Here is a 57671-nt window from a genome sequence, read left to right as displayed (position 1 = left end):
CGCTTCATTAAACAATCCTTTTGCAATCATTTTGTCGATGCGAGTGTTAATTCGATCATATAAAACTTCTCTATCCATCGTCAAACCGATAAAGACCGCGTCATAAATTGACTTTTCTCGTTTCGTCTGAAAGTTCGAGAACGGTTTTCCCGTTCGTTTAATTACTTCTAACGCTCGAATAACTCTTCTTCGATTGTTCGGATGAATCGATTTATAGCTTTTTAGATCAATGTACTGAAGTTTTTTATGTAAGGCATCATTTCCGTACTGTTCAGCAAAAATTTCCATTTCTTCTCGAAACGCTTCGTCCGATTCAATATTCGTAAATTGATAATCATGTGTAATCGCGTGTACGTATAGCCCTGTGCCGCCAACGAGAATCGGCAGCTTACCTCTTTCATTAATCTCTGTAATGATCGTTCGCGCCTCTCGTTGATACTGTGTAACTGAAAAACTTTCAAGCGGATCTATAATATCAATCATATGATGTGGAATATTTTCCATCTCATCAGCAGTTATTTTTGCTGTTCCAATATTTAACCCTCGATAAATTTGCATCGAATCTCCACTGACAACTTCACCGTTAAACCGTTTTGCTAATTGAATGCTCATCTCTGTTTTTCCAACTGCAGTTGGTCCAACGATGACGAGTAGTCGCTCCTTCATGATATCACATCACTCTCTTAAACATTTTTTCCAACTCATAAGTTGAGAAATGTATGATCACAGGGCGACCATGAGGACAAGTGTAAGGTTCTCGACATCGTCTTAATGACTGAAGAAGCGATACCATCTCGTCTTGTCGTAAATAGTGATTCGCCTTAATTGATTTTTTGCATGCCATCATAATCGCAGTATCTTCACGTATTTTCTTCATATCAAACGTTTTCTCTTCCAACAAAAGTTCAACAATACTTCGAATTGTTTCTTCTTCCTTTCCGTTTGGAAACCATGATGGGTGGGAGCGTACGATATACGTTTTATCCCCAAATTGCTCAAAATAAATACCAAACTTTTGAAAAAAAGAAAGATTTTCTTCCACGACTTGTGCTTCCTTAATACTAAATTCGAACGAAAGTGGAACGAGAAGATCCTGTAAATCACGTGGGGTTTCACCCATTTTTTCAAAGAAATATTCATATTTTATGCGTTCTTGTGCTGCATGCTGATCGATTAAGTAAAGTCCGTCTTCATTTTGAGCAATGATGTATGTACCATGAACTTGTCCTACTGGATATAAAGGTGGAATACCAACTCCTTCCGTTTGTTCTAAATCTGTTCGTTGCTCATCGACTAATGGTTCTTTAATGAACTGTTGTTTATTTTCAGTCTCTATAGACGTTTTATTTTCATCATTTCTCTGGAACAACTCATCTTGAAGCAAATTTTGAATTTCGGCTTTTTCATGCTTTTTCATTTGAAATTGAAAAGGAAGCGATACTTGTTCGGTACGAGCTTTTTCATTGTTTCGCAATTTCACTTCTGGAATTAAATTTGTTTTTTGTAACGCTGCTCGAATCGTACTTGTCATAAGTTCAACAAGTTCTCGTTCTTTACTTAATCTCGCTTCTAACTTTGCTGGATGAACGTTAATATCAACTAACGTCGGATCCATTTGTACATGTATAACGGATATTGGGAAGCGACCGAGCGGTAAAAATGTATGGTACCCTTCGACGATCGCATTCGCTAATGTATAATTTCGAATGAACCGTCCATTGATAAACAAAGACATATATTTTCTAGACGCTCGTGTTTCTTCTGGTTTTGTCGTAAAGCCTGAAATCGAAAAGTCTAGCGATTGATTTTGTATCTCAACCATGTTTTTGGCAACAGAAACTCCGTAAATCGATGCAATCACTTGCAACAAATTATTTTTACCGTCTGTATGCAAAATCTGTTTTCCGTTATGAATAAGCTGAAAAGAAATATTAGGGTGTGCCATTGCTAAACGATTAACGACATCGGTAATATTTCCCAACTCAGTATGGACCGTTTTTAAATATTTTAATCGTGCGGGGGTATTAAAAAATAAACGACTCACACTGATTTCTGTTCCTTTCCGACTTGATGTTAAGGAACGATGTTTTAGCTCCCCCGCTTCCATAATGATATGTGTCCCTGGTCCTTCACCTGTACACGTTTTTACTTCTGTTCTTGACACAGAGGCGATACTTGGCAGAGCCTCACCGCGGAAACCTAAAGAACGAATTGAAAATAAGTCCCGTTCATGTTTAATTTTACTCGTTGCGTGCCGTTCAAATGCAAGTTCACAGTCCTCTTCGGAAATTCCGTCTCCGTTGTCAGTCACTTGAATGGATTGAAGTCCACCATCCTCAACTACGATTTTTACCATCGTGCTGTTTGCATCAATTGCATTTTCAACTAATTCTTTCACAATCGATGCGGGACGCTCAACGACTTCACCAGCTGCTATTTGGTTCGCTAACTGCTCATCTAAAATGATGATGTTCGGCATAAGCTCACCTCTTATCCCCATCCCTCGTTACTTTTTCGTGCAATTTATATAAAACATTGATCGCTTCTAACGGTGTCATATTCACTAGATTAAGCGAAGCGATTTCACGAACAATGGTTTTCTCAATCGTTCGTGACTTTTTTTCTTCTTCTTGTTCGTCTTTGAAAAAAGATAACTGCTCATTCACAACGAAATTGGATTTATCGATCGTATTTTCTTCTTCAAGTTGTTGTAAAATTGATTTTGCTCTTGAAATGAGCTTTTCCGGAAGATTCGCTAATTGTGCAACATGAATTCCATAGCTTTCATCAGCAGCTCCTTCATGAACTTTATGCAGAAACACGACTTGCCCATTTTCCTCCACAGCTTTTACATGAACGTTATGCAAACGAGGAAGCTGTTCTTCTAAAACTGTTAACTCATGGTAATGGGTAGAAAATAATGTTTTTGCACCAATTTCATCATGAATATATTCAATAATCGCATGTGCTAACGCCATTCCGTCATACGTTGATGTCCCTCTTCCAATTTCATCAAGTAAAATGAGACTATCTTTCGTTGCGTTCGTCACTGCATACTGAGTTTCGAGCATTTCTACCATAAATGTACTCTGTCCGCTCACTAAATCATCCGCTGCACCTATTCTCGTAAACACTTGATCAAAGATCGGCAAACTTGCTTCCGATGCTGGAACAAAACATCCAATTTGAGACATGATTGCAATTAAAGCAAGCTGTCTCATATACGTACTTTTCCCTGACATATTCGGACCCGTTATCAGTAACATTTGCTTCTCATCATTTAAAACAATATCATTTTCAACAAACTGCGTATCAGTTAACACTTGTTCCACAACTGGATGTCTTCCATTTCTAATTGAAATGTCACCAACTTCGTTAAACATCGGTTTTACATAGTGATGTTCTACACTTACTGTTGCAAAACTTTGCAATACATCAATTTCACTTAATAACTTTGCAATCGTCTGCAAATGCGGAATATGTTCTTGCACCTCTTCCCTTAATTGCAAAAAAAGTTCGTACTCTAAGTCAGCAAGCAGATCTTCAGCGTGTAAAATTTTCATTTCCATTTCTTTTAATTCTGGAGTAATAAATCGTTCTGCATTTGCAAGCGTTTGCTTTCGCTCATATCGCTCAGCCTCCAGCAAATGTAAGTTTGCTTTTGTCACTTCAATATAATAGCCAAACACACGATTAAATCCGATTTTCAAAGATTTGATGCCTGTTTTTTCCTTCTCTCTCTGTTCCAAATTTTTTATCCATTCGCGCCCATTTACGCTAATTTCACGATATTCATCCAATTGGGCGTTATACCCATCACGAATGATTCCACCTTCCGTTATTGAAGTTGCTGGATCATCAAGAAGTGCTCTACTTAATTTATCCAATAATTGAGAAGTCGTCGGCATTCGCTCTGCAAATTGTGAAAACGAAGGATGTTGAAATTCATAACATAATTGAACAAAGTCTGGTAAGATTTCAAGAGTTTTTTTCAGTTGTACAAGATCCTTTGCATTTACATTTCCGTAAGAAATTTTACCAGCTAATCTTTCAATATCATAAACACCTTTTAATAGTCCCTTCAATTGTTCACGCAGCATAAATTGTTCCGTTAAACATTGAACCATCTCGTGGCGCTTCTCTATCTGCACACGATCGATTAAAGGTCTTTCAATCCATTTAGTTAAAAGACGTCCACCCATCGCTGTTACTGTTTTATCTAACAGCCACACTAATGACCCTTTTCTTCCTTGCTTTCGAATCGTATCAACTAGTTCAAGGTTCCTCTTAGAATAAAGGTCAATTTTCATATAGTCAGTCTGTTTTAAAATTTCAACAGGCTGCAAATGTGCGAGCGTACGTTTCTGTGTTCGCAACAAATAGTTAAGTAGTCTTCCAAATGTTATTAACTCATGTTCAGTATGTAATTTTTGTGTAATGTTTTGAAACTCTTCACGGATCGACGTATGTTCTTCATATGAAATAGCTACGTGAAAGATTTTTTTTAACTCTTGTTGAGCATTATTAGAAAAATTAGGAGCAACGATAACTTCTTTCACATTCATGCCTGAAAGTGTATGAATTAACTCTTCAAACCCATCATTGACGAGCGTAATATAATTTTCCCCTGTTGATAGGTCACTAATTGCAATCCCATACTTTGTTTTTCCAAATGAGGTTATCGCGGCGATGAAGTTATTCTGTTTTTCGTCCATCATCGTTTGACTCATTACCGTACCCGGTGTAATCACTTGTACAACTTCGCGTTTCACGACACCTTTTGCTTGTTGTGGATTTTCCATTTGTTCACAAATTGCAACTTTGTATCCTTTTTCGATTAACTGTGAAATATACACTTCAGCAGAATGATGCGGAACACCGCACATTGGGATCGGTTCATCTGCACCACCTTCACGCTTCGTTAACGTGATCTCTAATTCTTTCGCTGCTTTTATTGCATCTTCAAAAAAGAGTTCATAAAAATCACCTAAACGAAAAAATAAAAAGGCATCTTCGTATTGTGCCTTAATTCGCAAATATTGTTGAATCATCGGGGTGTATTGCTGCATTGTATTTCTCCCCACCTTGTTTCTTTATCGTTCGTCATCATTGTTGAATTATGACTCTATTATAGCATACTAAACTGAATTTCTTGCAAACAATAGGTTCAGATGGATTATTCATCCAATCTGAACCTGCATTTTACTCATCAAGTTCCCCGAGTAAGAAGTCCGCATCTAAATCTTCAAATTCCTCATCTAAATCATAATCAGAGCTTTCTTCCAACTCATCGACACAGCCATCTGGATCAACACGCACACAAAGCTTCGTTTCTCCAATCACCTCACCGATAAACTCCCGTTCAACTTCTACGAGTATTTTTTGACCATTTGGAGAAATCGTTGCTTCTAAGCAGTTTGGTTGTTGCATCGTTCTCACGACAACGTCATATTCATCGGTTAAATTTTCATCATCTCTCATCTTCAGCGGAATGACATCACTGTACTTCACTGTATCGGTTACGACTTCCGTTTTCGTGTTTTTATTGTAGGAATACCATAAGTTAATATCGTAACTACCTTCTACTTCGACAGCGTCACCATCTTTTCTTGCTTTGTAATCATGATTTATAATCCAGCAGCCTAGTATGCTTGAAGGTCTGTGCAACGGATTGACAGTGTGGGTTGCCTTTGAATATTTGCTTCCTTTTCCGCAAACTGCTTTTGCTACTATTTCTCTATACTTTGAATCGTCAGCAAAAGACATTGATTATACCTCCTCATCATTTCTTCACTGACATCCTATGCAAGGCATATGACCTGTGTTCCGCATTGGAACAAGCCTTTTAAATAAAAAAAGAATGTATTATCTAAGGAGATGAGGGTCATCAAATAAGGCAACAATGTATTTGTGGATAAAACAAAGACACCGTTTAAGGTGTCTCATCCGTACTCGTTATGTTGTTCGTCACTGTATCCGAAATTGTTTTCGCAATTAATTGCAGTAAGTCATTCACTTCAGTTTGCGACTGTTTAAACTCTTGCACTAATGGAATTTCATCAACTTGTTCCATAAGTTTATCAATTTTTGTTTCTACTTTTTTTAACGCTTCATGTTTGCGGTAATGTTGAAGATTAACAGCCTCTTTTTGATGTTTTTTAATTTCAGCGATTAACTGCTGGACCTTTTCATGCTCATTTATTTTTGCTTCAGCTTTTTTAAAAAAATCAACTTCTTCAGTGTTAGCAACCATCTGTGCTAGTTCAACTGCTTTTTCAATAATTTGCTCTCTTGTATAGGTCACGAACTTTTCACCTCTAACATTTCTTCCAATTCACCGTCAAGTGTCCATGTTTTTGCCTTCTTAATCCGAACATCCACAAGCGTTCCGATGAGTGATTCCGGTCCGTGAAAATGAACGACTTTGTTCCCTCTCGTATAGCCAGTTAAAACGTCGGAGTTTTTTTTGCTTTCCCCTTGAACGAGAACTTCAACAACTTCATTTTCATATCGTTTATTTTTATCGAGTGCAATCTCATTAACAAGTGCGTTCAGACGCTGAAGCCGTTCTTTTTTCACAGCCATCGGTACATCATCTTTCATTTTTGCTGCTGGCGTACCTTCTCTAGGTGAGTAGATAAATGTATATGCACTGTCATATCCGACTTCGCGATAAAGTGATAACGTATCTTCAAATTGTTCTTCCGTTTCATTTGGGAAGCCGACAATAATGTCTGTTGTCAAGACGACATTTGGAATGGCAGCTTTAATTTTACGTACGAGTTCTAAATATTCATCTCGCGTGTAAACACGACCCATTAATTTTAAAATTTCCGAGTTACCATGTTGAACAGGTAAGTGAATATGTTCGACTAAATTACCACCTTTTGCAAGTACTTCAATTAAATGATCGTCAAAATCACGCGGGTGGCTCGTCGTAAATCGAATGCGCGGAATATCAATTTTACGAATTTCATCCATTAAATGACCTAAACCGTATTCGAAGTCGAAATCTTTCCCATACGCATTCACGTTTTGACCTAAAAGGGTCACTTCTTGATACCCTTCCCGTGCGAGCTGGCGCACTTCCTCGATGATATCTTTTGGCATGCGACTCCGTTCTTTCCCTCTTGTATAAGGTACGATACAGTACGTACAAAACTTGTCACATCCATACATAATGTTAACCCAGCCCGAAATCTTTCCTTTGCGTACACGTGGCAAGTTCTCAATAATGTCGCCTTCTTTAGATAAGACCTCAACAACCATTTCTTTACTGTAATACGCTTCTCTTAACAAAATCGGTAACCGATGAATGTTGTGAGTTCCGAAAATTAAATCAACTTGAGGGTGCTTTTGCAAAATTCGATTAACGACAGATTCCTGCTGAGACATACAGCCGCAAACACCGAGAATAAGTTCTGGTTTTTCTCTTTTTAACGCTTTTAAATGTCCAATTTCACCAAACACTTTATTCTCAGCGTTTTCACGAATCGCACACGTATTTAATAAAATAACGTCAGCATCTTTCTCTTCTACTGTCGGTTCATACCCTAAATCCGTTAAAATACCCGCCATGACTTCAGTGTCATGTTCATTCATTTGACATCCGTACGTTCGAATATAAAATTTAAGGCCAACTCCGATATTTTTCACGTCATCCGGTATTTCATATTTGTAATGGATTTTTACTTCTTCTTTTCCACGCCTTCTCGCATCACGTAGTGAAGGGGGCTGGTAAATCGTTTCAAAATATTTAGCGTAATCCTTTTCGGATTTTAAGTCCGGAGAATTACGTTTCTTTCCTTTTGCCATTCAAATCTCCTCCTTGCATCGTAATATACCAGACCGAATGCAACTCATTCATTATAACAAATCTTGCGGAAAAAGAAAAAAGCTCACATTTTCATTAAGAAAAGGAGCTCATCGCTTTACATGAATTCTGAAATTAATTGTTTAAACTTTTCTTCGTCTAAGTGAATATTTTCATGAGCGAGTGGGGTTTTGCTATATCCAGATACTAAATCTTGATACGATTTTTTTTCTTTATCTTCATATATAAGCCCTGTCACTAGGCCTTTGTTTTCCATTAACATTTTCATCGCCATAATCCGATTACTAGAATCATAGTTTTCAAAATCATCGAGACGAATTAAATTTTCTTTAAACCAATCATACGTATTCATTTTGTTATATGTGACACACGGACTAAATACATTAATAAAAGAGAAACCTTTATGTTGAATCCCTTGTTCAATTAAAGACGTTAATTCTTTTAAATCGCTTGAAAAGCTTTGAGCTACAAAGGTTGCTCCAGCAGTGAGCACCATTTCCATAATCGATAATGTCGATTCAACAGAACCTTCTGGTGTGCTTTTCGTTTTAAAACCAACATCACTTCGCGGAGATGTTTGTCCTTTCGTTAACCCGTACACTTGGTTATCCATTACGATATACGTAATATCAATATTGCGGCGGATCGCATGAATCGTATGACCCATTCCGATCGCAAAACCATCTCCATCGCCACCAGCTGCTATGACTGTTAAATCACGGTTCCCCATTTTCACTCCTTGAGCAATCGGTAGAACTCTACCATGAATACCGTGAAATCCATACGAATGAATATAACCAGAGATTCGACCTGAACAACCAATACCAGAAATCACTGCTAAATCCTCTGGCTCTAACCCAAGGTTAGCAGACGCCCGCTGGATCGCTGCTTGGACTGAAAAGTCTCCACATCCAGGACACCAATTTGGCTTTACAGTGTTGCGAAAATCTTTAAACGTTGCCAATTGGAATCAACTCCTTCGTTTTTGAATACACTTCTTTCGGTAAAAATGGAGTACCATCATATTTTAGTACACTTTGGATTTTTTCGGCATACCCGATATTTAATTTAATTAAATTTGCTAATTGGCCTGTATAGTTATTTTCTACAACGACGACCCGGTTTGCATTTGAGACGTATGGTGTAAGAATGTCTGTTGGGAATGGATGGAGGAGGCGAATGTGCGCATGTGTTACGTTTACACCTTCATCACGAAGCTGTTCCATTGCCTCTTCAATCGTACCTCTCGTTGAGTTGAATCCAATAAGTAAAATATCGGAAGCTTCCTCTCCATTCACATGGACTGGCGTATCGAAATGTGAAATGACGGTTTGCATTTTTCGCATTCGTTTTTCCATTTGTAGCTTTCGATTTTCGGCAGTTTCTGATGGCTTACCTGTTTCATCATGTTCAACTCCAGTTACATGATGAATGCCGTTTTTTGTGCCAGGCAATACTCGTGGTGAAACACCATCTGTTGTCAACTCATATCGTTTAAAATAATTTTTGTTTTCAAGTTCTGGTAATGGTTCATCTTTAATTAGTTTTCCACGACTAATCTTTACTTTTTCATAGTTTAACGGATCAACAGTCTGTTTTCCTAAAGATAACTGCAAATCTGATAAAATAATAACTGGGCATTGATATATTTCCGCTAAATTAAATGCTTGCACTGTATCATGAAATGCTTCTTCAGCCGTGCTAGGTGCTAACACAAGTTTTGGGATTTCTCCATGTGTTCCATAGATCATTTGCATTAAGTCTGATTGCTCTTGCTTTGTTGGCAAGCCTGTGCTCGGTCCGCCTCGTTGTGTATCGACGATGACAAGCGGAGTTTCGGTCATTCCAGAAAGTCCGATCGCTTCCATCATTAATGATAAGCCTGGCCCAGCTGATGCCGTAAAAGCACGCACTCCTGAATAATTTGCTCCAATAGCCATCGTGACAGCAGCCATTTCATCTTCCGTTTGAATGACAGTCCCGCCAATTTCAGGCAGTTTTTGAATTAAATATTCCATAATTTCTGATGCTGGTGTAATCGGATAAGCTGCCATAAAACGAACTCCTGCTGCGAGAGCACCGAGTGAAATGGCATCGTTGCCGATCATGAACATCCGTGCTTTGCCATCTGCTTCAGCAAGTTGAAAAGTTTTTAGCTCTTTACCGAATGTTTCAACTAAATAACGAGCGCCTGCACGAATCGCTTCTAGGTTATTTTCAACAATTTGTTTTCCTTTATTTGAAAATATTTCCTCTACTACTTGCTTAAAGTCTTCTGCCCTTAATCCTAGAAGTGCACTTGAGGCTCCAATTGCCACCATGTTTTTCATTAATGAGTTTCCGAGCTCTTTTGCAATCTCTGTAAATGGCACGGAATATAGCACCGCATTACAACTTTCTGGTTTTGATGGCTTAAATTTTGAATCTCCGATAATGATTCCGTTATCGTTTAACTCATGAGCATTTAAATCAATCGTTTCTTGGTCAAAAGCTACGAGTATATCGAGGTCATCTGAGATCGAACGAATGCTTTGCGTGCTTACTCGTATTTTATTGTTCGTGTGCCCACCTTTAATTCTAGACGAAAAATGGCGGTAACTATATAAATGATAACCTTTGCGATTTAACGTTGTTGCAAATATTTCTCCAGTACTGTCAATTCCTTCTCCTTGTTGCCCTCCAACTTTCCAAGAAAGTTGATGTACCATGATTGTCACTCCTCATAAGCTTATCATTTCTAATTAGTCTATAGAATTACTAGGAATGTCGTTATAAAAATGATTGTATTCTAATCGAATACAATCATACGCTTAGAATGTTATTCATGCAACCCCTACAAATATAGCAAAATTAGTAATTTTAAAAGAACATTTTTTCTAAAAAATTATGAGATAAAAATCCTTTTACTATTCGTTCTGGATATTTTTTCAACAATTCGTTAATAAGGATACTATAATACGAATAATTCCATAGTTGATACGGTGTCTGCTCGATCCCATCGAAGTCCGAACCTAGTCCAATATTGTTTTCTCCTCCTAATGAACAGATGTATTCAATGTGACGAAGAACGTCATATACTGTAGCGTTGCCTTTTTTCTCCAAAAACTCTGGTACGAACGTTACACCAATCATTCCGTTCCTTTGAATTAATGCTAAAATTTGGTTATCTGTTAAATTTCGAACATGAGGAGTAACCGTTTTTGCATTGGAATGGGAAGCAATTGGGTATTGCGCCAATTCGATAACATCCCAGAAACCTTGTTCAGATAAATGTGATACGTCAGTCCACAATTTTTTTTCATTATTAAACGTAACGACACGCTCTCCAAACGACGTTAATCCAGCACCTCGTCGTTCCAATATTCCATCAGCCACCGCATTAGCATAATTCCACGTTAGCCCGATTGAACGAACACCTAAGCGATATAACGTTTTTAACCTAATTAGATCATTGCCGATCGCATCACAACCTTCTAAGGTTAATATCGCACCAATTTCATTTGCTTGCAAACGTAACGCATCAGATTTTGATGAAATAAATTTCATTCCGCGACATGTCATAATTTTTTCGTAAAAAATATTAATCATTTCAAGAGCAACTTGGAAGCGTTCCTGTTCATGAACATGTGAAGGGACGTAAATCGCGAAGCATTGTATATTGCTAGAACCCGTTTGCTTTAAGTTAGCGTAATTTGTATGGAGCCTTAAGTCATTGTAAAAAGAAACCTTTGGATTCATCCACATTTTGTATAATACGTCACAATGAGCATCAAAAATTTTCATCCTAGTTTCGTTCCTTTTCCACTTTTGTTTTAAAAAGGCTATTCTAAACAAATTGTTTGAAGGTAGTACCTTTCGAGCTACACTTTATTTTAGTCTTACAATTCCTTTACTCATTCAAGTTTTCTGTTGTAAACCGAGAATCCTAAGTCTCAAAATAGGATTAGATGTTTCGAACGAGTCAGTTTATAAGAGTAGACGAAAATCACTTTTCATCGCGTAGACTCTAGTGGGAACAGCAATGACAGGACGTAGACTAAGAAAGTCATCGTTCTGTTCATCGAAAGCTCTGCAGCGAAGGTATGAACGAGGCAAGTTAAACACACGACGCACTATCGCAACTCCTGAAACTGCAATACCTCGTCCCACTGTTAAGACTAGTAAGTGTACATTGCTATACGTCGCAGTTCCAAAATAATATCAAACCAAAGGTCCATTAGTAAAAAAGAAAACTTACCCATTCAAATTGAATAGGTAAGTCGGAATTATCTCGGTTCAATAATAAGCTTAATCGCCGTTCTTTCTTCACCATCGATTAAAATATCGGTGAAAGCGGGAATACAAATGAGGTCAACTCCACTTGGTGCTACAAACCCTCTCGCAATCGCGATTGCTTTAATTGCTTGATTAATGGCACCTGCGCCAATTGCTTGAATTTCAGCACTTCCTCTTTCCCTCAATACATTGGCTAGTGCACCGGCTACAGAGTTAGGAATCGATTTCGCTGAAACTTTTAATACTTCCATCACTAGTACCTCCCTTAAATATTACTCCCTTTTAAATAGTATTCATGATTATAACTTGTATTCCTTCCTTTTTAAGTCTTTAATCAAAAAAGGGATGATCTTCATTGATTAGAATTCGTTCCGTCCCTAGTGCACATCCATTATTTTCATCAATCGTCACACAAATTCCGCTCAATTGCTTACGACCTGACATTACTTCAAATCGAACTGGCAAACTTGTTAAAAACCTTTTAATGACAGTTTCACGCTGCATTCCTAAAATGCCATCGTACGGTCCTGTCATTCCAACATCAGTCAGATAGGCTGTTCCTTTAGGTAAAATACGGTTGTCGGCTGTTTGGACATGTGTATGTGTACCGATAACTGCCGTCGTTTTTCCATCCAAATACCAACCCATCGCTTGTTTTTCACTCGTTGCTTCCGCATGAAAATCGACGAATATGTACGGTGTATGCTTTCGGTATTTTTCCACAAGTTCATTAGCTTTTCTGAACGGACAATCTAAAGCGGGTAAAAAGGTACGACCTTGAAGGTTAATGACAGCAATCTTTATATTATTCACTTGTATTAATGTCGAACCTTGACCAGGTGTTCCTTCAGGAAAGTTGGCTGGTCTTACTAATTGTTTGGCGTCATCAATAAAATCAAATATTTCTTTATGATCCCACGTATGATTTCCTAATGTGATGACGTCTGCACCAGCATGAAGAAGCTCTTTATATATTTTTTCTGTTATTCCTCTTCCACCTGCTGCATTCTCTCCATTCACAATTGTAACTACCGGATTATACTTTTGTTTCAAACGAGGTAAATATTGTTTTAATGCGGTTCTGCCTGGAGAACCAACGACATCACCGATAAATAAAAGCTTCATTAAACCGAAGTCTCCAATCTATATTTTATGATAGTAGTAAAATAAAGTGGTCATTGACCACTTTATTTTGCATACTCTATAGCCCTCGTTTCCCTAATTACCGTTACTTTAATATGACCAGGATAATCGAGTTCATGTTCAATTTTCTTTGTGATTTCTCTCGCCAAACGATATGAAGATACATCATCGATAACATCGGGCTTGACGATAATTCGAATTTCCCGCCCTGCTTGAATCGCATAGGACTTTTCAACGCCCTCAAAGGATTCAGAAATTTCTTCAAGCTTTTCAAGGCGACGTATATATGTTTCAAGTGTTTCACGACGCGCCCCTGGCCGTGCAGCCGAAAGCGCATCAGCAGCGGCAACTAAAATTGATATAATCGAGTTCGGTTCAGTATCTCCATGGTGTGAAGCAATGCTGTTGATGACAATAGGGTGCTCTTTATACTTCGTAGCTAATTCTACGCCAATTTCAACGTGGCTACCTTCTACTTCATGGTCAATCGCTTTTCCGATATCATGGAGTAGCCCTGCTCGACGAGCGAGGTTCACATCTTCACCGAGCTCAGCTGCCATGAGACCTGCTAAATAGGCTACCTCCATTGAATGTTTTAACACATTCTGTCCATAGCTCGTTCGATATTTTAGCCTTCCAAGTATTTTAATTAAATCTGGATGCAGTCCATGAACACCAACTTCAAACGTTGCCTGTTCACCGTACTCTCTAATATTCTCATCAACTTCTCTCCGTGACTTGTCAACCATTTCTTCAATTCGAGCTGGGTGAATTCTTCCATCCTGTACAAGATTATCGAGAGCGATTCGTGCAATCTCACGTCGAATCGGGTCAAATCCAGAGAGAATGACAGCTTCAGGTGTATCATCTATGATAAGGTCAATACCTGTTAACGTCTCCAACGTCCTGATATTTCTTCCTTCCCGACCGATAATACGACCTTTCATTTCATCATTTGGGAGATTCACAACAGAAACAGTTGTTTCTGCAACATGGTCAGCCGCACATCGTTGAATGGCTAGTGAGAGAACTTCTTTTGCTTTCTTTTCAGCTTCCTCTTTCGCTCGACTCTCCATCTCTTTGATCATTAACGTCGTTTCGTGTGTAATTTCTTTTTCGGTTTCGCTAATAATCAATTGTCTAGCATCTTCACGGCTTAAACCAGAGATTCGTTCAAGTTCAGCTTTTTGTTGTTGCAGCAATCCCTCCACTGTGCTTTCAATCTCTTCAATTTGTCGTTGTTTTTTGGTGAGAGATTCTTCACGTTTTTCCAATGTTTCTTCTTTTTTGTCTAATGTTTCACTTCTCCTATCAAGAATCTCTTCTTTCTGTACCAAACGGTTTTCTTGTTTTTGAAGTTCACTTCTGCGTTCGCGAATTTCACGTTCAGCTTCAACGCGAAGTTTATGACTTTCATCCTTCGCCTCAAGCAAAGCTTCCTTTTTTGAAGCTTCCGCTTCACGCTTTCCATCTTCGACAATTTGCTTTGCTGCATGTTCTGCACTGGAAATTTTCGCTTCTGCAATCGATTTACGTCCAAGATATCCAACAACTGCTCCGACAGCTGCAGAGATAAGCATAGTGGAGATGAAACCGAGTAGGTCCATTCCGTTCACCTCCCTTGCTATCTACTTGTTGGTTAAACTTTTTGTTCAGATTTCTTTTGTAACATCATTTAACACAATTACGTTGTATACGTTTGAATTCAAAAGAATCAAGCAAACATACATAGTATTATTTTATAGATGTAAAAATAGCTTGTCAAGACAAAGGATAAATGGAGAATGGCATTACGTGCGTTACGCCACTTGCACATATAATCCTTTAACAATAAAAAAGACAGCAGTCGCTAAAATGCGGGTGCTGTCTACTCTGCATCAGTTACTCCGTTAACAACGTTTCTTGAATCTGTTTTTCATCATCTTCTTGCTCTAAATGAGGCTCACCTAAATCATAGTGTTGTCGAACACGGGAGTCAATTTCATGTTTAATTTCAGGGTTTTCTTTCAGAAAAAGCTTTGCATTTTCTCTCCCTTGACCAAGTCTTTCACCTTCAAATGAATACCATGCTCCACTTTTTTGAACGATGTCTAACTCGGAAGCGATATCAATGATTTCGCCTTCTTTCGAAATTCCTTCTCCATACATAATATCGACATCCGCTTGTTTAAAAGGAGGTGCTACTTTATTTTTCACAATTTTTATTCGCGTTCTATTTCCAACCATCTCGTTCCCCTGTTTTAACGTTTCTGCTCTGCGAACTTCAAGACGTACAGATGAATAGAATTTTAACGCTCTTCCACCAGGTGTTGTTTCAGGGTTTCCAAACATGACTCCAACTTTTTCGCGAATTTGGTTGATAAACACAGCGATCGTCTTTGATTTACTAATTGCACCAGATAATTTGCGGAGGGCTTGAGACATGAGCCTCGCTTGCAAACCGACATGAGAGTCGCCCATCTCTCCTTCGATCTCAGCCTTAGGGACAAGTGCTGCAACCGAGTCGACAACGATGATATCAATGGCACCACTGCGGACAAGTGCTTCTGCAATTTCCAATGCTTGTTCACCTGTATCAGGTTGGGAAAGAAGTAGTTCATCAATATTAACGCCAAGATTCTTCGCATACTCCGGATCGAGAGCATGTTCTGCATCGATAAAAGCAGCCTGTCCACCATTATTTTGTACTTCTGCAATTGCATGAAGAGCGACAGTTGTCTTTCCTGAAGACTCAGGTCCGTACACTTCAATAATTCTTCCTCGAGGATATCCACCAACACCTAATGCAATATCTAATGAAAGCGAACCACTAGAGATCGTAGATACCCTTTGTTCCGCTTGTTCTCCAAGTTTCATAATCGAGCCTTTTCCAAATTGTTTCTCAATTTGTCTAAGTGCCATATCTAAAGCAGCTTTCCGTTCACTCACTATAATCAACTCCTCTATGACGACACGAACATACGAACTTGTCATCAATTTTATCCTTATTATAAACCTTTTATTTCAACTTGCCAATCTTTATCACGAACATTTATTCGTTTTTTAGTGTGCCGTCTGAAAGGAGCGTTGCGGTGGTTTCGCTGGTTCTAAATAAATACGCGAACCGTTTAAACCTTCTTGCTTTAAACTCTCATATACGAATGGAGCAACACGCTTAGGGACTTCGAAAAATGAAAAACGTTCAAAAATGTCGATTTTGCCAATCTCTTTTTTCGATATACTCGCTGTATTTGAAATTTCATCCACTAATATTTTTGGGTGTAAATCAATGTTTCTCCCAACATTTAAGAAAAAACGTACCATTCCTTTTTCTCCACCCGTTTCACCAAATTGATATTCTTCGGGTGTGTGAAGAGTATTAACTGACAACAACATGGCGAGGAGTGATGAGACCACCTTTTCTTGCGGTTGCTTTTGCAACAACTCATTAGCAAAAGAGTCATATAGTTCCTCATGAGGCTTTTGATATTCTGGCATTTCCTCTAGCAGCCTTTTAAACTTACGAGTTAATAATTCTTGTCCATCCGGTAACTTTCCTTCAGGGATTTTCGAATTAATTTTCTCTTCAATCGCGTGTAAAAACTTACCATCTTGTGGGGTGACGAACGTAATTGCTATCCCACTTTTACCTGCCCGTCCTGTTCTCCCGATCCGATGTACGTATTGCTCCGGATCTTCAGGGATATCATAGTTTATGACGTGTGTTACATGAGCTACATCAATTCCTCTAGCGGCAATATCCGTTGCAATTAATAGATTAATTCGTTTCTTCCGAAAAGCATCCATGACGTTCATCCGTTGGGGCTGAGTTAAGTCACCGTGAAGTCCTTCCGCACGATATCCTTTAGAGGTTAACGCTTCAGCTAATGTAGCCACTCCTTTTTTCGTTCGACAAAAAATGATGGCAACTTCAATCTTTTCCGTATCAATAATTCTCGTAAGCGCATCAAGTTTATGTTGTTCAAACGTTCGGTAAAAGAGTTGATTAATCGTATCGGCGGTTTCATTGCCTCGCGTGACTGAAACGCGAACGGGATCGTTCATATACCTCCTTGATAATTTTTTAATATCGTGTGGCAACGTTGCAGAAAATAACATGGTTTGCCTCTCTTTTGGTAAAGTCTTTAAGATGGCTTCAATGTCTTGAATAAACCCCATATCAAGCATTTCATCTGCTTCATCTAAGATGACTGTTTGCACTCGATCGGTAAGCAATGTCTTCCGCTTTAAATGGTCAAGAATTCTCCCTGGCGTTCCTACAACGACTTGAGCGCCTTTTTTTAAATCTTTAATTTGCGGATAAATGGGTTGACCGCCATAAATCGCAACGACGTTAAAATGTTTATATTTCATTATTTTCCTTAATTCTTCGGCAACTTGAATAGCAAGTTCTCTCGTCGGTGCCAAAATTAACGTTTGGACATGTTTTGTTTCTTTCATATTTTCAGCAACGGGAATACCAAAAGCAGCTGTTTTTCCCGTTCCTGTCTGCGCTTGACCAATGACGTCCTTTCCTTCTTTCAAAAGTGGAATCGCTTTTTGCTGGATTGGTGTGGGCTCAGTAAAGCCAATTTCATCTAATGCCGATTGAACTTCTTTCGATAGTTGTAATTCTTGAAATGTCTTCAATCTTATTCACCTTTCTTTAAGTGCTTCAGTAAATAGTAAAATCCATAATTAGCACTACTTTTACGAATCGTATCACGACTTCCAACGAGGTTTAGTGGATACACGACAGTTGGCTCTTTTTTAAATGCAAGCCCAATAAAAACGGTTCCTATTTCTTTATTTTCACTTTTGGAAGGACCTGCGACACCAGTAAAGCTAATACCAATATCAGCTTGTAAGAGATCGCGAACGTTTTCAGCCATTTTCAACGCACAATTTGAACTTACTGCACCGTCACGCTGAAGAATGTCACGCGGAACTTGCAATATATTTTCTTTCACTTCATCCGTATAGCTAACAATACCACCATTAAATATCGATCCTGCTCCCGATACTTTCGTTAGCAGTTGAGAAAATAATCCTCCTGTTAAACTTTCCGCAGAAGCAATTCGTAAATTTTTCTGTTCAAGCAATTTCGATACTTCCAATGGTAACGATGTTGAATCATAGCCGTAAAAGTATCTACCCGTTCGCTCTAATACTTTCTTTTCCTCTTTATCTAGTAATTCATTCACTTCTTTTTCGGTTTTTCCTCTTGCGGTTAGACGTATCGTTACTTCGCCTCTCGTCGCTAACGGAGCAATCGTTGGATTAGTCTGATTTTCAATTAAATCTTCTAACTCACTTTCAAGTTGAGACTCTCCAATCCCATAAAAACGGAGAACTCTCGAAATAATGAAATGTGAGAGATAGCCTTGCTTATGTAAAAAAGGTTTCACTTCGTTTAGAAACATGGGCTGTAATTCATGAGGTGGACCGGGAAGAAGAATATAAATAATCTCATTATGTACATAGACCATCCCAGGGGCCATACCAGTTTTATTCTCTAAAACATGTGCACCTTTAATGACGAGCGCTTGTTTACGATTATTTTCGGTCATCGTACGATTCGCTTTTTTAAAATAGTTCATAATCTTCGTTAGTGCGTCTTTATCGTAAACAAGCTCAGCTTGCAATAGCTTTGCCAATGTTTGTTTCGTCACATCATCTTTAGTCGGTCCAAGACCACCAGTTAAAATAATAAAATTTGCTCGTTCTTGAGCATTTTGAATGACATTTTTCATTCTGTAAGCATTATCACCGACCGCAGTATGATGATAAACATTGATTCCTAATAATGCGAGTTCTTTTGAAAGAAATTGTGCATTTGTATTTAAAATTTGTCCTAACAACAATTCTGATCCAACTGAAATGATTTCAGCATTAAAGTCCAAACTGTTAAACCTCCTCCGTCATTTCGAGCTTAACAATAGTTGACGGTTTTTCCAAAAATAATCGAACCCAGACAAGATTGTCAACAATAGTGCGATCCATAGCATCACATCACCAAAAGGAAATGAAATTAATGTAAATGGGATATTATATAAAAGCAATGCTGCAATCGCAATAATTTGGAACGTAGTTTTCCATTTCGCCAACTGACTAGCTGCAATAACATCACCTTCACCTGCTGCAATTAAACGGATTCCAGTAACAGCAAATTCTCGACTTAAAATGATAATAACGATCCAAGCAGGAGCAAGTTGAAGTTGCACTAATGAAATAAGGGCAGCAGTAACTAAAATTTTATCTGCTAACGGATCAAGAAATTTCCCTAAGTTTGTTATCAAATTATATTTTCGTGCAACGTACCCATCTAGCCAATCTGTCGCAGAAGCGATAATGAAAATGAGCGCACCGATTAAATGATGAACTGGAATCACTTGATTAAACAGTGTCACGTCCCCTATTGAAAAGTCGCTTAGCATAAAAATCATAAAAATAGGGATGAGTAGGATGCGTACTAATGTTATTTTATTTGCTAAATTCAAAACGATTCCTCCGTCTCACATTGTTCTCCTTAATCGGTCGCAAGTTCAATTTTCACCGTTTGTGCAATCGGCTGTTTCTCTAAATCAACTTCTATGTCATTCACCGTCATCTTGACATGAGGAGTGCTTCCGATTCGAATTCTAACGCCTGATTCGTCACTAAAATCGAAAGTGGCATCTTGTTTTTCTGAATACCCCTCATTCACATATACCTTTCCGCTGTTCCCTTGAATTTTTAACCATGATTCTCCGGAAAATGTAAATTTTACATGAAACTCATCGGTTTCAGATAAAACGTAATTTGTCGTATCACCACTTACACTTATTTTTTCCAATTGTCCGCTTTGTTGAACCGTATTATCGTCCCCTTCATCAACTGTATCATTCGACTCAGCATCCTTGATCGGTTCTACTTTGTTATCTTTATTCGAAATCGCATTTTTATTTTGCTCAACTTCGACATTTTGACTATTCTGATCCACTTCTTCCTTTAATGCTGAGTCATCATTTGAATTAATATTTAACATCCAAATGATCGCTAAAATTCCAATCACGATCAGAAAAACAAATAAACCCGGTAACGCAGCAGAGAGTTTACTACGGGTCGGTGAGGGTATAGAAGTACGTGTTCTTCGAGGTGGCAATGATTCAACCGATTGAGGTGATTCAGGCAGTTCATGCCCATACTGTTTCATTAATGAATCATAATCTAAACTAACTGCTTCAGCGTAACTTTTAATAAACGCTTTCGTATAAAAAGAACCTGGCAATTTATCAAAGTCGCCATTTTCAATTGCTTCTAAATAACGTTTTTGAATTTTAGTTCTAGTTTGTACTTCATCAAGTGAAATGTTTTTATCCAATCGTGCATGCTTTAGCTGCTCTCCTAGTTCAGACATTGCTAACACCTGCCACTCTTTTTAAAATCAAATTACATAATTTATAATAATCATAAATGATTTTAGTAGGGATGAAAAGGTATATTCCATAATATATGAAAGCTCGGCAAGTGCCGAGCCTTAATACCATGCACCGTTTATTGAAATAATTTCACCATTAATATACGTAGAACGGTCCGAAATGAGGAAATCAACGAGGTCAGCAACTTCAGAGGGCTTCCCCAACCTTCCCATCGGGATGTCTTGTTTAAGTGCTTGAAGTTCATCTTTACTCAAGTGACTGTTCATTTTTGTTTCAATCGCTCCGGGAGCAATTCCATTCACTCTCACACCACTTGGAGCCACTTCTTTCGCAAGAGCTTTGACAAAGGTGTTCAATCCGCCTTTAACCATTGAATATAAAACTTCACAAGAGGCACCTGTAAATCCCCATATCGATGAAATAACAATTACGTTTCCTTGACGTTTTTTTATCATGTTCGGCATTAAATATTTTGTAAGTAAAAATGGGGATGTCACTTGTAACTGAATCATATCGAACACTTCTTCATCACGCATATCGGTAATTAACCCGAAATAAGAGGTCGCACTGTTATGAATGATTGTATCAATATCATGATGAATACTAGAAAGCATAGCAGTAACAGCATTTTTATTTGTTAAATCTGCGCGAACAGTGTAAACAGGAACATGATGAATTTGTTGAACTAACGAGCTTATTTCACGCTCATTTTGATTGAAATGCAAATATAATCCGTAGCCTGCTTTAGCTAGTTTAAGCGCTATTTCCCTTCCGATTCCTCCGCTCGCTCCTGTAACTAACGCATATTTCACTGGCTCTCCCCCACTTATCTTTATACCCTTTATACTGAATGAGGTACGACTTGACAGACTGTAAACGACGGTTCTACAAAATGCGTATGAAGAACATTTTCAATGTAATCGCTCTGCAAGTCTTCAATTACTTTCGTAACGTTAAATAAGTTTATTCCGTTAAACTGATAACGAGTATATTCATTCGCGATGAATTCAAGAGAATTCATTGAGCGTAAAACAGAGCCGATATGTTTTCTTTTCATTCGCATAAACTCATCTTCGTTTATTTTTTTCTTTCGATAATCGTTCACCATCGTTAAAAGTGTACTAGCTAGTTTTTCTGGATCCTTTGTATTGCTTCCAATAACTGAAAAACCAAAACTTTGTTCTTCAGTATAATCATAAAAAAAGCTAGAATCAACTAGACCTTTGTCATATAGAACCTCAAAATTCGTTGAACTTTGTCCGAACATTAAATCAAGCAAAATGTTAACAGCAACTTCATGCTTAATTAATTCTTCTCCCTGACGATTCAGTTTATTTTCTTTAAACCCAACGATACATTTCGGTGTATGAACAGCCATCGGGATGATTTGTTTTTGTTGAACGACGCCTTCCCGTTCTGAATCAAAAAAACGTGTTAATTGTTGTTCAGGCTTAAAAATTTTTTTCGCTTGATTTTCTTCAATTAAATGCAGAATCTCATTTTCATCTACTGGACCAATGACGAATAACAACATATTACTCGGATGATAAAACGTCTCATAGCATTCATAAAGAAGATCTTTTGTAATACTCGCTATTGATTCTTCTGTCCCTGCAATATCAATTTTTACAGGGTGAGTTTCGTACATGTTCTCAATCACCCCATAAAATGCTCGCCAATCAGGATTGTCATCATACATGCGAATTTCTTGGCCGATAATCCCTTTTTCTTTCTCGACGGTTTCATCAGTAAAGTATGGTCGTTGAACGAAATCTAGCAATGTAATGAGGTTTTGCTTCACGTCTTGTGTCGTTGAAAATAAGTACGCGGTTCTCGTAAACGAAGTAAATGCGTTCGCAGAAGCTCCTTGCTTACTGAAATCTTGAAATACATCTCCATCTTCTTTTTCAAACAATTTATGTTCTAGAAAATGAGCGATGCCGTCAGGTACACGTATTTTTTCCTGTTTCCCAATCGGAATAAATTGATTATCAATTGAACCATAATTGGTCGTAAATGTAGCAAACGTTTTATTAAAATCCGGCTTAGGCAAAATGACGACGCGTAAGCCATTCGAAAGCTTTTTTTCAAATACCGTTTCACCGATATGTTCAAATGTTACTTTCTTCATTGTTTGTTCTCCTCCTTTCCTTTCAAAAAATAGATTGTATCCAATTCAATTTTGTTCGCAACATCAACAATTTCTTCACGTGTTACACTTTCAATTTTTTGAATAATATCATCGATTGAAAACGTGACGTTTGCAATCATGTTATTGTATAACAGGTTAACAATGCCACGCGGATCATCTAATACTTCTAAAATTTGATTTTTAAGCATTATTTTCGTTTGAACAAACTCATCATCAGTAAAGGCGCCTTGCTTCATTTTTTCCATTTGTTCGTTAATAATTTCAACTGTTCGTTTATAATTGGCAGAATCGATCCCAGACATGACAATTAATAGTCCTTTGTGGCTTTCGAGGCGTGAGGACGCGTAATATGCTAAACTTTCTTTTTCTCTCACATGTATGAATAGCTTTGAATGTGAAAAGCCACCAAATATCCCGTTAAATACTTGCAATGCGGGATAGTCTATATCTTGATATGTCGTGTTTGTTCTAAATCCAATATTCAATTTCCCTTGATGAATGTCTTGTTGTTCTATTTTTTCTTTTACGCTAAATATTTCTTTTTTTTGTCTACATGGCACTTCGGATTTTTCTTGACGTTCAGACGGAAAGACGAAGTGGCGTTCAATAAGTGATTGAACTTCATCGGGGTTCACATCACCTACGACATAAATATCAAGCATATCGCGAAGAATTACATTTTCGTAATACGAAAACAAATTACGCTCATCAATGTTGTCGATTTCTTCCATTTTACCGTAAACGATTTGACTAAATGGTTCGTTTTCAAACATTTCTTGAATGAGCTGCATATTCGCATAACGCATTTTATCGTCATAAATCGCTTCGATTTTTTGTTTTAAACTTCTCTTTTCTTTGCGTACAATATCTTTATCAAAAGACTTCTCGTTAAATCCTTTCGGACGGAGAATAACGTCAGCTAACAATTCGAATCCTTTTTCAACAAGATTTTCATTACGGAACAAAAAATCTTCATGACCGAGATCGACTCTAAACGTAATAATATGGTTATCACCTTTTTTTGCTACATCGACTGCTAATGTCATGTCATACAATTGTTCAAGATATTGACGAATCTCTTTCACTGACGGCAGTCTTTCAGTTGCGCTCTGCAGCACATAGGGCAGTAATGCACGCTTCGTTATATGTTCGCTTGCTAACGATTGTTTCAGATGAATAATGATGGAGATCGTTTTAAACTTTTTAGTGTTTACGACATGCACGCGATAGTTCGATCCGTGCTTCGTACGTTGTTCAAGAAGGGACATCAGCATGCTCCTTTCATAATCAATTTTTGTATTCATTTTAGTCTAACCATTCTGAGTTGTGTCTATGAACTAGACGCTTCTTCGTGATTAGAAACAAGCACTTTCCGTGGTCTGCTACCTTCATACGGACCAACGATATTTCGTTCTTCCATTTCATCAATTAGCCTAGCCGCACGTGTATAACCAATACGAAATCTTCGTTGCAGCATAGACACCGATGCCGTTTGCCGTTCGATAACAAATTGAACCGCTTCATCATAAAGTTCATCATCGACATCAGCATGCTCTGTCGCTTTTTCCTCGGGAAGCATTTCTTCGTCATATACGGCTTTTTGCTGTGAAACTGAAAAATCAACAAGTCGCTCGACTTCTGCATCAGATAAGAAAGCACCTTGAATACGGGTCGGTTTCGAATCTCCAGCAGGTAAAAAGAGCATATCACCCATTCCGAGCAATTTTTCCGCCCCCGCCATATCTAAAATCGTTCTCGAATCGACTTGTGATGACACACTAAAAGCGATTCTAGACGGAATATTCGCTTTGATCACACCAGTTATGACATCGACGGAAGGACGTTGTGTTGCAATAATTAAATGGATCCCTGCTGCACGAGCCATTTGGGCTAACCTCGTTATCGCTTCTTCAACATCTCTCGGAGCAACCATCATTAAATCAGCTAATTCATCTACGATAACGACAATATATGGAAGCGGCTGAACTTCCTCCCGTTTCTTTTTAGACTTTCGACGAATGATATCGTTATAACCTTCAATATTTCGCGTTCCTGTGCTGGAGAACAACTCGTACCGTCTTTCCATTTCATCGACGACTTTTTTCAATGCTTGTGATGCTTTTTTCGGATCGGTAACGACTGGAATTAATAGATGTGGAATACCATTATACACATTGAGTTCAACCATTTTCGGATCGATCATCATTAATTTTACTTCATGCGGCTTTGCTTTCATTAATAGACTAGTAATAATTCCATTAATGCAAACACTTTTCCCACTTCCTGTCGCTCCAGCTACGAGTAAATGGGGCATACGTGAAAGATCGGCAATGATTGGTTCTCCCGAAATATCTCGTCCAAGTCCGATCGCTAGCTTCGATTTCGCTTGCTTATATTTCTGTGATTCAAGCACTTCTCGAAGTGAGACTAACGAAACTTCTTGATTTGGCACTTCGATCCCGATAGCGGATTTGCCTGGGATCGGTGCTTCTATTCGTATGTCTTTTGCAGCTAAGGCTAAGGCTAGATCGTCGCTTAAATTCACAATTCGACTCACTTTTACACCGATGGCAGGATGAACTTCATATTTTGTTACAGCAGGACCGACATGTACTTTTAAAACTTTTGCATTGACACCAAAACTTTCAAACGTTTGTTCAAGCTTTCTTACGTTATGATTAATATGACTACGATCTTTATTTTGATTAGACTTCAAAGGTCGATTTAACAAATCAAGCGATGGAAGCTCATACATCTCCTCATTCATTGCGTTCTTCGACAATGATTCAATGATTTGCAATTCATCTTCTTCAGGCTGTTCTTGTGAAATTTCATTAGCAATGCTTTCACTAAAGTCTTCAATAATTGGTTCCGTTGTAATCTCTTGCTCTACTTCTTTCAAAGTTTGCTTTATGTCTTCTCGTGATAACTCTTCTTTTTGTTGTTTTTTTAGCGCCCTTTTCTCAAACAGTGATTCTTTCCAGTTTTGCATATGTAAGCGAATGTCTTTTACTGCTTTGATAAGCAGTTCATAGAGATTAGTTAGAGAGTCGATAGCGAACCGAATCGGTGATCTTCCTGTAATGAGTAGAATTGAGATTAAAATGAAGACGAAAGAGATAAACATCGTACCTTCTTCATCAAAAAGTTGATAGAAAAACGAAAAACTGACAGCTCCAACGAGTCCACCACCAACATCTGCTGTTGGATTAGCATTTAACACTTTCTGTAACGTAAATTTTATGATTGAGCCATCATCTTCAACGGTTGATTGTACTTTATAAAATTTGATATGGTTTAACGTTAATATGAAGAGATAAGCAATGTAAACACCAATGAGGCGTTGCGTCCATAATTGAGGAATTTGACGTTTCCAAATGAGATAAAAAGCAAAAATAATGAGACCAACAAGGAAGATGGCATACCATTCCCCTACAATAAAACGAGAGGTGAATGTAATCCACCTTCCGACACGGCCAAGATCAGCTAATCCGATGACAGCAACTGTTAGTAGAAGAAGACCGATGATTTCGTATGTAAACTGTTGATGCCATGTTTGTTTCTTTCTTCTTTTTTTCTTAGCCATTCGCTCATCTCCCACGTGTTAAAAGAGATAAGCAGCCTGGAAATGGCTGCTTATCATGACGATTTTACTTGTTATATTATAACATAACTGGCAATATACAACTACTGTAAGTACGGCTTAAAAGAAAGAAGTTGACCTGGTTGATAATGCTCATTTAAATAGTCATTTGGGTCTGAACTGATTAAACGGATAATCTCCCACTTATCTTCTTTCTGTTGAACGACAAGCTGTACGTTATTTATTGCGACAGTCATTTCTTTATTCTGTTCTTGAAGCTGACCTGTAGAAAAAATATCCTCTTGTGGAACAACGGTATATAGAATCATTGCAATAGGTCCTCACTTTTTTGTTTGTCAATTAATGATTTTAATTTTTTCATTGCTGATCCAACCCCGCCAACTTCATCGATTAAACCCGTTTCCACTGCATCGATGCCAACGACATTTGTCCCGATATCTCTCGTTAAATTACCTTGAGAAAACATTAATTCTTTAAATTTCTTAGCCTCTATATTAGAATGTGCCGTAACAAATTTGATTACTCGTTCTTGCATTTTATCTAAATACTCAAATGTTTGCGGTACTCCTATAACAAGTCCATTTAAGCGAATCGGATGAATTGTCATTGTTGCAGTTTCAGCAATAAAGGAGTGATCAGCAGCAACCGCAATAGGGACCCCAATCGAATGCCCTCCTCCTAATACGAGTGAGACCGTTGGTTTCGAAAGCGATGCTACCATTTCTGCGATCGCTAGACCAGCCTCTACATCTCCACCAACAGTGTTTAAAATAAGCAACAAACCTTCAATTTTAGGATTTTGTTCAATTGCGACGATTTGCGGAATAAGATGTTCATATTTTGTCGTTTTATTTTGAGGTGGCAATTGTATATGGCCTTCAATTTGCCCAACGACAGTTAAGCAATGAATATTTGATTGCTCCAATTGAGGGACATTTGTTTGACCGAGCTGCTCTATATTTTGAACAACAGAGTTGTTTTTATTTTCGTTCGTTTTATCATTTTTGTTTGTGTCAAATGGTTCATTTTGATTAAGCATGTGTACACCTCTTTTTATGGAAGTTATTAAATAACACTGATAATAATTCCTATAATTGCTGCAATAATTGCTAACCAAAAGATGATGGAAAGTGCAAGCGCTGTCCAGTGCCTTTCCTTATCAGTATTAGGCATGTTCGATCTCCTTTCTATGTCTTTTAAACTTATCGTCCCCTAAAAAAATAAAAACTTGCCTTGATTGGCAAGTTTTCATTTAGCTTTTATATTTCCATAATAATCGGCATAATCATCGGTCGACGTTTCGTTTTCTCAAAAAGCAAACTGCTAAGCGAATCGCGAATAACAGTTTTCAACGAATTCCACTCATTCACTTTTTGGTCAAGCAAGTTTATTAATACTTCAGTAACGGTTTGATTCGCTTCTTGCAAAAGCTGTTCGGATTCACGGACATAAACAAATCCACGTGATATAATTTCAGGACCGGAAACAATTTTATAATTTCTTCTATCCAATGTCACAACGACAATAAGAATCCCGTCTTGTGATAACAGTTTTCGATCCCGTAAGACGATGTTTCCAACATCACCAATTCCTAATCCATCAACCAATACCTGTCCTGCAGGTATTTTTTCACTCTTTTTTGCTATACCATTACTAAATTCAATTACGTCTCCTTTTTCAATCATGAAAATATTTTCTTTTTTTACTCCACATTCTTCAGCAAGATCTCCATGGGCTTTTTGCATACGGAATTCCCCATGAACTGGGATAAAATAAGTTGGCTTTAACAAATTAATCATAAGCTTTAATTCTTCTTGACTAGCATGTCCATTTACGTGAACACCACTTTTTTCGGAAACGACATGTGCACCAGCGCGATATAAAACATCGATCGTTCTTGACAATGCTTTTTCATTTCCGTACGTCGCAGATGTTGCAATAATGACAGTGTCTCCCTCTTCAATACGTACGTGCTTATGCGTATGGGTTGCCATTTTATATAAGGCCGCTAACGGTTCACCATAATCTCCTGTCGTTAATATGACAATTTCATTATCTGGGTATTTCTTAATTTCATAAATAGGAATAATATTTGCTTTTGAAATACGTAGGTGTCCTAATTTACTTGCGATCTCTATATTTTTTAATAGAGGATTACCAGAAATTGCAACTTTTCGGTTTAGCGTTTCGGCTGCTTCTATCACTTGTTGCACACGGTGAATGTTCATCGCAAACGTCGCTGTAATTATTCTTCCTTTCGCATTCGAAATCACTTCAAATATTTGGTGACCAACTGTCGATTCTGACGGCGTAGTTCCTGGGCTTTCTGCATTCATACTGTCAGAAAGCAAACAAATCACACCTTGTTTCCGTAACTTAACAATTTTTCCGATTTCAGTGTGTTCATTATTGATTGGCGTCTGATCAAATTTAAAGTCACCAGTATACACGATAACCCCTTGTGACGTATGAATGGCTATACCGATGGCATCGGGTATGCTATGGTTCACTTTAAAAAAAGTAAACGTCGTTTTACCAATCGTTACAGTTGAATTTGAATTGATTGTTTTAAAATGATACTTTACCGACGTATGTGCTCCTTTTAATAATTCTTCTGCTAATCCTAATGTTAGTTTTGTACCATAAACCGGCACGTTTATTTTTTTTAACACATAAGCAAGTGCGCCTATATGATCAACATGTCCATGTGACAAAAAGATCCCTTTTACCCGCTCACGATTTTCAATTAAATACGTGATGTCAGGAATGACTGCATCGACACCGAACATTTCATCTTCTGGGAGCATCAAACCCGTATCTAAAATAAAAATATTGTCCTGATCTTCAATGATATACATGTTTTTGCCTACTTCATCGACTCCGCCCAAGGCAAAAACTTTTACTTTTTCAGTCTCTTTATACAATGTGTAGTCCTCCTATATTCACTTATCAAGTTGCATTTATTTCTAACGACCGTACCGAAGAGTTACTGTTATTATAGCTTATTGGGTTTTTATAAAGCAAGACTTCATTAGTGGGGTTTAGGCCCTTAGAAGGTGGGTCATGCAGACGTTGCTATCCGAAGTGGCACCCTCCGTTATAAAGTGGGGCTTACAGACGATTGCCACGTGATAGAACAACTACAAACATAAAAAAAGCTGACTTTCGTTTGAAAGTCAGCGAATCGATGCCATACTTTGTTTAAACTTTTCAATTGTTTTTTCTATTTCACGTGTATGTTCTTCATCAACGGGAACAAGTGGGAGACGTAATGTTCCTGTATCTAACCCTTGCAACGCGAGCACCGCTTTTAACGGTGTCGGGCTTGGTTGACTAAAGAGCGCTTTTACGACTGGCAACATTTTGCGATGGATCGACGCAGCCTTTGTATAATCTCCTTGTTTAAAAGTATTAATCATTTGTTGCATTTCATTTCCGATAACATGACTCGCTACCGATACGACACCGCTTCCGCCAATAGCTAAAACAGGCAGTGTCATACTGTCGTCCCCGCTATATAATTGGAAGTCCTCTCGTGTGTTTTCAATAATTTTACTCATTTGATCTAAATCGCCACTCGCTTCTTTAACAGAAACGATATTATCAATTTGTGATAACTTGACGATCGTTTCAACTTCAATATTCACCGAAGAACGACTCGGGATATTATACACCATTACAGGTAATGCTGTCGACTCGGCAATCGCTTTAAAATGCTCATATAAACCGTCTTGATTTGGGCGATTATAGTATGGAGCAACGAGCATGATGCCATCAACACCGAGACGCTCTGCTTCCTTCGTAAGCTCAATAGATGCTTTCGTATTATTGTTTCCAGTACCAGCGATCACACCTCCGCGCCCTTTTGCTGCTTTGACAACATGTTCGAATAACGCTAACTTTTCATCCGTTGATAATGTAGCCGATTCTCCAGTTGTACCAGAAACGACGATGCTGTCTGTGCCATTATCAGTAAGGAAATGAACAAGGCGTGTCGTCTTTTCAAAATCAATCTCTTCATTGTGATTAAATGGGGTAACCATTGCTGTTAATAGTTGGCCAAAATCCATTGACTCCATCTCCTTATCTGGACTAATTACTTATTCTATTTAATTGAAATGTTTCATGTAAAGCATTGACCGCTTTATTTAAATCTTGTTGCTTCACTAAAACCCAAATCGTTGTGTGTGAATCGGCTGATTGCATGATTTGAATCCCTTCGTTTGTCAGTGCGGAAACAATTTTAGCGGTAACGCCTGGAACACCAGTCATTCCAGCACCGACAGCAGATACTTTCGCGCATTCTGCTTCAACTACTGGTTCATAACCTAACTGTTTAATAGCTGTGATTGCTTTTTCTGTTACAGATTCTGAAACGGTATACGATACTCCATTCGGGCTAATATTAATGAAATCTACACTAATCTCTTGCTCTGCCATTGCTTTAAACACTTCCGATTGTAACCGATGTGAGTTTTTTTTCTCACTAATTTTGATTTGAGAAATGTTTCCGACATACGTAATCCCTGTTACAATACGATCTGTTATATTTCTCTTATCCCTTTCTTCTATCTTGTCTGTCACAATTGTCCCATTTGACGGGGAAAATGTCGAACGAATTCGAATAGGTACTCTCGCTGGCATCGCAATTTCAACTGCTCGTGGATGAATCACTTTCGCCCCTTGATAAGCAAGATTACAAACCTCTGTATACGTAATCGTTTTTAATGGACGTGCGTTATTAACGATTGCAGGATCTGCTGTCATAACCCCTTCTACATCAGTAAAAATATCGATAAATTGTGCATCGAGTGCCACTCCAAGAGCTGCGGCACTCGTGTCACTCCCGCCTCTTCCGAGCGTTGTCGTTTCATGATTGCTCGTTACACCTTGAAAGCCTGGAATGATAACGACATCGTTATCATTCAAAGCGGAAACAATTCGCTCCGTTTTTATTTCACTAATTCTTGCATTTCCAAAATCATTATTCGTTAAAATTCCAGCATGTACTCCTGTTAATACTGTCGTGCTAAGGCCATGCTCTTTCACAAGAGAAGACATTACAACGGCAGAAATCACTTCCCCACAAGCCATCAATAAATCGATTTCTCTCTTTGGTAACGCTATGCTTCGGGAGGAGATCAGACTAAGCAGCGAATCGGTTGCATATGGATCCCCTTTTCTTCCCATCGCCGACACAACGACAACGACTTTATATTCTTCAGAAACTGCATTTGCTATATGTTTGGTCGCCTGTTTTCTACCGACATCATCCTTTAGAGAAGTACCTCCAAACTTTTGGATGATGACTTTCATCGGACCACCCTCTTTAGATCATTTTACAATAACTCTTGTTTTACTAAGCTTTCAGCAATTTGGACAGAGTTTAGGGCCGCTCCTTTAAGCAAATTATCTGAAACGATCCACATGTGAATTCCATTTTCGCGGTCAAGATCTTTACGGATTCTCCCAACGAATACATCATTTTTTCCGACTGCATTAACAGGCAACGGATAAAGCTGCGCTTTCGGATTATCTTGGACTACGATACCGTCTGCTTTTTCGAGTAACTGTTGAATCTCATTTACCGTTGGAGAACCTTCTTTAATTTCAACATAAACAGATTCAGAATGTCCTGTTTCTACTGGCAAGCGCACACATGTCGCAGCCACTTCAAGTTCAGGCAAACTAAGAATTTTTTTCGTTTCGTTAATCATTTTCATTTCTTCAAATGTGTACCCATTATCTTCAAACTTATCAATTTGCGGAATCGCATTAAACGCAATTTGATAATGTTTCTCATCACTTGATACTGGTAAAATCTTCGGATGAATCGCTTCACCTTGAAGAATTGCTTTCGATTCTTCATACATTTCATCAATCGCTTCTACTCCAGCTCCAGACACGGCTTGGTAAGTAGAGACAATCACTTTAGATAATCCGTACTGTTTACGGAGTGGTTCTAAAGCAACAACCATTTGAATGGTTGAACAGTTCGGGTTAGCAATAATCCCGTTATGATTTTTCAGTGCTTGTTCGTTTACTTCTGGCACAACAAGGGGGATGTCTGGGTCCATACGAAATGCACTTGTATTGTCGATTACGACAGCACCATGTTTTACAGCTTCATGGGCTAATGCTTTTGATACGCTTCCCCCTGCACTAAAAAAAGCTACATCAATTTGTTTAAAAGATTCCGGTTTCGCTTCTTGAACTGTATATTCTTTATCCTTAAAGGTAATTTTTTTTCCTGCGCTACGTTTTGAAGAAAGCAATGTTAGTTCATTAATTGGAAAATTTCTATTTGCTAACATGTTAAGCAGTTGTTCGCCAACAGCTCCTGTAGCACCAACGATTGCTACATTATACGTCCGATTTTGACTCATTAAAAAATGCCTCCCATAATATACTAACTTTCTCACTATAAAACGAAGTGATTGATTATATTGTAAAGTGAAATCGGTTGACTGTAAACCTCTTTACATGGATTCTCCATATTCATCTGTTTGTAATGAACTATGTTTATGGAAGACATTTTAACTTTTCATTATTTAGCAATTAAAACGGGCTGTCGTTGTTTTCCTTCTAAAGCAGATTCGATCGTTTCAACTAAAAGGTCCATATCTGCAACTAATGAGTTAGGTTTTTCGTGCGGGTTATCTTGACCATACGGAATAAAATAAATATTTTTTGTTGCCATTAGCTTCATAATGTTCACGCCATTAAGACCGAGACCATCGTTCGTTGAAATTCCTAAAACTACAGGGTTTTGATTCCGCAATGTTGATTTAGCACCCATAAGTACAGGTGAATCGGTAAGTGCATTTGCGAACTTACTAAGCGAATTTCCTGTCAACGGCGCGATCACCATGCAATCAAGCGGAGTAACCGGGCCGAATGGCTCCGCTTTTACGATGGAATCAACGGCTTCATTTCCAGTAATTTCTTCTACTTTTTTAACCCAATCTCTCCCATCACCAAATTTCGTTACCGTATTTTTCACTGTATACGTAACAAAAGGTGTGACTGTTGCACCTTCATCAATTAGCCTTTGAAACTGAGGAACAACTTCATCATACGTACAATGAGAACCTGTTAAACCAAATCCAATATGTTTCCCTTTTAACCTCACAGATGACTCTCCTTTCAAACGCTTTTTAAGTCATATAACTGTTGGATAAGGACATTCGCAATGATTTTTCCAGCCGTTTTCGGTGCAACAATACCAGGCAGGCCCGGTGCTAGCAACGCGTTAATCCCTCTTTTTTTAGCAAAACGAAAATCAGTACCGCCTGGCTTCGAAGCGATATCGATAATAAATGTGTTAAGAGGCATTTTAGAAATTACATTTGCTTTTAGAATGGGTGCAGGAATTGTATTAATAATGACATCCGCATCTGAGACAACATTATTTAGCTCTTTTAAATGGAAAGGAGTTAGTCCCATTTCAGTAATCCTAGCCATATCTTCTGAGCTAACTGTTCCGACTCTTACTTTTGCTCCCAGAGCGGCAAAAGCCCGTGAAACTGACATGCCGGTGCGTCCAAATCCTAATACAATAGTGTTAGAACTATGGATCGTAGTATCTGTATTTTGAATGACCATCATGATCGTTCCTTCAACAGTTGGTATTGAATTGTAAATCGCTACATCATCTCTTTCAAACAAGTTTACAAGTTTGCGATTTGCTTTTTTTACACACGTATCTAAATACGTATTACTAATGCCTGAATAAATAACACAATGTTCCGGCGTATTCATCAACATCTCTTCTCTCAATGTAATCGGTTCTTTTGAAAATGTTGTTTCGACTTCACCTGTGTCACTCGTTCCACTAACTGGGAGTACGATTGCATCCGTTTTTGCGAAGTTAATTTCTGTTATTTTTCTTTTGACTGCCCCCGTAAATCCTTGATCTAAATGTTCAAATCCGACAAGTGTAACTGTTGCATCCATCTCTGTTAATTTGCGAATAACCTCGATTTGCCTAGCGTCACCGCCTACAATAGTTATATGAAGATCGGTTAACATCGTGACACTTCCTTTCTTTCTATCTCTTTATTCCGGTAAATAAGACGAGAGAACAATTAGATGTTCTCTCGTAAAATAAGCTGTTTAACGTTATATTTTATTTTATGTTAATTGCTTATTATTGTAATGGACAACTGTCTAATCATGATTGGTTGTCGACTAGAATAATATCTTTTCCGATCGTTTTAATTTGTGACCAGTAAAGTGTTGTTTCTTTCCTTTGCTTTCGAATCGAAAATGGAGAGCCTTCGGGAATGATAAGTGCTTTTATTTCACCGGTATGTTCGTCAAATACTAAATCTGTTTGTCCTAAAACACCAAGTCGCTTTCCGCTTACGACATGTACAATTTCTTTCCCGCTTAATTCACTTAATTTCATTTCGATTCTCCTCTCATCATCACTATATGTACGTGTTCAAAAAGGGACGGAATCAAACACAAGGTCGTCTTAATGCACAACATATTGCAACTGCGATTACGTCGCAAAAATATAATGATTGACATTCAAGTAGCTATTTTATTACTGCGTCAATCGTTTGCGTATCGATCGAATTAGCGGACTTGCAAAAGATGTGATGCCTTCTGCGTTGGGCGGGCCCACGACGTGCACAACTTTAAGAAGAAGTTCATTACATAGTTCCGTTACTTGAGTAAGTTTTTTAAAACCGTAACGAGATGCGCACAGTGGATTTTCTATGCCTTTTTGAACATCGTCTCTATTTATACAAACATAAGCTTATAAATCTTATTTATGAATGTTCCAATAAAAAAATCCTAGCTTTTCACGCATGCCAGGATTCTAGTCTTTATATTGTAAGTAATCTTCCACTTGGGCTAATGCTCGATGCGGAAAAGTTGTCATTAAAAATCTCTTTTGCCAGTTCATTAACACTAGCAAGCGTTACCGATTCAATACTTGCTATCATATCGTCTAACGACTTTTGAGTGTTGAGGAGCAGTTCATTTTTTCCGTTCCGACTCATTCTACTATTCGTGCTCTCCAAGCTTAGCATTAAATTTCCTTTTAATTGAGCTTTGCTATTTTCTAACTCACGTGCTGTAATTCCTTTTTCTTTTAATAAGAATATCGTGTTAATGATTGTCTCATATACGTTTTCTGTTTGTTCTGGAGCTGTTCCAGCATATATCGTTAATAACCCCGTATCAATAAATGAAGCATGGTATGAAAATACAGAATAGGCTAGCCCTCTTTCTTCGCGAACTTCCTGAAACAAACGACTACTCATACTACCACCTAACAGATTATTTAAAATTGCAAGGTGATAAATACGTTCATCCCCGTAAGGTAGCCCAGCAAAGCCGATACAGAGATGAGATTGTTCCGTGTCTTTTTTACGATTTAGTTTATTCGCATAAAAAGTCGGACGCTGAAGATTCGGTTTCTCATACACTGTTTCATACGAGCCAAATTTGCTTTCCACTTCACGAATAAAATGGTCAGAAATGTTGCCTGCTACAGAGATGACGACATTTTCAGGTGAATAAAATTTTTGGCGATAAGTTTCAAGTGTTGTTCGATCAAATTGTAGCAACGTGTCTTCCGTTCCTAAGATTGGCTTTGCAAGCGGATGTTCACCGAAACTTGCTTCGCTAAGTAATTCATGCACCATTTCATCCGGTGAGTCTTCATACATATTAATCTCTTCAAGAACAACGTTTCTTTCTTTTATTAGTTCATCTTCATCGAAGACAGAATTGAAAAACATATCTGTAAGAAGATCTAATGCATATTCCGCTTTTTCATCTAAAACTTTCGCATAATAACACGTATATTCTTTAGAAGTAAATGCATTAACTTGTCCGCCAATCGCATCGAATGCTTCAGCGATTTCCCGTGCGTTTTTTGTTTTAGTGCCTTTAAAAAACATATGTTCTAAAAAGTGCGAGATTCCATTTGTTTCATCTGTTTCATATCGTGAGCCTGCTCCAATCCAAACTCCAATTGCGACGGAGCGAACAGATGGAATTTGCTCCAAAATAACCCTTACTCCATTTGAGCATTTATGTTTTGTGATCAAGCTGTTTCCCCCTAAAAAGTTGCAATCTGCATCGTTAACCGATCACACTATATCATGTAAATTTAGAATAAACAATGAATTTAATGAAGTCTTTTTTCACTTACTAAGTCCGAAACAGTACTAATTTTGAAGCCTTTTTTTTGAATCCCTTCAATCATCATGTCCAGTGCGTCTGTCGTTGATTTTGTCGGATGCATTAATATCATAGCACCTGCATGGCTTTCGGCAATGATACGATTCGCCATTTCATACGGATGCGGGGATTTCCAATCAACGGTATCAATCGTCCATAGAATTGTTCCCATATTTAATTCACGTGCGATCTGAACAGCATTGTTATTATAGCTTCCGCTCGGTGGTGCAAACCATTTTGGCGTCCGTTTTACGGTTGCCTCAATAACATCATTCGTCATTTTCAATTCTTCGCGTATTTTTTGATTCGAGATCCTCTGAAAGTCCGGATGCGTATAAGCATGATTACCAATTTCGTGACCTTCTTGCACAATCATTTTAGCAAGTCTAGGATTTTTTTTCGTCCAAGAACCATCAAGATTAAACGTTACGTTAATGTTATGTTTTTTAAATATCTTTAATAGTTCAAGCAAATAATCATTTCCCCAAGCGACATTTACTTGAAAAGCGACCATCGGCTTTTTAGGATTCCCTTTATAAATAGGAGCTGGCTCTAACTGTTGTAACGTCACGTTTGGTTTTTTTTCTTTTAAAACGAGTTTACTTTCATTGAATGTTTTATCTTTCTTCATATTTTCATACGATTTTTCGATGTCAACTTCTATCCCGTTGTAACCAGGGATTGCTTTCCAAACAGGATCTATGACAGCATCTACTGCTTCATCTTCATATTGATGAGCTTTCTGTTTAATCTCCTCATATAACGGTTCACGTGTTGAAACAGTAAGAGTTTGTTCGCTTTTTAATGCATCTAAATATGTCGTTGAATAAGAGTTATCTAAAAATTGGTACGATAACATAAATAAAAACGCAAAAATGATCACTTGTCCGATTTGACGTTTCATAGAAAATCCACCTCTCAATAAACAATATGCATGAAGTGGATTATTTAGAATAAACGATTGCTCTAGACAGACTAAAAATTTAGCATTAAAAAAGGAGTCTTCATCACATTCGACTCCTTTTTCGTTAATCGACTTTTGTTTTTTCTTTTTGTTCTTTCAATACAGCTTTACGCGAAAGGTTAATACGACCTTGTTTATCAATTTCTTTTACTTTTACGAGAATTTTCTCGCCTGTTTTTATGACATCTTCAACTTTTTTCACTCGTTCCTCTGCAAGTTCAGAAATATGTACGAGCCCTTCTTTTCCACTAAACAGCTCTACGAAAGCACCAAACTTTTCAATTCGCTTCACAGTGCCTAAATATGTCGTTCCAACTTCAACTTCACGGACTAAGTCCTCGATAATTTTCTTCGCTTTCTCATTCATTTTTGGTTCTTCTGAAGCAATGAAAATCGTTCCGTCTTGCTCAATATCGATTTTAACACCTGTATCCTCAATAATTTTATTAATCATTTTTCCACTCGGTCCAATGACTTCACGAATTTTATCCGGATTAATCGTCATCGTTAAAATTTTCGGTGCGTATGGTGAGAGCTCTTTTTTCGGCTCAGAAATTACACGGTTCATATGTTCTAAAATGTGCAAGCGCCCTTGTTTTGCCTGATATAGTGCTTCTTTTAAAATATCTCGGTCTAAGCCTGCAATTTTAATATCCATTTGTAATGCGGTAATTCCTTTTTCCGTACCCGCTGCTTTGAAGTCCATATCACCTAAAGCATCTTCCATTCCTTGAATATCAGACAAAATGACGACATCTTCGTTTTCTTTCACTAGTCCCATTGCAATACCAGCCACTGGCGCTTCAATTGGAACACCTGCATCCATCATGGCTAAAGAACTCGCACATATGCTCGCTTGTGAGGAAGAACCATTTGACTCAAGCACTTCGGAAACGAGTCGGATCGTATACGGAAACGTTTCTTCTGAAGGGATGACTTTTTCTAACGCTCGTTCCCCTAGTGCACCATGTCCAATTTCTCGTCGCCCAGGAGCACGAATAGGTCCTGTTTCACCAACGCTAAAAGACGGGAAGTTATAGTGGTGCATGAAACGTTTTTCTTCTTCTGTTTCTAGTCCGTCAAGAATTTGGACATCTCCGAGAGCACCTAATGTACACGTACTTAGCACTTGTGTTTGGCCTCTCGTAAACATACCTGAACCGTGCGTGCGCGGTAAAATGGAAACTTGTGACGATAAGGGACGAATCTCATCAATTTTACGTCCATCGGGACGCATCTTTTCTTTTAAAATGAGCTCACGAACTTCTTTTTTCATTAAAGTTTGTAAAATTTCTTCGACTTCTTCAACGCGTTCTTCATCAATTTCAGCAAAATGTGCAACTGCTTTTTCTGTTACTTCTTCAATCGCACGATTTCGATTTAGCTTCTCAGTAACTTGAACAGCTTTTTTCAACTCGCCCCCGATATATTCAATAACCGCTTGTTCAAGCTCGGGATCATTTTCACGAAGTACAACGTCCATTTTTTCTTTGCCTACTTTTGCTACAATCTCTTCTTGAAAAGCGACTAACCGTTTAATTTCTTCATGACCAAACATAATCGCTTCAAGCATCTCTTCTTCGCTCACTTGATTGGCGCTAGCTTCGACCATATTTACAGCGTCTTTTGTTCCAGCAACGACTAATTCAATATCGCTTTGTTCAGCTTGCTCAACGTTAGGGTTGATAACAAATTCACCGTCGACACGTCCGACAATGACACCTGCAATTGGTCCTTCAAACGGAATATCTGATATTGACAATGCGAGTGATGAGCCGAGCATTGCAGCGATTTCTGAAGAACAATTTTGATCTACACTCATCACTGTACTTATGATTTGGACATCATTTCTAAACCCATCAGCAAATAATGGTCGAATCGGTCTGTCAATTAACCGACTGGCTAAAACTGCTTTTTCACTCGGTCTTCCTTCACGTTTAATAAATCCTCCTGGAATTTTACCGACTGCGTATAGCCTTTCTTCATAATTAACCGTTAGTGGAAAAAAAGGCAAATCTTTTGGTTCTCGCGATGCAGTTGCCGTTGATAATACAGCAGTGTCTCCATAACGAACAAACACTGCACCATTTGCTTGCTTCGCCATTTGGCCAACTTCAACCGTTAGTTTTCTGTTGGCCCAATCTAACGAAAATACTTGTTTATCTTGGTTCATAATTTTGAGTACCCCTCTCAGACTGATTCGTTATCATTCGTCCTCTTAGATTAATTTTCTTCGTTTGTTCCATCCTTTAATATGTAAATAATGCTTGTTAAATTAAATATTGCTAATGACACGCTTGTTCTATTATACCCTAAATTAAGTTGACGTAAAATAAAGAAAATATGCGAAAAAATAAAAAAGCGAGGGATAATTTCCCCGCTTTTCTTTAAACTAACGGCGTAAACCGAGTTTTTGAATAAGATCACGATAACGCGCAACATCTTTTTTTCGTAGATATGTTAATAAATTGCGACGCTTTCCTACCATTTTTAACAAACCACGTCTAGAATGATGATCTTTTTTATGTTCACGTAAATGTTCATTCAATGTGTCAATTTGTTTTGTAAGAATCGCAATTTGAACCTCTGCTGAGCCTGTATCGTTTTCGTGTGTTTTAAATTCAGCAATAATTTGATTTTTTTCTTCTTGACTAAGTGCCATCCGGCTCACCTCCTTTTCATTTAAAACCCCAATTCCCTAGCAATCGTCGGAGAAATCGAATTGCCAAGCAATGGTTCTTTCAAATCTCACGTTAGTAGCATACCTTTTTTTTACTTAAATTGCAAACTGAAAATATGCTTCCGCTTCATTTTTGTCTTTTTTGATTTGTTCAACTAATTCTTCAATTGAATTAAACTTTTTCTCATCACGCAGTCGTTTTCTCCACTCAATCGTAAGATTTTTACCATATATCGATTCATTAAAATCTAAAATATGGACTTCGATAGAAGGCTTCAGCAATTGCTTATGAAATGTCGGTTTATACCCGATATTTAAAACCCCTTTGTATGTACGCCCCTCATAGGTTACTTTCACAGCATAAACACCTTTTTTAGGGAAAACGTACTCTGAAGAAACTGATAAATTGGCAGTCGGAAAACCAATCGTTCTTCCTCTTTTCTCGCCAGATACGACAATCCCGCTCATTTCGTAAAATCTCCCTAAATATTTGGGAAGTTGTTCTACATATCCTTCGCTAATGAAAGAGCGAATTAATGTTGAACTAATTTTTTCGTTATCTTTCTCAACTTTTTGGACTGTCGTAATCTCGAACTGTCCTCGCGTGTGTTCAGGCATCGTTGCCATCGTTCCTTTACCGAAACGTCCATACGTATAATCGAAACCAGCTACAACATGCCTAATTGATAAACTAATAATGTATTCATCAACAAACTGCTGAGGAGTCAGTTTAGAGAAAGTTTCATTGAAGGTAACGACATATAAAATGTCAACACCAAGTTCTTTCAACACTTTTTCTTTTTCCCGCAGCGGGGTTATTGCAGCAATCCGGTCAACTTTTCCTAAAACAATGGCTGGGTGTGGATGAAATGTCATCACAGCCGTTTGCCATTGATTTTTTCTAGCAATGGCTTTTGCAGTTTGAATGACTTTTTGATGCCCTAAATGAACCCCATCGAAGTAGCCTAATGCAACAACAGTTTCTTTTAATTGTTGTACGTCTAAAGCATGCGGATATTGGAGATTGATCGTCTTCAAGTTGGCCACCCCTAATTTCCCTTTACTTTAATCATTTTTTCTGGTTTCATCAAACCTTGCTTTTCAGGATGAGGTATGTAAATAGCAAGGAGTTCTCCATCTGTATTGTAAATCGTATACCGTTTTTTTTCCATATGTTTAAACTGGGGAAGGACCGTTCCGTTTTCGATTTTCGCTGCTACTATATCGGATACCACTTTCTTTTCAAAGTGTGCTACCGCTTTGTCAATCGAATGTAAGTGTGTTTGAATTTGTTCATTCAATACAGCTTGTTCAATTTCACGAAAAGTGCATGTCTCTTCTAGTATAAATGGTCCGGACTTTGTCCGTGTTAATTTTTCCATATGTGCTGGGTAACCAAGTTTTTTCCCGATATCTACAGCAAGTGTACGAATATACGTTCCTTTAGAACAAGTTACTCGGATCGGAAAAGAGCGTTGATGATTGTCAATACCTTTATCCGTTAATAATTCTATTTTATGAATAGTTACTTCTCTTTGTGGTCTTGCTATCGTTTTTCCTTCAAAAGCATACTCATATAAACGTTTGCCATTCACTTTAACAGCTGAATACATTGGCGGAACTTGTTTAATTTTGCCTTCCATTTCAGTAAGAACAGTCTGAATTTGTTTAGGTGTAATCGGTGAGGTAATGTCCTTTTTAGCAATCACTTGACCTGTCGCATCTTCTGTCGTTGTGGCAATCCCAAGTGTAATAACTGCCTCATACGTTTTCGGATACTCCATCATATATTCTACGACTTTTGTTGCTCTTCCGATACAAATCGGTAATACACCGTCTACGTCTGGATCAAGCGTGCCTGTATGACCCATCTTTTTTACGTTTAATAGTTTTCGTATTTTCATGACGCAGTCGTGTGAAGTCATACCTTTAGGTTTATTTAATGGTAAAATGCCATTCAACGTATTCATTGCTCAGCTTGTCACTCCGTTATCCCTTCACTGAAAAAAGGATAGACAGCTTTTGCTATTGTCTATCCGTATATTTTTATTATTGTTTATCTTTATTTAAATCAGACAGTAATTTTTCAATTCGATTTCCATAATCGATCGACTCATCAAACTCGAAAAAGATTTCAGGTGTTTTTCGAAGTCGAATTCGACTTCCTATTTCGGAGCGAATGAAGCCTGACGCTTTTTCTAATGCTTCCTTTGTAGTAGCTTTCTTTTCCTCATCGCCAAGGACAGTAAAATATACTTTTGCTTGTTGCAAATCTCCTGTCACATCAACGTCAGTAATCGTAACAAAACCGACTCTTGGATCTTTTAAGCGTCTACTAATAATATCTGACAGTTCTTGTTTCATTTGTTCTGCTACTCGGTTCGCACGCATACTCACCTTTTCACCCCCCAAGCTACAATGTTGTTGTCTACAGAAAAATGTTACAACCATTCATAGTCGGTTTCAATGATTTCAATTCTTGAATCCGATTCAATCATTTTGATCGCTTTTTGAAGCTCTTGTTCAGTTCTTTTTCGAGTATTGGAGACGACAGCAATTCCAAACGTCGTTCGTTGCCAAACATCTTGGTTGTCTAATTCAGCCACTGAAACATTAAAGCGTTGCTTTAAGCGTGCAGTGATCGACTTCACGATACTTCGTTTTTCTTTCAATGAATGGACGTCATAAAGAGAACATTCACAGCGAACGAAACCGATCATTTTCTTTCAATTTCTTGCATGACGAAAGCTTCGAATATATCGCCTTCTTTAATGTCATTAAATTTCTCAAGCGTAATTCCACATTCATAACCAGCTTGAACTTCTCGTACATCGTCTTTATAACGCCGTAACGTATCGACTTTGCCTTCATGGATAACGATACCGTCACGAATTAAACGGATTCCAGCATCTCTCGTTACTTTTCCATCCGTAACGTGACAGCCAGCGATTGTTCCAAGTTTTGATACTTTAAATGTTTGACGAACTTCTGCTTGACCGATGACTTTCTCTTCATATTCTGGATCGAGCATACCTTTTAACGCTAATTCAATTTCATCAATCGCATCGTATATAATGCGATGGAGTCGAATCTCTACTTTTTCAGCTTCAGCTGTCCTTTTCGCGTTGTTATCGGGTCGAACATTAAATCCGATAATAATTGCATTCGACGCAGAAGCGAGTATGATATCCGACTCAGAAATTGCACCTACGCCTGAATGGATAATTGAGATTTTTGTACCTTCGACGTCAATTTTTTGGAGAGCGCCGACGAGCGCTTCAGCTGTCCCTTGTACGTCAGCTTTTACAATGATATTAAGCTCTTTTGTTTCCTCATCTTTAAATTGTTCAAACAATTCATCAAGACTTACTTTTGAAGTGTCATGACGCTCTGCGGATTTTTGTTTTTCCGCACGTGCCTCACCGACTTGGCGAGCTGTTTTTTCATCTTTAAACACCATAAATTGATCACCGGCTTGTGGTACGTCATGAAGACCTGTGATTTCAACTGGCGTAGATGGTCCCGCTTCTTTCACACGTTTCCCAAGGTCATTAACCATTGCACGAACTCGTCCGTACGTATTTCCAACGACGATCGGGTCTTGAATTTTTAGCGTACCATTTTGTACAAGCAGTGTTGCGACTGCTCCTCTTCCTTTGTCAAGCTCAGCTTCGATGACTGTCCCCGTTGCAAATCGATTTGGATTCGCTTTTAATTCCTCCATCTCAGCAACGAGTAAAATCATTTCAAGAAGATCATCGATTCCTTCTTTTTTTAATGCGGACAGTGGAACGAATATAGTATCACCGCCCCAATCTTCAGGCACTAAACCATGCTCTGTTAATTCTTGCATGACGCGATCAGGATTAGCGGTTTCTTTATCGATTTTATTGACTGCAACAATGATTGGCACCTCAGCAGCTTTAGCATGATTAATTGCCTCAATCGTTTGTGGCATGACACCGTCATCTGCCGCAACAACTAAAATTGTAAGGTCAGTAATTTTCGCGCCTCGCGCTCGCATCGTTGTAAATGCGGCGTGACCAGGTGTATCAAGGAACGTAATTTTTTTTCCGTCTTCTTCAATCTGATAGGCACCGATATGTTGCGTAATTCCTCCTGCCTCTGTTTCGGTTACTCTCGTCTGTCTAATGGAATCAAGCAAGGTTGTCTTTCCATGGTCAACATGACCCATAATGGTAACGACTGCTGGTCGTAATTGAAGGTCACTTTCTTTGTCCTCAATCTCATAACGTTCAAAATCGCTAACTTCAAAGACTTCCTCAATTTCAACTTCAACTTCGTAATCAGTAGCAACCATTTCTATTACATCCGCGTCTAAATCTTGGTTAATTGTTGCCATAACACCAAGAAGCATTAATTTTTTAATGATTTCAGACGGTTCTTTATTTAATTTCTTTGCTAATTCAGCTACAGTTAATGTGCCTGCATGAGTAATCTTTTTCGGTGTTTCCTTTTGTTTAGGACTTTCTTTCCTTTTTTTCGCATGATGTGCATGTGCTTCAGACTTTTTCTTGCCTTGAGTTCGTTTTAGTTGATTTGCTTTTTTTGTATTCTTCACAGGTTTAGTTTTCTCATCTTTTTGCTGTGGCTCACTGGAAGCTTTAGCTTTTACTTTCGGTATTTTTTTGTTTTGATCAGTTCCGGTTGTTTGTACTTGTTGTTTTGCTTTATGAAACTCTTTATTTAACCTTTCAACTGTTTCTTGATCAATCGTTGACATATGATTCGATACATTGACATTTAATGATTGTAACTTTTCAATCACTTGTTTACTTGTTAATTGATTATTTTTTGCATATTCATAAATCCGCATCTTACTCATTTGTTCACCCCCACGTTATTGACCGAGTTTGATGAGTAATTTAGTTGCAATTCCTTCATCTAAAACGGCTATCGCAACACGCTGTTGTTTCCCTATTGCTTGACCAAGCATTACTCGGTCTCCCACTTCAACAAATTTCACTTTGTAGTACGAACATTTATCTTGAAGTTTTTTTTTCGTTGCCTTAGATGCATCGTTTGACAAAATGACAAGTTTCACAGTCTGTTTCCTAATTTCATTTAATACAAATTCTTCACCTGATACAATTTTTCGGGCACGGTTCGCTAATCCAAGTAGCTGAAAAAATTGTTGTTGTTTACTCATGACGAAGATCGTTCTTTCTCAACTAACTCCAACAGTTCATCGTAAATGCTTGCACTTACATTTGCTTTTAAGTGGGACGACAGACTATTTTTTTCTTTCGCTAATTTAATTACTTTTTCATCTTTTGATACGTACGCACCCCGTCCTGACCTTTTCCCTGTCTCATCTATAAATATGTCTCCTTCAGGAGAGCGTACAATTCGAAATAATTCCTTTTTCGGTTTCATTTCTTGAGTAACAACACATTTTCTTAATGGTATTTTTCGTTTTTTCACATACAACACCTCGACTAACGTTCGTCTTCAGAATCATCAGGTGACTCTATGGACTCATCGTCTTTAGGGTTATATAATCCGAGTTCAATTGCATCTGATTCACTTTTTATGTCAATTTTCCAACCCGTTAATTTCGCTGCAAGTCTTGCATTTTGCCCACGTTTGCCAATCGCAAGTGAAAGCTGGTAATCTGGGACAACGACGGTCGTCATTTTTTCTCCTTCATCTACATCAACATGAAGCACTTTAGACGGACTCAATGCATTTGCAACATATTCAACCGGATCTTCAGACCAGTGAACGATATCAATTTTTTCTCCTTTAAGTTCATCGACGATCGCTTGCACCCGTTGTCCTTTTTGGCCTACACATGATCCAACAGCATCAATTTCTGGATTTTCAGCGTACACTGCTATTTTGGATCGATCACCAGCTTCTCTTGCAATCGATTTGATTTCAACTGTCCCATCGTAAATTTCTGGAACTTCCAATTCGAATAATCGTTTCAACAACCCTGGATGGGTCCTAGACACCATCACTTGAGGACCTTTTGTTGTTTTTTCAACTTTTGTAATGTACACTTTAATTCGGTCATTTTGGTTGTACGTTTCATTCGGCATTTGTTCATTCGCTGGCAATAAAGCTTCAACTTTGCCAAGGTTAACATAGATAAAGCGATGATCATGGCGCTGAACAATACCTGTTATGATATCTTCTTCACGATCGATAAACTCAGAGTATACGATTCCTCTTTCTGCTTCACGAACTCGTTGAGTGACAACTTGCTTTGCTGTTTGTGCTGCAATCCTTCCAAAGTTTCTCGGTGTCACTTCAATTTCAACAACGTCACCAATTTCATAATTCGGATCCATTTCTTGTGCTTTGCTCAATGCGATTTCTAAACGAGAATCCGTTTCTTCTTCCACGACATCTTTTCTTGCGAACACTTGAATATTGCCATTTTCTTGATTGAAATCAATTCGTACATTTTGGGCTTGATTAAAATTACGCTTATATGCAGAAATAAGGGCAGCTTCAATCGCTTCAATAATAACATCTTTACTAATTCCTTTTTCTTTTTCAAGCATTGTCAGTGCATCTAACAAATCAGTGTTCATTTAGTTTTCTCCCCTTTAACGTTACAAGGCTCAATATACTTGAACAGTTTAAACCTTCTAAGATGTCCTAACTACTAAAGGTTGTTCAAAAAGTTCAGAGACTCACGATTGTGATCACGGGTTTACCACACTCAAAAACGTAAATTGAATCCAAATCAATCTCACTAATCGTTATTTTCCAACTAATAGTATCTTCGTTCAAAAATACTTTATCAAATATGTTATACAACTGTAGCTTAATCAAGCTTCCTCGGTGATAGAAGCACAAAAATTCAGCTATGGTGTTGCCTACGGTACAACAAGTGTACGACTTGAATATATTCCTAGTAACTGCAATCGCAGGACGTTACGTATGTAATCAACTTTGCCTCTCGTTACCTCCATTTCGTGCACGCATTAGTAGCTAATTAAACGTAACAGCAAGCCTTGCACTAGCTATTTTTTTGTATGGTATTTCTGTTTGATTAACTCGATGTTTCTCGCTCCATTCAACTGTTGCAACTTCTCCATCAAAGTGAATGAGCTTGCCTTCAAATGTTTTATTACCTTCAATGTGCTCGTACGTTTTTATATAAACTTGTTTGCCAACAGCCTTTTCGAAATGCTCGATTTTCTTTAAAGGTCTTTCAACACCTGGAGAAGAAACTTCTAGAAAATAGGCTTGTTGAATCGGATCATGTTCATCAAGTTTTTGACTAAGCTGTTCGCTTACAAGTTGACAGTCTTCAATATCAACACCATTTTTGGAGTCAATATACACGCGGAGAAACCAACTCTTTCCTTCCTTTACGTACTCGACATCAACAAGTTCGAGATCCATTTCAGCTAAGATTGGTGCGACTACTTGCTCGGTTAATTGAGTAACACTTTGCCCCATCTCCATCCTCCTCCTAACATTTTCGGTGATATGATATAGACCAAAACGAAAGAGTGGGGACTCCCCACTCTTTTAGCAACGTAAGTATTGACTAGTATTTCCAACAACAATAATATCATAACACTAATATACTTTCAATAGACCCCTTCATGATTAGAATAGTGATAATTGGTTTGCGTCAGGCAATCCGTCTAAACACCCGTGCGCATCTAAATATTCTAAAACTGTTTTTGTCATTTTGCTTCGTTGTTGCAAGTCTTCTTTCGATAAAAATTCTCCCGACTCTCTCGCTTTCATAATGTTGATCGCTGCATTTGTTCCAACACCAGGCAATGCACTAAATGGCGGAATGAGCGAATCCCCGTCTACAATAAACTTTGTCGCATGTGAGCGATACAAATCAACTTTCTGAAAAGACATTCCCCTTTCGCACATTTCAAGTGCTAATTCGAGAACAGTAAGCACACTTCTCTCTTTCGGAGAAGCGTCAAGCCCTTTTGCATTTATTTCTTCGACTTTTGCCCGAATGGCATTTGAACCTTTCACCATCGTATCGAGATCAAAGTCTGACGCACGGACAGTAAAATATGCAGAATAAAAATAAATCGGATAATGAACTTTGAAGTATGCAATTCTTACTGCCATTAAAACGTAGGCTGCAGCATGCGCTTTCGGAAACATGTATTTAATTTTTTGACACGAATCAATGTACCAGTCTGGAACATCGTGTTTCTTCATTTCCTCAATCCACTCGGCTTGTAATCCTTTTCCTTTACGAACAAATTCCATAATTTTAAAAGCGAGTGATGGCTCAAGACCTTTGTAAATGAGGTAAACCATGATGTCGTCACGACACCCGATCACGTCTTTTAATTCACATGTTCCGTTGGCAATAAGTTCACTTGCATTATTAAGCCAAACGTCCGTTCCGTGTGATAGACCGGATATTTGTACGAGTTCAGAAAATGTACTCGGTTTTGTTTCTTCAAGCATTTGTCTTACAAATCTCGTACCAAATTCTGGTACCCCTAACGTACCTGTTTTACACATGATTTGCTCGGGAGTCACACCGAGGGATTCGGTGCTAGAAAATAGTTTCATCACTTCCTTATCATCAGGAGGAATGGTTTCCGGATCAATTCCACTCAAATCTTGGAGCATTCGAATCATCGTCGGATCATCGTGTCCAAGAATATCTAGTTTTAACAAATTATCGTCTATCGAATGGAAATCAAAGTGTGTCGTTTTCCATTCCGAGTTCCGGTCATCTGCTGGATATTGAATCGGTGAGAAATCATAAATTTCCATATTATTTGGAACGACGATAATGCCACCTGGGTGTTGACCAGTTGTTCTTTTTACGCCAGTACAGCCTTCTACTAATCGATCAATTTCTGCATTGCGAAAATGCAAGCCTTTATCATCTTCATATCCTTTCACAAAACCGTAAGCTGTTTTATCTGCCACTGTACCGATTGTTCCCGCACGAAATACATAATCTTCTCCAAAAAGTTCCTTCGTATAGTTGTGGGCACGTGCTTGATATTCACCAGAAAAGTTTAAATCAATGTCCGGAACTTTATCGCCTTTAAAACCTAGGAACGTTTCAAAAGGGATATCATGTCCGTCTTTTTTGTAAAATGTTCCACACTGTGGACAATCTTTGTCAGGTAAATCGTATCCTGATGCAACAGAACCATCATCAAAAAAATGAGAATGCTTGCAATTAGGACAAACATAATGAGGTGGGAGTGGATTCACTTCAGTAATATCGGTCATTGTCGCTACGAGGGAAGAGCCTACTGAACCCCTTGAACCAACTAAATACCCATCGATTAGCGATTTTTTTACAAGTTTATGAGATATTAAATAAATGACTGCAAACCCATGCCCGATAATACTCGTTAACTCTTTCTCAAGACGTTGTTCAACGATTTCAGGAAGCGGATCCCCATATATTTCTCTCGCGTTGCTATAGCTTAACTTCCGAATTTCATCTTCTGCCCCTGGTATCTCAGGTGTATATAAAGATTCTGGAACAGGACGTAATTCATCAGTGAGCGAAGCGATATACTGTGTATTTTCAATGACAATTTCTTCCGCTTTCTTTTCACCTAAAAAAGCAAAGCAAGCGAGCATCTCATCTGTCGTACGAAAATAAACTTGTGGCAATGTTTGGCGATTTAGAGGGTTAGCTCCCCCTTGAGAATGAATTAAAATTTCCCGATAAATGTGATCTTCTTTATTTAAATAATGGACATTTCCTGTTGCAACAACAGGGACTTGTAACTTTTCACCAAGTTCAACGATGTTCGTTACGATTTCCCGTAATGCTTGTTCGTCAGTAACGAGTTCTTTTTCGATTAAATGATAATAATTTTCTAACGGCTGTACTTCTAAATAATCGTAGAATTTTGCAATCTCCTCAACTTCATCAGGGGATTTTTGCATCATCCCTTCAAATACTTCACCTTTGTCACACCCGGAACCGATAACAAGTCCCTCTCGGTGCTTCTCTAATTGTGAACGCGGAATTCGAGCCGTTCGATAAAAATAATCAATATGTGAAAGTGAGACAAGTTTGTATAAATTTTTTAGTCCTGTTTGATTTTTTGCAAGAATTGTGCAATGAAATGGACGTGTCCGTTGCCAGCTTCCATTTCCAACATGATCATTTAGCTGAGCATGAGAAGTTGTGCCACGCTCAACGACATCCTTGACAAGTTTCCAAAGTAAGTAGCCTGTCGCTTCAGCATCATAAATAGCACGATGATGCTGTGTTAATTCAATATCAAATTGCTTACATAATGTATTTAATCGGTGATTTTTAAATTCTGGATATAAAAAGCGTGCTAACTCTAACGTATCGATAACAGGATTTTTCACTTCTTCAAAACCGATGTTTTTTAAACCTACGTTTAAAAAACCAATATCAAAACTTGCATTATGAGCAACTAACGTATCATCTCCGATAAAATCACGGAAGTCTTTTAATACGTCTTCAATTTCAGGTGCGTCTTTTACCATATCATCCGTAATTCCGGTTAACTCTATCGTTGTTGCGGAAAGCGCCTCATGTGGGTTCGCAAATCGTTCAAACCGCTCAATGATTTCTCCATCTTTAATTTTTACAGCGGCAAGCTCAATTATTTTGTTGTATACAGCCGATAATCCTGTCGTTTCAACATCGAATACGATGTACGTTTCACTGAGCAAGTTGCGTTCTGCTTCGTTATATGCGATCGGAATACCGTCATCGACAACATTTGCTTCTAATCCGTATATCACTTTTATTCCATGCTTTTTCCCTGCTTGAAAAGCTTCAGGAAAAGACTGAACAACAGCGTGATCGGTAATTGCAATCGCAGGGTGTCCCCACTTTTTCGCTTGCTCGATCAGTTTTTCAGTTGATGTGACAGCATCCATTTGACTCATTGGTGTATGTAAATGAAGTTCAACACGCTTTTTATTTTCGGGAGCCGTATCTACGCGTCCTTTTTTCGTCACAATGTTTAAATCATTTGCAATCATGACGAGATCACGTAAAAATGTATCCGTTTGAATGCCGCCACGAACTTTAACCCATATTCCTTTTTTTAGCGCTTGAAAAAGCTCCGCTTCTTCTTCATTGCGGGAAAACATTTTGACTATGAATGAATCGGTATAATCTGTAATTTTTATTTGTAAAAGTGAGCGTCCGCTACGAAGAATTTTTACATCGAGATTGAAAACGAAACCTTCAATCGTGACACGACGTTCTTCATCTTGAATCGATTTAATCGCTACTGGATCATCCTCAATTTTCTTTCCGATCATAAAAGAACCATTTGTTTTAATACGTTTATCTTGCTTCGCATTTTTCTCACTTTCTAGCAAAGCTAATCTCATCTTCTCAGAATCTTCTTCGGCTTTGCGTTGTTCAAACTGGCGATACTCATCTTCTTGCCCATTCACAATAAATTCAATATCATATTTGGGAAATCCATATGTTTGCAAACCTTTTATTAAATTCGGAGTAATTTTTCGTTGTAGTAATGTTACTTCAGCTTGATTACGAGCGTGTAAAATTAACTTATTTCCTTCGATTTTTGGTATTTGTTCTTTTAAAGGCAATAGTAACGGCTCGGAACTATTTTTTAAGTTTGCAAGATAATATGCCCAATAGTCTTTTAAATGTTGTGAACTGGAATCGCTTCTACTCGAAATTGAAAACGTGACATTTGCGATATGCCGAAAGCTTTCTTGCATTCGTCTATGCAACAATAGGTATATATCTATTGGTAAGATGGATTGTAAATGAAGTTCAAAATGCCAACTACGTTCTTTTTCATGAATGATAAGTTTTTTTAATTCTGCTCGTTCAAAATATTGGGTATATTTATCATCATCTAATTGCAATTGCTCAAGTAAAATTTTAAACCGTTCTAACTCATTTCCCATTCTCATCTCCCCTATATAGCGAGACTTTGACTCACAGATGTGGATCATATAGATGTTCACACATGTCCGTAACATTATTAGCAACATTAAAACTCGCAATGATTAACGATTGAGCAAGACTTAGTTTCTAATGCCCGTTTGAACCTTTATGATCTAGGGACGATTGAAACCGTAATAAAAATGAAGAAGCACCTCAAAAGAGAGGCACATCATCAATTTTCACATTTTTTGTTTTGTTTTTATGACAGAACTTTTAGTTGTTGTCGTACGACTTCAACAATTGAATTAACAGGCACTTCAAACGATTCACCTGTTTTCCTCACTTTGAGTTCAACAATGTCTTCACTTGCCTTCTTTCCGACAATAATTCGAATAGGAATCCCGATCAAATCGGAATCCGAAAATTTTACGCCTACGCGTTCTGACCGATCATCATATAAAATATCAAGCTGTTCATTTTGAAAAATCGAATACAACTTTTCGGAAAGCTCTTTTTGATCCGTGTTTTTCGTATTGACAGTAATTAGATGTACATGAAACGGGGCCAATGAAACAGGCCAAACAATTCCATTATCATCATGATGTTGTTCGACAACGGCTGCTAATGTCCGTGACACACCGATACCGTAACAGCCCATCATAATTGGCTTTGATTTACCATTTTCATCTAAATATGTTGCATTCATCATTTCACTATAACGAGTTCCTAATTTAAAGACTTGTCCAATCTCAATGCCTTTCGCAAAAAGAATTTCACCATTGCCATCAGGCGATGGATCACCTTCTTGAATCATTCGGAAGTCCGCATAGTCTTTAACATTTAAATCACGGGAGGGATTGACATTCACATAGATAACTTTCGGTTGCACAGTTAGTGTTCCGTTCACGATCGCTTTAACAGCATGGTCTGCATAAATTTCAAAACGTTCATTAAATGGATGTACGTCATCCACTGAAATAGCTAATGCATCAGCCACTTCTTCTGTCGAAACGATTTCTACATGTTCTGCTTTCAAATAATTTTTTACCTTAATATCGTTTATCGTATGATCTTGGCGTGTGAGCACGATACAATATGAATCGTTCACTTTAAATAAAGTATATTTAATCGCTTTATGAAGCTCTTTCGTATATTCATCATAATCTAGCTTTTGTAATTCTTTTTCAGCTTCATTTGGTCTTTCATACGATCGAACACATGGTGCCATTTCAATATTAGCCGCATAATCAGATTCGCTTGAATAAGCAATTGTATCTTCCCCAACTTCTGATAATGCCATAAACTCATGTGTATCGTCACCACCGATTGCACCACTATCGGCAACAACAGGACGAAAGTTTAATTGAAAACGGCTAAATATATTTTTATACGTTTGGACCATTTGTTTATATACTTCATCTGTACCTTTTTCAGATGTATCAAACGAATAAGCATCTTTCATAATAAATTCTCGCCCACGCAACAAACCGAACCGTGGACGTTTTTCGTCACGATACTTTGTTTGAATTTGATACAGTAGCGCCGGCATCTTCTTATAACTATTTATTTCAGAGCGTACAAGACTAGTAATTAGTTCCTCATGCGTCGCACCAAGCGCAAATTCACGAGCATGCCGATCTTTTAAACGCATAAGTTCAGGGCCATAAATGTCCCATCTTCCTGTTTCTTTCCATAGTTCAGCAGGTTGAATTGCTGGCATAAGTAACTCTTGCCCTCCTGCCTTGTTCATCTCTTCCCGGATCACTTCTTCGATTTTTCTTAAAACAGTAAAACCAAGTGGTAAGTAAGAATAGACTCCTGCCGCGTTTTGACGAATAAACCCTCCACGAAGTAAGAGCTGATGACTTTTTATTTCAGCGTCGCTAGGAACCTCTCTTAACGTCGGTATAAAATAATTTGACTGTCTCATATACACACCTCAAATAATTCATATTAAATATTCAGTTCGTAAGGTTTGTTGCTTCTTAATTCTCGCAGTTGAACGAAATTACGCAGTAAGTGCAGTGCTATCACTACCGCTTCGGCAGAATACTTCGCTTTCCGCAGGAAAAGCAATAGCCGAAAATCCCGCAGGAAGCCGTTCTTTGCTTCCGAGGAAGTTGAGGCGTTGCTCGCGGAAAGCGACTGCATGGATCGGAAAACAACATAGCGCTTACGTCGCAGGTTATTGAAACTGTGTCAGAAACAACATTCGTAAAGTTTTCATTATAAGAAAAACTTTTGAATATCGTTCCACGTGACTACGATCATAAGTAGCATGAGTAACGCAAACCCCACTAGATGAACGAGTCCTTCCTTTTGAGGATCAACCGGTTTACCTCGAATGCCTTCAAGTAAAATGAAGGTTAAGCGTCCACCATCTAATGCAGGCAGTGGCAACAAATTAATTAAGCCTAAGTTAACGCTTAACATTGCGGTCCATTGAAGCAACGTTGCCATCCCTTGTTTAGCCGCTTCGTCCGTATAGTTGTAAATACCGACAGGTCCAGACAAGTTATCGATCGAAATTTGTCCCGTTACTAACATTCTTAAACCTGTGAAAATGGCTTTCGTATAATATATCGTCGTATCAAAGCCGAAAGAAATCGAGCCCGGTATTGACGTTACTCTCTCATAGCCAACGCCGATAAATCCTTCTTCTTCCGCTTTATAATTTAATCTCTCATTTGGTGTTACGTTAACTTCGATTGTTTTTCCATCACGTTCAATGGAAAATAGTAAGGTTTTGTGTGGATTTGCTTGTACGATTTCAGTAAACTCATCCCAATTTTTCACAGGAGTTCCATCAATCGCTACGACTCGATCTCCAACTTGCATACCTGCATCTATCGCTGCGCCATCCTCTGCAAGCCCACCTATTACGGCTTCTTTAGAAGGTGATCCATAAACGAGTCCAAATATAAACAAAATAACAAATGCAAGTAAAAAATTCATAAATGGACCAGCAAAAATTGCTAGAAATCGCTGAAAAACAGTTTTCGAACCGAATTGGCGATCCAGCGGCGCAATTTGAAAATCTTGTCCGTCAACAACGTAAGAACACTTAGGATGAACACGAAATGTTTCAAGCGGGGCTTCCTCATGTTCATAAGCTTGAATTAAAAGATCCTTTTCTAAATCAGAACGTTCAACGATGACTTCTTTTAAATTTGGATATTTATTTTTTTGATTAATGACAATTTTTGTAACTGCTCCATCATCATTTATTTCAATCTTGATTTTCTGACCCGCTTTAAGTTCAATCATTTCAGGGTCTTCGCCTGCCATTCGGACAAAACCTCCTAAAGGCAAAAGGCGAATCGTATAAACGGTCTCGTTTTTCTTAACCGAAAACAACTTCGGACCGAAACCAATTGCAAATTCACGACATAAGATGCCTGCTCTTTTTGCTAATAACAAATGTCCGAGCTCATGAATGAAAACAAGAAGCCCAAAAATGATGATGATCGCAATTACACTGTTCATGTACATTTAACCACCTTTATTTACACGATTAATTGTTGAACAAATTGTCTCGTTTCTTGATCAGTAGCAATAATCTCGTCTAACTCCGGGTTTTGGATTGGCGTATGCTTATTCATTGCACTTTCCACAATGGATTCAATTTGTAAAAAAGTAATTCGATTTGCTAGAAACGCAGCAACCGCCTCTTCGTTCGCTGCATTTAACACAGATGTCATTGTGCCACCGATTTTTCCAGCCTCATACGCCATTTTTAAACAACGGTAACGTTCAAAGCTAGCTTCACTAAAATGGAGCTTACCTATTTCAATTAAGTTTAACCTTTTTGTTTGGGATAATTCAAGTCTTGCAGGGTAAGTAAGCGCGTACTGGATAGGGATCTTCATATCCGGAGTGCCAAGTTGTGCGATAACGCTCGTATCTTGAAATTCAACCATTGAATGGATGATACTTTCCTTATGTAAGATCACTTCAATTTTTTCATACGGTATTTGAAAAAGCCAGTGTGCTTCAATCACTTCAAGCCCTTTATTCATCATCGTTGCCGAATCAACAGTTAGCTTTGCACCCATTGACCAGTTTGGATGAGCTAACGCTTGTTCAACAGTCACATTCTTTAATTGTTCTCTCGTCCGATCGCGAAAACTACCTCCAGAGGCTGTTAAAATAAGTTTTGAAACTTCACTCTTTTGCTCGCCATTTAAACATTGAAAAATCGCCGAATGTTCACTATCTACCGGCAAAACTTGCACACCTTTAGCCTCCGCAGCTTCCATAACAATATGACCTGCAGTCACTAACGTTTCTTTATTTGCAATTGCAATCGTTTTACCATCTTCAATCGCTGCAAGTGTTGGCTTAAGTCCGATACTTCCGACGACAGAATTAAGCAACACATCAGACTCAGGATGAGTGGCAACTTCAATTAATCCTTTCTCTCCGTAAACGATCCTCGTTCCATCCGGCACGTTGGTAATAAGCTCATCTTTAATTTCTTTCGTACCGACGGAAACGAGTTTCGGTTTGAATTCGTGAATTATTTGTTTTCCAAGCGTTATATTTTGCCCAAACGACATTGCAATTAATTGGAATGACTCAGGGTACATACGAATAATATCGAGCGTTTGTGTACCTATCGAGCCTGTCGCTCCGAGCAAACTAATTTTTTTCAAACAAAACACTCCTTAGCTTCATGTATAATCAAATGAGGTTGAATAAATGCAATACCGGCAAAACAAAGATTAAACTATCAAAACGATCTAAAATTCCTCCGTGACCAGGCAAAATGTTCCCTGAGTCTTTCACTCCGTAATGTCGTTTAAGCGCTGACTCGACTAGGTCACCAAGTTGCCCGAACACTGCTATGATAATCGCAATGACGATGACATAAGGTATTGAAAATAGCGGATAAACGAACTGAAAAATGATCGAGAGAATGACAGCAGATACGATACCACCTATTGCTCCTTCAATCGTCTTTTTCGGACTAATTTCAGGCCACAGCTTTCTTTTTCCAAATGCTCTTCCTATAAAATAAGCACCACTGTCAGTCGCCCATATGTTGAACAAGACAAAAAAGAAAAGCGGTAGTCCATTTTCGATCGCTCGCGTTAAGTAAAAGAAGTAAAATCCAAACCCTACATACAACGCACTCATTAAAACAAATGAAATTTCATTAAAGCTAATCCGATTTTTTGTTAAAACAGTAAGTACTAACAGTAACAAAAGGGCTAATAATAAACCGTCCGACTTGCTCTCAAAAAATGGAAAAATTTGAGTATACCATTGTTCAGGCATAACAATTATAAATGTTAATAAAAACCCAATCATACCTAGTGGCGAAAAATGTCGGATGTTCTTCATTTTTAATAGCTCTGATGCAGCTACTAATGAAAGTAACATTGATAATACGGTAAATGGGATACCACCGATTATGACGAGAAATATGAGCGGAATTCCAGCGATAATCGCTGTTATTATTCGCTGTTTCATACTTTCCTCCTCGTATATTATTATTAACTAGTATTTTTACTAGTTTTAAATCGTTATACCTTTTCCAAGGTATGATGTATT

General features: G+C 38.0%; 48 protein-coding genes (1 of these 48 running past the window's edge). All 48 read right to left on the bottom strand.

Annotated features, from left to right (window positions below; all coding sequences use genetic code 11):
- A protein-coding gene (miaA, locus tag ABU914_RS07450) for a tRNA (adenosine(37)-N6)-dimethylallyltransferase MiaA (RefSeq protein WP_379669107.1) crosses the window boundary here: on the bottom strand, positions 1–666 show its 5' portion. Its footprint begins 273 nt before the window's first position; 666 of the gene's 939 nt are visible here — the first part of the coding sequence; its start codon is at positions 664–666; its stop codon lies off the left edge, out of view.
- A gap of 4 nt (positions 667–670) precedes the next feature.
- The gene (gene mutL, locus ABU914_RS07445; RefSeq protein ID WP_379669106.1) at positions 671–2479 is read right to left on the bottom strand and encodes a DNA mismatch repair endonuclease MutL; all 1809 of its coding nucleotides are present in this window, start codon (positions 2477–2479) and stop codon (positions 671–673) included.
- A gap of 4 nt (positions 2480–2483) precedes the next feature.
- On the bottom strand, positions 2484–5069 hold the full coding sequence (mutS, locus tag ABU914_RS07440; RefSeq protein ID WP_379669105.1) for a DNA mismatch repair protein MutS: 2586 nt from the start codon (positions 5067–5069) through the stop codon (positions 2484–2486).
- A gap of 133 nt (positions 5070–5202) precedes the next feature.
- The gene (locus ABU914_RS07435) at positions 5203–5766 is read right to left on the bottom strand and encodes an outer spore coat protein CotE (protein WP_379669104.1); all 564 of its coding nucleotides are present in this window, start codon (positions 5764–5766) and stop codon (positions 5203–5205) included.
- A 166-nt stretch (positions 5767–5932) separates the two neighbouring features.
- Positions 5933–6304 (bottom strand): YlbF/YmcA family competence regulator, encoded by a 372-nt coding sequence (locus tag ABU914_RS07430; RefSeq protein WP_379669103.1) that lies wholly within the window; start codon positions 6302–6304, stop codon positions 5933–5935.
- Positions 6301–7815 carry a tRNA (N6-isopentenyl adenosine(37)-C2)-methylthiotransferase MiaB gene (miaB, locus tag ABU914_RS07425; protein ID WP_379669102.1) on the bottom strand — a complete coding sequence of 505 codons (1515 nt, stop codon included), beginning with the start codon at positions 7813–7815 and terminating at the stop codon, positions 6301–6303. Before miaB ends, ABU914_RS07430 begins: the two co-directional genes overlap by 4 nt.
- A gap of 116 nt (positions 7816–7931) precedes the next feature.
- On the bottom strand, positions 7932–8798 hold the full coding sequence (locus ABU914_RS07420) for a 2-oxoacid:ferredoxin oxidoreductase subunit beta (protein WP_379669101.1): 867 nt from the start codon (positions 8796–8798) through the stop codon (positions 7932–7934).
- On the bottom strand, positions 8785–10542 hold the full coding sequence (locus tag ABU914_RS07415; protein WP_379669100.1) for a 2-oxoacid:acceptor oxidoreductase subunit alpha: 1758 nt from the start codon (positions 10540–10542) through the stop codon (positions 8785–8787). The genes ABU914_RS07420 and ABU914_RS07415 overlap by 14 nt, the downstream gene beginning before the upstream one ends.
- Before the next feature lie 151 nt (positions 10543–10693).
- On the bottom strand, positions 10694–11617 hold the full coding sequence (locus tag ABU914_RS07410; protein ID WP_379669099.1) for a dipeptidase: 924 nt from the start codon (positions 11615–11617) through the stop codon (positions 10694–10696).
- A 482-nt stretch (positions 11618–12099) separates the two neighbouring features.
- Positions 12100–12360: a stage V sporulation protein S gene (locus tag ABU914_RS07405; protein WP_379669098.1), complete on the bottom strand. Its 261-nt coding sequence runs from the start codon at positions 12358–12360 to the stop codon at positions 12100–12102.
- A 79-nt stretch (positions 12361–12439) separates the two neighbouring features.
- Positions 12440–13234, bottom strand: coding sequence for a TIGR00282 family metallophosphoesterase (locus ABU914_RS07400; RefSeq protein ID WP_379669097.1), 795 nt, complete (start codon positions 13232–13234; stop codon positions 12440–12442).
- Positions 13235–13296: 62 nt separating this feature from the next.
- Complete coding sequence (gene rny, locus ABU914_RS07395) at positions 13297–14859, bottom strand: ribonuclease Y (protein ID WP_379669096.1); 1563 nt, start codon at positions 14857–14859, stop codon at positions 13297–13299.
- Positions 14860–15133: 274 nt separating this feature from the next.
- Positions 15134–16180 carry a recombinase RecA gene (gene recA, locus ABU914_RS07390; protein WP_379669095.1) on the bottom strand — a complete coding sequence of 349 codons (1047 nt, stop codon included), beginning with the start codon at positions 16178–16180 and terminating at the stop codon, positions 15134–15136.
- A gap of 114 nt (positions 16181–16294) precedes the next feature.
- Positions 16295–17881, bottom strand: coding sequence for a DEAD/DEAH box helicase (locus tag ABU914_RS07385; RefSeq protein WP_379669094.1), 1587 nt, complete (start codon positions 17879–17881; stop codon positions 16295–16297).
- A 2-nt stretch (positions 17882–17883) separates the two neighbouring features.
- On the bottom strand, positions 17884–19134 hold the full coding sequence (locus ABU914_RS07380; RefSeq protein ID WP_379669093.1) for a competence/damage-inducible protein A: 1251 nt from the start codon (positions 19132–19134) through the stop codon (positions 17884–17886).
- Positions 19135–19152: 18 nt separating this feature from the next.
- The gene (gene pgsA, locus ABU914_RS07375) at positions 19153–19731 is read right to left on the bottom strand and encodes a CDP-diacylglycerol--glycerol-3-phosphate 3-phosphatidyltransferase (protein WP_379669092.1); all 579 of its coding nucleotides are present in this window, start codon (positions 19729–19731) and stop codon (positions 19153–19155) included.
- 29 nt (positions 19732–19760) lie between these two features.
- Positions 19761–20630 (bottom strand): helix-turn-helix domain-containing protein, encoded by an 870-nt coding sequence (locus tag ABU914_RS07370; RefSeq protein WP_379669091.1) that lies wholly within the window; start codon positions 20628–20630, stop codon positions 19761–19763.
- Between the two features lie 120 nt (positions 20631–20750).
- Entirely contained in the window at positions 20751–21464 is a 714-nt protein-coding gene (ymfI, locus tag ABU914_RS07365; protein WP_379669090.1) for an elongation factor P 5-aminopentanone reductase, read from the bottom strand.
- A 29-nt stretch (positions 21465–21493) separates the two neighbouring features.
- A complete protein-coding gene (gene yfmH / locus ABU914_RS07360) occupies positions 21494–22783 on the bottom strand; it encodes an EF-P 5-aminopentanol modification-associated protein YfmH (protein WP_379669089.1) in 1290 nt (429 codons plus the stop codon).
- The gene (yfmF, locus tag ABU914_RS07355) at positions 22780–24072 is read right to left on the bottom strand and encodes an EF-P 5-aminopentanol modification-associated protein YfmF (RefSeq protein ID WP_379669126.1); all 1293 of its coding nucleotides are present in this window, start codon (positions 24070–24072) and stop codon (positions 22780–22782) included. The genes yfmH and yfmF overlap by 4 nt, the downstream gene beginning before the upstream one ends.
- A 62-nt stretch (positions 24073–24134) precedes the next feature.
- Entirely contained in the window at positions 24135–26390 is a 2256-nt protein-coding gene (locus ABU914_RS07350) for an FtsK/SpoIIIE family DNA translocase (protein ID WP_379669088.1), read from the bottom strand.
- Between the two features lie 101 nt (positions 26391–26491).
- Entirely contained in the window at positions 26492–26716 is a 225-nt protein-coding gene (locus ABU914_RS07345; RefSeq protein WP_379669087.1) for a YlzJ-like family protein, read from the bottom strand.
- On the bottom strand, positions 26713–27447 hold the full coding sequence (locus ABU914_RS07340) for a ClpP family protease (protein ID WP_379669086.1): 735 nt from the start codon (positions 27445–27447) through the stop codon (positions 26713–26715). Before ABU914_RS07340 ends, ABU914_RS07345 begins: the two co-directional genes overlap by 4 nt.
- A 220-nt stretch (positions 27448–27667) precedes the next feature.
- On the bottom strand, positions 27668–29332 hold the full coding sequence (locus tag ABU914_RS07335) for a ribonuclease J (protein ID WP_379669085.1): 1665 nt from the start codon (positions 29330–29332) through the stop codon (positions 27668–27670).
- Positions 29333–29584: 252 nt separating this feature from the next.
- Positions 29585–30478: a 4-hydroxy-tetrahydrodipicolinate synthase gene (gene dapA, locus ABU914_RS07330; RefSeq protein ID WP_379669084.1), complete on the bottom strand. Its 894-nt coding sequence runs from the start codon at positions 30476–30478 to the stop codon at positions 29585–29587.
- A 22-nt stretch (positions 30479–30500) separates the two neighbouring features.
- Entirely contained in the window at positions 30501–31724 is a 1224-nt protein-coding gene (gene dapG, locus ABU914_RS07325) for an aspartate kinase (RefSeq protein ID WP_379669083.1), read from the bottom strand.
- Between the two features lie 23 nt (positions 31725–31747).
- Complete coding sequence (gene asd / locus ABU914_RS07320) at positions 31748–32794, bottom strand: aspartate-semialdehyde dehydrogenase (RefSeq protein ID WP_379669082.1); 1047 nt, start codon at positions 32792–32794, stop codon at positions 31748–31750.
- A gap of 161 nt (positions 32795–32955) precedes the next feature.
- Entirely contained in the window at positions 32956–33540 is a 585-nt protein-coding gene (gene dpaB / locus ABU914_RS07315) for a dipicolinate synthase subunit B (RefSeq protein ID WP_379669081.1), read from the bottom strand.
- Between the two features lie 14 nt (positions 33541–33554).
- Positions 33555–34439 (bottom strand): dipicolinic acid synthetase subunit A, encoded by an 885-nt coding sequence (dpaA, locus tag ABU914_RS07310; RefSeq protein WP_379669080.1) that lies wholly within the window; start codon positions 34437–34439, stop codon positions 33555–33557.
- Between the two features lie 142 nt (positions 34440–34581).
- Complete coding sequence (locus ABU914_RS07305) at positions 34582–34818, bottom strand: YlmC/YmxH family sporulation protein (protein ID WP_379669079.1); 237 nt, start codon at positions 34816–34818, stop codon at positions 34582–34584.
- A gap of 427 nt (positions 34819–35245) precedes the next feature.
- Positions 35246–36478 carry a M16 family metallopeptidase gene (locus ABU914_RS07300; RefSeq protein WP_379669078.1) on the bottom strand — a complete coding sequence of 411 codons (1233 nt, stop codon included), beginning with the start codon at positions 36476–36478 and terminating at the stop codon, positions 35246–35248.
- Positions 36479–36558: 80 nt separating this feature from the next.
- Positions 36559–37515 (bottom strand): polysaccharide deacetylase family protein, encoded by a 957-nt coding sequence (locus ABU914_RS07295; protein WP_379669077.1) that lies wholly within the window; start codon positions 37513–37515, stop codon positions 36559–36561.
- A 124-nt stretch (positions 37516–37639) separates the two neighbouring features.
- A complete protein-coding gene (pnp, locus tag ABU914_RS07290) occupies positions 37640–39748 on the bottom strand; it encodes a polyribonucleotide nucleotidyltransferase (RefSeq protein WP_379669076.1) in 2109 nt (702 codons plus the stop codon).
- 219 nt (positions 39749–39967) lie between these two features.
- Positions 39968–40237: a 30S ribosomal protein S15 gene (rpsO, locus tag ABU914_RS07285; protein ID WP_379669075.1), complete on the bottom strand. Its 270-nt coding sequence runs from the start codon at positions 40235–40237 to the stop codon at positions 39968–39970.
- A gap of 114 nt (positions 40238–40351) precedes the next feature.
- Complete coding sequence (gene ribF / locus ABU914_RS07280; protein ID WP_379669074.1) at positions 40352–41293, bottom strand: bifunctional riboflavin kinase/FAD synthetase; 942 nt, start codon at positions 41291–41293, stop codon at positions 40352–40354.
- Between the two features lie 11 nt (positions 41294–41304).
- Positions 41305–42225, bottom strand: coding sequence for a tRNA pseudouridine(55) synthase TruB (truB, locus tag ABU914_RS07275; RefSeq protein WP_379669073.1), 921 nt, complete (start codon positions 42223–42225; stop codon positions 41305–41307).
- Between the two features lie 79 nt (positions 42226–42304).
- Entirely contained in the window at positions 42305–42652 is a 348-nt protein-coding gene (gene rbfA / locus ABU914_RS07270) for a 30S ribosome-binding factor RbfA (protein ID WP_379669072.1), read from the bottom strand.
- 44 nt (positions 42653–42696) lie between these two features.
- On the bottom strand, positions 42697–42975 hold the full coding sequence (locus tag ABU914_RS07265; RefSeq protein WP_379669071.1) for a DUF503 domain-containing protein: 279 nt from the start codon (positions 42973–42975) through the stop codon (positions 42697–42699).
- Positions 42972–45101, bottom strand: coding sequence for a translation initiation factor IF-2 (gene infB / locus ABU914_RS07260; protein ID WP_379669070.1), 2130 nt, complete (start codon positions 45099–45101; stop codon positions 42972–42974). The genes ABU914_RS07265 and infB overlap by 4 nt, the downstream gene beginning before the upstream one ends.
- A 15-nt stretch (positions 45102–45116) precedes the next feature.
- Positions 45117–45425 carry a YlxQ family RNA-binding protein gene (locus ABU914_RS07255; protein ID WP_379669069.1) on the bottom strand — a complete coding sequence of 103 codons (309 nt, stop codon included), beginning with the start codon at positions 45423–45425 and terminating at the stop codon, positions 45117–45119.
- Positions 45422–45706 (bottom strand): RNase P modulator RnpM, encoded by a 285-nt coding sequence (gene rnpM, locus ABU914_RS07250; protein WP_379669125.1) that lies wholly within the window; start codon positions 45704–45706, stop codon positions 45422–45424. The genes ABU914_RS07255 and rnpM overlap by 4 nt, the downstream gene beginning before the upstream one ends.
- Before the next feature lie 8 nt (positions 45707–45714).
- Complete coding sequence (gene nusA, locus ABU914_RS07245; RefSeq protein ID WP_379669068.1) at positions 45715–46818, bottom strand: transcription termination factor NusA; 1104 nt, start codon at positions 46816–46818, stop codon at positions 45715–45717.
- 403 nt (positions 46819–47221) lie between these two features.
- Positions 47222–47695 carry a ribosome maturation factor RimP gene (gene rimP / locus ABU914_RS07240; RefSeq protein WP_379669067.1) on the bottom strand — a complete coding sequence of 158 codons (474 nt, stop codon included), beginning with the start codon at positions 47693–47695 and terminating at the stop codon, positions 47222–47224.
- Between the two features lie 153 nt (positions 47696–47848).
- Positions 47849–52141 (bottom strand): PolC-type DNA polymerase III, encoded by a 4293-nt coding sequence (locus ABU914_RS07235; RefSeq protein ID WP_379669066.1) that lies wholly within the window; start codon positions 52139–52141, stop codon positions 47849–47851.
- A 233-nt stretch (positions 52142–52374) separates the two neighbouring features.
- Positions 52375–54045: a proline--tRNA ligase gene (locus ABU914_RS07230; protein ID WP_379669065.1), complete on the bottom strand. Its 1671-nt coding sequence runs from the start codon at positions 54043–54045 to the stop codon at positions 52375–52377.
- 296 nt (positions 54046–54341) lie between these two features.
- Positions 54342–55601 (bottom strand): RIP metalloprotease RseP, encoded by a 1260-nt coding sequence (gene rseP, locus ABU914_RS07225; protein WP_379669064.1) that lies wholly within the window; start codon positions 55599–55601, stop codon positions 54342–54344.
- Between the two features lie 20 nt (positions 55602–55621).
- Positions 55622–56770 (bottom strand): 1-deoxy-D-xylulose-5-phosphate reductoisomerase, encoded by a 1149-nt coding sequence (locus tag ABU914_RS07220; RefSeq protein WP_379669063.1) that lies wholly within the window; start codon positions 56768–56770, stop codon positions 55622–55624.
- A gap of 28 nt (positions 56771–56798) precedes the next feature.
- Complete coding sequence (locus ABU914_RS07215) at positions 56799–57590, bottom strand: phosphatidate cytidylyltransferase (RefSeq protein WP_379669062.1); 792 nt, start codon at positions 57588–57590, stop codon at positions 56799–56801.
- Positions 57591–57671: the final 81 nt, after the last annotated feature.

The sequence above is a fragment of the Pueribacillus sp. YX66 genome (assembly GCF_041725775.1).
Classification (GTDB): Bacteria; Bacillota; Bacilli; order Bacillales; family UBA6769; genus Pueribacillus.
The sequence above is the reverse complement of the archived record's forward strand: the minus strand, read 5'-3'. Positions and strand labels throughout refer to the sequence as shown.

What these genes read in the sequence shown, in the direction of transcription:
- mutL (WP_379669106.1), bottom strand. Translation starts at nt 2,479, where the DNA reads ATGCCGAACATCATCATTTTAGATGAGCAGTTAGCGAACCAAATAGCA.
- mutS (WP_379669105.1), bottom strand. Translation starts at nt 5,069, where the DNA reads ATGCAGCAATACACCCCGATGATTCAACAATATTTGCGAATTAAGGCA.
- ABU914_RS07435 (WP_379669104.1), bottom strand. Translation starts at nt 5,766, where the DNA reads ATGTCTTTTGCTGACGATTCAAAGTATAGAGAAATAGTAGCAAAAGCA.
- miaB (WP_379669102.1), bottom strand. Translation starts at nt 7,815, where the DNA reads ATGGCAAAAGGAAAGAAACGTAATTCTCCGGACTTAAAATCCGAAAAG.
- ABU914_RS07415 (WP_379669100.1), bottom strand. Translation starts at nt 10,542, where the DNA reads ATGGTACATCAACTTTCTTGGAAAGTTGGAGGGCAACAAGGAGAAGGA.
- ABU914_RS07410 (WP_379669099.1), bottom strand. Translation starts at nt 11,617, where the DNA reads ATGAAAATTTTTGATGCTCATTGTGACGTATTATACAAAATGTGGATG.
- ABU914_RS07405 (WP_379669098.1), bottom strand. Translation starts at nt 12,360, where the DNA reads ATGGAAGTATTAAAAGTTTCAGCGAAATCGATTCCTAACTCTGTAGCC.
- ABU914_RS07400 (WP_379669097.1), bottom strand. Translation starts at nt 13,234, where the DNA reads ATGAAGCTTTTATTTATCGGTGATGTCGTTGGTTCTCCAGGCAGAACC.
- rny (WP_379669096.1), bottom strand. Translation starts at nt 14,859, where the DNA reads ATGGACCTACTCGGTTTCATCTCCACTATGCTTATCTCTGCAGCTGTC.
- ABU914_RS07370 (WP_379669091.1), bottom strand. Translation starts at nt 20,630, where the DNA reads ATGTCTGAACTAGGAGAGCAGCTAAAGCATGCACGATTGGATAAAAAC.
- yfmH (WP_379669089.1), bottom strand. Translation starts at nt 22,783, where the DNA reads ATGAAGAAAGTAACATTTGAACATATCGGTGAAACGGTATTTGAAAAA.
- yfmF (WP_379669126.1), bottom strand. Translation starts at nt 24,072, where the DNA reads ATGTCCCTTCTTGAACAACGTACGAAGCACGGATCGAACTATCGCGTG.
- ABU914_RS07350 (WP_379669088.1), bottom strand. Translation starts at nt 26,390, where the DNA reads ATGGCTAAGAAAAAAAGAAGAAAGAAACAAACATGGCATCAACAGTTT.
- ABU914_RS07345 (WP_379669087.1), bottom strand. Translation starts at nt 26,716, where the DNA reads ATGATTCTATATACCGTTGTTCCACAAGAGGATATTTTTTCTACAGGT.
- ABU914_RS07340 (WP_379669086.1), bottom strand. Translation starts at nt 27,447, where the DNA reads ATGCTTAATCAAAATGAACCATTTGACACAAACAAAAATGATAAAACG.
- dapA (WP_379669084.1), bottom strand. Translation starts at nt 30,478, where the DNA reads ATGGATTTTGGCCAACTATTAACAGCAATGGTTACCCCATTTAATCAC.
- dapG (WP_379669083.1), bottom strand. Translation starts at nt 31,724, where the DNA reads ATGAAAGTCATCATCCAAAAGTTTGGAGGTACTTCTCTAAAGGATGAT.
- asd (WP_379669082.1), bottom strand. Translation starts at nt 32,794, where the DNA reads ATGAGTCAAAATCGGACGTATAATGTAGCAATCGTTGGTGCTACAGGA.
- dpaA (WP_379669080.1), bottom strand. Translation starts at nt 34,439, where the DNA reads ATGTTAACCGATCTTCATATAACTATTGTAGGCGGTGACGCTAGGCAA.
- ABU914_RS07305 (WP_379669079.1), bottom strand. Translation starts at nt 34,818, where the DNA reads ATGAAATTAAGTGAATTAAGCGGGAAAGAAATTGTACATGTCGTAAGC.
- ABU914_RS07295 (WP_379669077.1), bottom strand. Translation starts at nt 37,515, where the DNA reads ATGAAACGTCAAATCGGACAAGTGATCATTTTTGCGTTTTTATTTATG.
- pnp (WP_379669076.1), bottom strand. Translation starts at nt 39,748, where the DNA reads ATGAACCAAGATAAACAAGTATTTTCGTTAGATTGGGCCAACAGAAAA.
- rpsO (WP_379669075.1), bottom strand. Translation starts at nt 40,237, where the DNA reads ATGGCACTTAGTCAAGAAGAAAAAAATCAAATTATTGCTGAATTTAAA.
- truB (WP_379669073.1), bottom strand. Translation starts at nt 42,225, where the DNA reads ATGAATACGTTGAATGGCATTTTACCATTAAATAAACCTAAAGGTATG.
- ABU914_RS07265 (WP_379669071.1), bottom strand. Translation starts at nt 42,975, where the DNA reads ATGATCGGTTTCGTTCGCTGTGAATGTTCTCTTTATGACGTCCATTCA.
- infB (WP_379669070.1), bottom strand. Translation starts at nt 45,101, where the DNA reads ATGAGTAAGATGCGGATTTATGAATATGCAAAAAATAATCAATTAACA.
- ABU914_RS07255 (WP_379669069.1), bottom strand. Translation starts at nt 45,425, where the DNA reads ATGAGTAAACAACAACAATTTTTTCAGCTACTTGGATTAGCGAACCGT.
- nusA (WP_379669068.1), bottom strand. Translation starts at nt 46,818, where the DNA reads ATGAACACTGATTTGTTAGATGCACTGACAATGCTTGAAAAAGAAAAA.
- rimP (WP_379669067.1), bottom strand. Translation starts at nt 47,695, where the DNA reads ATGGGGCAAAGTGTTACTCAATTAACCGAGCAAGTAGTCGCACCAATC.
- ABU914_RS07235 (WP_379669066.1), bottom strand. Translation starts at nt 52,141, where the DNA reads ATGAGAATGGGAAATGAGTTAGAACGGTTTAAAATTTTACTTGAGCAA.
- ABU914_RS07230 (WP_379669065.1), bottom strand. Translation starts at nt 54,045, where the DNA reads ATGAGACAGTCAAATTATTTTATACCGACGTTAAGAGAGGTTCCTAGC.
- rseP (WP_379669064.1), bottom strand. Translation starts at nt 55,601, where the DNA reads ATGAACAGTGTAATTGCGATCATCATCATTTTTGGGCTTCTTGTTTTC.
- ABU914_RS07215 (WP_379669062.1), bottom strand. Translation starts at nt 57,590, where the DNA reads ATGAAACAGCGAATAATAACAGCGATTATCGCTGGAATTCCGCTCATA.